We start from the raw sequence: 57,671 nt of genomic DNA, 5'->3' as shown, positions 1-57,671 counted from the left end.
CAGTACCGGAATGAATAGCAATACACGACTTGGATTATCCAATTCTCGGATTTTTCCTTGGTGGACAATAAATGAGAGAACGAATGTGGCAAAGTAAAAAAGATAGCTGCAGATCAGCATTTTATCTTCTTTTGATAACGACCATTGCCACTTTTTTATTACGCCATAAATACTGTAACCGAGGCCTAATACAATAAGTAGTGCGGGTGCAATATTGTATCCATTCTTAATACTTAACAAGGATAAAAAGAAAAAGCCGATAGTAAAATTTACTATCACGGATAACGTTTTTTGTTTCGATAGCTGCATAATGATCATCAATAAAATAAAACCGCACTAAAAGTGAAGTGCGGTCGTATTTTAATGTGTTTTGGTTAATTATAAAACATCAACACAGTTTAAGTCTTCGAAAGATTGTTCTAAGCGTTTAGACATAGATTCTTCCATTTTGCGTAACCAAACGCGTGGGTCGTAGTATTTTTTGTTTGGTGCATCAGGGCCTTCAGGGTTACCTAATTGACCTTGCAAATACGCTTCGTTCGCTTTGTAGAAACTTAAAATACCATTCCATGCAGCCCATTGAGTATCGGTATCAATGTTCATTTTGATCGCACCGTAACCAATGGCTTCACGAATTTCTTCACGGGAAGAACCGGAACCGCCGTGGAAGACGAAATTAATTGGTTTCGCCGGCAGATTGCGCTCTTTGGCCACGAATTCTTGGCTTGCGCCTAAAATAGACGGTTTTAATTTTACGTTACCCGGTTTGTACACGCCGTGTACGTTACCGAATGCTGCGGCAACGGTAAAGTTCGGGCTTACTGGGTTTAATTGATCGTAAACATAAAGCACGTCAGACGGTTGAGTATATAAACGAGACTCATCTACATCGGAGTTATCCACGCCATCTTCTTCACCACCGGTGATACCGATTTCGATTTCAAGAGTCATACCCATTTTGTCCATACGGGCAAGGTATTCACGGCAGATTGCCATGTTTTCTTCCATTGGCTCTTCGGAAAGATCGAGCATGTGGGAAGAGAATAATGGACGACCGGTTTCTGCGAAGTGTTTTTCACCGGCTTCAAGTAAGCCATCGATCCATGGAAGTAATTTTTTCGCTGCGTGGTCGGTGTGTAAAATCACCGGTACGCCGTATTCTTTGGCTAAAGCATGAACGTGTTTTGCACCTGCAATCGCACCTAATACGTCAGGACGGGCTCCGCTGGTCGGTTTAATGCCTTTACCTGCGTAGAATGCTGCACCACCGTTAGAAAATTGAATAATTACAGGCGCTTTTACACGTGCGGCCGTTTCTAAAACGGCATTAACGGAGTTGGAGCCAACGCAGTTCACGGCAGGAAGTGCGAAGCCGTGTTCTTTTGCGTATGCAAATACTTTTTGAACATCTTCACCGGTAAGCACGCCCGGTTTGACAAGATCTAATAATTTAACCATAGTTATGTTTCCTTTTACGTTAAAAATTTTGTAGGATGCGTGGATTTTTAATCCATACGATGGATAGAACGCGTCTTTCGACATATACAGATTAGTTTGCCAACCCTAGTAATCGGTCTATTACAGGGTTCATTTTAGTTTCAACGGACTGCCATTTCATTAATGATAGCCCCCCTTTAGCTACTAATGAGTACTCTGCACTGGCGATTTGCTGATTTTGTTTAAACAGATTTAATTCTGCCCATGAGAGGTAAGTTGTTATATCCCATGAGCGTCTAGCTGAATAACGTAAAGCATATTCACAACTTTGAGTAACATCGACTTCATTTATTTTTCGTGTTGCTATTTTATGTTGTTGTAAACGTTTTTCTAGAACTGGTACAAAATCTACAATTTTTACTTCTAGGTTATTAACTATACAAATTTCACGTATATTTTTAAATTCTTCACTACTAATAGGATTTACTTGTATTGAAGTACAACCTGATGATAAAAAGCTGACAGTAGTAATAAGTAGACAAGAATAAATAAGTTTAAACATTAGTTTTCCTAGGTAATAATGTGTACTGTTTAGCACATTTTATAATTAACTTAATTTTTATAGTATGAGCACGCGTCGGGAGACGCGTGCCATCGTTTATTATCTTATGCAGAGAAAGCGCGGTTAGTTTTTCGCACGTTTCTCAAGAATTTCCACAGCCGGTAAGACTTTGCCTTCGACGAACTCTAAGAATGCACCGCCGCCGGTAGAAATATAAGAAATTTTATCTGCAATGCCGAACAAATCAATTGCTGCAAGGGTGTCACCGCCGCCTGCGATAGAGAAAGCATCGCTATCGGCAATAGCGTGAGAAATGATTTCCGTACCTTTGCGGAAGTTCGGGAATTCAAACACACCCACCGGGCCGTTCCATAATACGGTTTTTGCATTTTTGATAATTTCTGCAAGTTGTTCTGCAGATTTATCGCCGATATCGAAAATGGATTCGTCATCTTTCACTTCGGCCACAGATTTTTCTGTCGCCGGTGCGGTTTCGGAGAACTCGGTACCCACGCGAACATCAACCGGTACAGGAATGTCGGTGCTTACCGCTAATTCTTTGGCTACAGGGATTAAATCTGCTTCGTATAAGGATTTACCGACGTTATGACCGGCTGCCGCAATGAAAGTGTTGGCGATACCGCCACCCACGATAATTTGGTCGGCAATTTTGGAAAGCGAGTTTAACACTTCTAATTTGGTTGATACTTTAGAACCACCCACGATAGCCACCATTGGACGGGCAGGTTCTTTTAATGCTTTACCAAGCGCATCAAGTTCTGCTGCAAGTAATGGACCTGCACAAGCAACCGGTGCAAATTCAGCTACGCCGTAAGTAGAGGCTTGCGCGCGGTGTGCAGTGCCGAATGCATCCATAATGAATACATCACAAAGTGCGGCGTATTTTTTGGATAATTCAGGATCGTTTTTCTTCTCACCTTTGTTCACACGAACGTTTTCTAATACAACGATTTCACCGGCTTTCACATCAACGCCATTGAGGTAATCACGCTCTAAACGTACCGGCACATCAAGGTGTTCGTTTAAGTAATCAACGACAGGTTGTAAGGAGTCTTCAGGTTTAAATTCACCTTCGGTCGGACGACCTAAGTGGGAGGTCACCATCACTTTTGCGCCTTTTTCCAAGGCTAATTTTAAGGTTGGGATGGTGGCACGAATACGTGCATCAGAAGTGACTTTGCCGTCTTTTACCGGCACATTAAGATCGGCACGGATGAAAACACGTTTTCCGCTTAAATCTAGATCGGTCATTTTGATTACTGACATAATTTACCTCTTTTGTATGATTAAAATGAAAAATTAAATACTGAAGTGATTATACCTGAAACTGAGTAGTCTGTAACCTGAATAATATTCATTAGGCAAACGATTTCCCCCTTGAGTTCCAAAGAACTAATATCCTGTTCGACTGCTCGGACAATCCATCACCTGCCAATCCAAATCGTAACAAATAAACAATTCATTACGCGCCGCGCCAAGATACGCATTTTTGAGCTGTGGGTTATTGCTTTTCATCCATTTAAACAGCTCGTTACGACTTAATTCATAGTTCGGTAGCTTCAAAGTGCGGTATAAATTTTTGATTTTTTCAAAGTAATCTTTGGCATTATCAAAGATACAGGCGCCGTGTTTTTCCCATTCGCCTTGTAACAAACTGGCGCTTGGCATTTCCGGCAAATAACGTTCGATGAGTTCTTGCGGTAATTTTGATAAATCGCCTTGGCAAAAACGCGGATGCTCGTTGACACGTCTGGCTTGTTTGTTTTGTGACCATAAACCGTGTATGATCCAACCGAATTGTTGTGTTAAACCGCATTGGTATTGCAGTGAATTCGGCAACTCGTTGCCATATTGTTTACGTTGACGATCGCAAAACGCCGGCGACCAAGAAAGTACCAGTGTGTAATAGTCGGTTTGCGCGTTTTTATTTTGGCCGATGGGGTCGTTTTTCATAATGTAGTCGTAATCCCGATCGACAACGACACCAACCGCTTGTTTCTGCTGGGAAAAATAATACCAGCCGGCGAGTAAAAACATTAAAAAAGCCACCACAAAAAAAGACAGTAGCAACATACGTTTTTCGTTCATTAAATTCCTTTAATTTTGTTAGCGTATTGATTATAATCCGACCCCTTTCATTTCCCCCGAGAACATCATGGCTCTACTCATTACTGACAAATGCACTAACTGCGATATGTGCTTGCCGGAATGCCCGAATGAAGCAATTTCAATCGGGGAGGCGATCTATGTCATCGATCCGGCGCTCTGCACCGAATGTGTCGGCCATTATGACACTCCAACCTGTCAAAAGGTTTGTCCTATCAGCAAATGTATCATCACTGATCCGGCGCATATCGAAACCGAAGAGGAACTTTGGGAGCGCTTTGTGTTGATTCATCACGCGGATAAGTTGTAATTCACCAAAAGTGCGGTGAAAAAACAGGGCGTTTTTACTACGCCCGATAAGTTATGTTTTTTTATTTAAAATGCCACTTCGCCAGCAAAACTCCTGCATTTACCGCTACATTTAAGTTGCTTTTCAATGGATTGGCAAAGGATAGGCGCACTTGCTCATCTTCTTTATTTATCAAGTCTTCCGTTGAACCTTCGCTTAGCACAAAAACCGTTTTATTTTTTAACCGCACTTTATCCAATGATGTGCCGTTTTTACCGGTAGCAATATGCACGATTTGATAATCGGCCGCGCGTAATGCGGCTAAGGCATGACGCGTATCTGCAGTTTCCAACACGCGGATATATTCCGCACCGCCTTCCGCGACGCGTAATGTAATTGGCGAGTTAAGACTTTCAGGGGTTTCCGTGATGATGTGCTTCACGCCGAAAAATGCGCAAGTGCGTAAAATGCCACCGATATTTTGTGCATTGTTGACACCGTCCAGCAGCACCAAACAGTCCTCCGAATGTGGCACATCCAAATAGCCTTGCAACGTAAACGGATGGGATTTTTTCACCAACATACAAATGCCGCCGTGATGTTCGGTGCCGCTGACCTTGGTAAGCTCTTCACTATCAACGATGTGATACACCTTTTTATTCGCAGCTAAATAGCTACAAATGTCGCCGATTTTATGCGCCATTTGCACTGTCGCCCATAGGCGCACAATACTGCCGGGGCGTTTTTCAAATAAGGCTAAACAAGCATTCTCGCCATACACTTTTATTTCTTCGGTCCGATTTTTCTTGATTTTTTCAGGCGCTCTTGGTGATAGTGGACCGGTTTTTTTCTCTTTGATTTTTTCGTCAAATTGGCTACTTTTCACCATGACTTTTACGCGGCCCTCGGTATCACCGGCTTTTTTCAGCGTACTTTCATAAACACGCGGTGTTTTTTCAGCGTATTCACGTTTATCCTTAGTTTTGTCGGCACGACGTTTGTCTTGCTTGAATGGTTGGCGCGCAGCTTGTTCTTCTCGATTAAAGTGCGGTCGATTTTTGTCGCGTTTTTGGCGGTCGTCACCGACACTACGTTCAGAAAAAGACTTTTGGGCTGATTTGAAAGTGGGTTTTGTTGAATTTTGATTCATAATTGGGTTGCCGATAGCAGGGTGAATGGGAATGAAATGAACGAAGTTTGCTCATTTTTGCAATAAAATTGTGAGCATTATAACGAAAATTAGCCTTTTTTCTACCAAGTTGGGGGATAAATATTGTAAACTATCGCACTAATTAAGCTGATTAAGCGTTCTTACTCATTGAGTATTTTATAGAGAACAGATTTATGTTTACAGATAAAACAAAACGCGCGAAAAAGCGTCTTGAAAGCCTGCCGTGTTTGCCGTTGGCCGCCGAACAAGTAGAATTTATTTATGGTCCGGCAGCGTTTAAACGTGAGATTATTCAACTTATCCGAGAAGCGAAAACCCGAATTATTGTTACCGCACTTTACTGGCAAAATGATGAGGCAGGACAGGAAATTCTGGATGAAATTTATCGCGCTAAACAAGATAAACCTGAACTTGAGGTTAAAATTTTAATTGATTGGCACCGCGCTCAGCGGAATTTATTGGGTGCCGAGAAGAGTGCCACCAATGCCGATTGGTATTGCGAAGAACGCCAAAAATATCAACTTGCCGATGACCCGAATATGTTTTTCGGCGTGCCGATTAACACCCGCGAAGTATTCGGTGTGTTACACATCAAAGGTTTTGTGTTTGATAACACCGTGCTTTATAGTGGCGCCAGCATTAATAACGTGTATTTACAACAAAATGAAAAATACCGTTATGATCGTTACCAAAAAATCACTAACTCCGTATTAGCCGACACTATGGTGAATTTTATTCGCTATTATTTGTTGGATTCCGATGTCGTATTGCCATTGGATAATGTAAATCGTCCGAAAACCAAAGAGATTCGCCAAGGCATTCGTCATTTCCGTAAAAATCTGTCTGTTTACGGGCAGTACAAACTGCCAAGTGCGGTCGATTTTTGCAGTGAATTAACGGTAACGCCGTTATTCGGTTTGGGGGGCGCGGGCAATATTTTGAATTGTACGATTGAAGATTTATTCCAATTGGTGGAAGATAAACTCACCATTTGCACGCCGTATTTCAATTTCCCGCATACGTTGCAACAAAAAATCCGTTATTTATTACGCAAAGGCAAAAAAATAGAAATCATTGTGGGCGATAAAGTGGCCAATGATTTCTATATTCCGCCGGAGCAACCGTTCAAAATGGCGGGGGCTTTGCCATATTTGTATGAAAGCAATTTACGCCGTTTTAGTAAAAAATTTGAACGTGAAGTTGCCGAAGGGCAATTGATTATTCGTTTATGGAAAGACGGTGATAATACTTATCACCTGAAAGGTATTTGGGTGGATGATAACTATATTTTACTCACCGGTAATAACCTTAACCCACGTGCATGGCGGTTAGATGCAGAAAATGGCTTGTTCATTCATGATCCGCAACATCAATTGCGCCCGCAAGTGTTAAAAGAACTGGAACACATCCGTCAACACACTACAGCGTTAAAACACTACAGTGAACTGGAAGAAATGGATCAATATCCGGCACCGGTACAAAAGCTACTGAAAAAATTTGCCCGTGTTAAAGCGGATAAATTAGTGAAGATGATTTTGTAGAAAGTGCGGTGGTTTTTTCAAACGTTTTTACGCATAAAAAATGCAGCCTGATCGCTGCATTTTTTTATGTATTAATCTTCCCAACGTTTAAAAATCAATGAGGTATTGACGCCGCCGAAGGCAAAATTATTGTTCATGACATACTGGGTTTGAATGTGGCGACCATCACCACAGATATAATCCAACTTGCCACAACGTTCATCAATATTATCTAAATTTAAGGTCGGTGCGAACCAGCCGTCACGCATCATTTCAATAGCAAACCAAGATTCTAACGCACCGCACGCGCCTAGCGTATGACCTAAATAGCTTTTTTGCGAGCTTAACGGTACATGACCGAAGACGGCTTCGGTCGCTTGGGTTTCGGCAATATCACCTTGTTCGGTCGCGGTGCCGTGACCATCCACATAACCGATTTGGTTTGGTGATAACCCGGCGTCTTTTAACGCTAATTCCATACAGCGTTGCATCGTATCTTTTTGCGGGCGGGTGACGTGAGCTCCATCGCTGTTGGCGCCGTAGCCCACGATTTCTGCAATGATCTTCGCGCCGCGGGCAAGGGCATGTTCTAATTCTTCTAATACAAAAATACCCGCACCTTCACCGATAACCAAACCATCGCGATCTTTGTCGTATGGTCGAGGAGTTTGGCTTGGGTTGGCATTATTACGGCTGGCGGCATAGAGTGAATCGAATACATACACTTCCGACGGGCAAAATTCTTCGGCACCGCCGGCCAGCATCATCGGAATTAAACCGTGTTTGATGGCTTCATAAGCATAGCCAATGCCTTGGCTACCGGATGAACAAGCACTTGAAGTGGGGATAATACGCCCGGTTAAACCAAAGAAAATACCAATATTGGCGGCAGTCGTGTGGGGCATCATGCGCACATAGGTGTTGGCATTGAAACCGTCGGATTTTCCGGTCATTAATAACTCGGCCGCATCTCTGACGTCATTGGTAGAACCGGTAGAGGAGCCACAAGCAACGCCCATTCTGCCGTCTTTTAAATAAGCCTGAATTTCACCCTTTTCATCCAACAAATTGGCATCTGCCAAGGCGCGCTCAGCGGCTTCGACTGCGAATTGAGAGACGCGTCCCAGACTGCGTAATTGTTTGCGATTCCAGTGCTTTGGCGGGTGATAGCCATGAATTTCCGCGCCCAAATTGGCACCCAATTCAGGGTAACGTTCTGCCCATTCGGTTTTTGCCTGTACCGCATTTTGCTTGCGTTGGAAGGCGGCTTTCACTTCCGACCATTCTTTACCGAAGGCGGTAATCGCGCCAATACCTGTGATCACGACTCGTTTCATATTTGATTCTCTTGGTTTGCTTAGTGATAGCGTAATTGCTTGCGCTTACACGATAAAAATATCCTTAACACAGCCCGCCATTGACCGCAATCACTTGGCGGGTAATGTAGCCGGCTTTTTCGTCCATTAGGAAATTAACGGCGTGTGCGACTTCTTCCGGATCGCCCATACGGCCTGCCGGGATCATTTTTAAGATTTCTTCAATCGGTACATTTTCATCCAAAATATCTGTATCAATTAAACCCGGCGCTACGCAGTTTACGGTGATTTTACGTTTGGCTAATTCCACCGCTAAGGCTTTTGCCGCGCCGATTAATCCTGCTTTGGAAGCACTATAATTCACTTGCCCACGATTACCGATTAAGCCGGAGACAGAAGTAATACACACAATGCGCCCCGCTTTGCGACGGCGGATCATCGGCATCATAATCGGGTGAAGCACATTATAAAATCCGTCTAAATTGGTGCGTAATACCTGATCCCAATCCTCGTCGGTAAGCGCCGGAAAGGCGTTGTCACGGGTTAATCCGGCATTTAATACAACGCCATAATAAGCACCGTTTGTTTCGACATCTGCGGTTAAGATGGCAGCCACCTCAGCGCGGTTGCTGACGTCAAATTGTAATACGCGGGCCTGTTGTCCCAGTTTGCGCACGGCTTGTGCCACCGATTCGGCTTCGTCAACGCGGCTACGGCAATGTACCACAATGTCAAAGCCTGATTGTGCCAAGCGCAAGGCAATAGCTTTACCGATGCCTCTGCTGGATCCTGTAATTAAAACGGTTTCACTCATTTTTTGTTCCTGAATTTCAAAGTGCGGTGGTTTTTTTCAATGAATTTAAACTTGTGGTCTAAAGACATTGAGTGCGCCTTCCACAATCACTTGTTGGTTGGCTTGGTCAATCAGTTGACAATCAAATACCCCGAAGCCGGTGGCATCTTCAATGGAGAGCTTTATTTGAATGCATAACTTGCTGCCCACGGCAATATCGGTTTGATGAATGCTAAGTTTGCGGGAGCCAATCCAATATCCCAAACTAATCGGTTTGCCGGCACGAACGCATTTACAACCGGCCCAAGCAGCAACCCCTTGCGCCATGATTTCAGCACCTAAAAATGCGGGTAATTTGTTTTCTTTTAACAAGATATTGTCGTCACGAATTTCGGCTTCCGCCACCAGAAAGTCATCGTCGAAATCAACGACGCGATCCAACAAAATCATTTTTCCGCTATGGGGAACCAGCGGAGCGATGTCGGTGATTGGGCACGTTAAATCAATCATCTCGTTCTCCTAAAATCAACACGGTGTTGTTGCCGCCGAAAGCAAAAGAGCTGCTAGCGCCAATGCGTGGTGTGGTTTGCCAACGGCTTTGGGCATCGGTGATGTTGATCAAAGGCAAGGTGTCATCCCGTTGTTGATCCCACAATTGCGCCGGCAACTTGCCGTTAGGGTTTAACTTGCGATCGATGGTGCCCCATAAAATGGCAGCTTCGACTGCACCTGCCGCACCAAGTGTGTGGCCGGTATAAGGTTTGGTGGTCGTACAAGGCGTATTATCACCAAATACTTGATGTACCGCGAGACTTTCCATTTGGTCATTATGTACCGTGCCGGTCCCGTGTAAATTAATCCAACCGATTTGTGCAGCACTTAATCGGGCGGAGTTTAATGCGTCTTGGAAAGCCGCAATGGCGCCTTTGCCTTCAGGATGCGGCGAGGACATATGATAAGCGTCACTGCTGGCACCGTAACCCAAGAGGGCGATATTGTCATCCGTTAATTTGTCACGGCTCATGATAAAGACCGCGGCGCCTTCGCCTAAATTAATGCCATCGCGATTGGCAGAAAGCGGATTCGAGCGTTTGTCGGACAATACGGATAATGCCCCGAAGCCACTGATGGTGAGCGGTGAAAGTGCATCAACACCGCCACAAATCACGGCATCACATAACTCGGCGTTTAACAAGCGTGCTGCGCTGATTAAGGCTTTGGCGCCGGAGGTGCAAGCAGTGGAAATGCCGTATGTTAAACCTTGTAAGCCATATTGATAGGCGACAAAATCGGCCGGCGCGGAAAAATATTGCTGTTGCTGTTTGAATGGCGCGCCTTTCCAGTCTTGATGTCCAACGGCGTACTGAAACACCGGGATATTTTCATCTACGCCGGTGGTGGATGTGCCGATAACCACGGCAATGCGTTGACGACCAAAGCGTGCGATTGCCTGTTCAATTTGCGGTTCAATTTGTGCCAAACAATGCCAAAGCAGCTGATTATTACGGCTGGCGTGCAGGCTTGGCAAATCTTGTGGGAACGGGCGTAATGTTGTGTTTACCTCGCCGAATACGCGTTGTTTGCCCGCCATGTGATAATGGGTGAATGCTTGATCGGAAGGCGCGAGCGGTGAAGCCTCAGCTGCCAATAAATGCTGAATATGCCGTTCAATGCCTTCTCCTAAACTGCTGAGAATGGCCGGTTTGGTTAAATAAAGTGCGGTCATTTTTCCCTTTAATTTAATTCTTCGATTCGCCAATGGCTTTGATCGGCTAAGTCAATTTTAATCGTGTTGGATAATTGTCTGATCTGCCAGACTTTCTTATTTTGAATAAAATAATCGGTGCCGTTTGCCACGGGATTAATTGCGCTAAATGTAAATAGTGCATGGTTTGGGTTTAACGCCGTGGATAGCGCAGAAAAAAGCAGTTTGGCTTGTTGGTTGGGCATGACAAAACCGTCATTTTGCCATCCTTGCGTGGTTAAAATCACCCGCGCCAAAGGGGCTCCCAGAGGATCCGTTTGTACCCAACGCCATTGTTGCGGTTCCGTTTGTAAGGTTAATAGGCTGGCTTGTTGGAGTTGATGTTGGGCGTTTAACTGTTCCACTTTAAACACCCGAATGTTTTGTTGCTGTGGCGGCAAGTGTTTGACCGTCGGCAACGACGTGCAGGCAGTAAGCACTAAACAACACAACAGCAAGACATATTTCATCATCAGAGCCTAACCTTTAATCTTGCGTAGCGGTGCCACAAATTTCTGCTAGCGCGTTTAAGCGGGGGGTGGATTTCGCCACAAATGGATTTTCCGTATCCCACGCATAGCCCGCCAAAATAGACGACAACATTTGACGAATTTTAGGTTCCGGATTACGTGCATAAATCACATCTTGGAAAGAATTGTCATACCAACCGTTTACATAAGTGCGGAAGGCGTTCACGCCAACCATTAACGGTTCGCTAAATTCTGTTTGCCAATCCACCGTTTCGCCTTTGAGTTGGCGTGGAATAATACGCGACGCCAAACGGGCCGAATGTAAGGCGATGGTCACGCCGGAGGAAAATACCGGGTCAAGGAATTCGGCGGCGTTGCCCAACAAGGCAAAATGTTTGCCGTATAACGCTTTTACGTTTGCGGAATAACCTTGAATCTGACGATATGGGAAATCATTTTCCCAATTGGCGTTAGCCAAAATGCGTTTTAACATCGGGCATTCCAACGCGAATTTTTTCAATATGGTTTCATTATCGCCATCTAAGGTTTCCGGCAAACCCACCACACCGATAGAGCAACGGTTGTCGGCAAATGGAATCAACCATAACCACACATCACGGTGTGTCGGGTGTGTCGTGATCAGAATCTTATTTCGGTCAAAGTCAGGAGCATTGATATTGTCATCAATATGTGTGAAACGGGCGACACGGGTAGGGAGACTGGACGGTGTTTCTAAGTCCAATAAACGCGGCAATACGCGGCCATAACCACTGGCGTCCAATACAAAGCGGGCGGATAAATGATACTCTTCACCGTCTTCGCCACGGGCTTTTAATACGGCGGTTTCCCCCGAATTATCTAAACTGAGCACTTCATGGCCGAAACGGACTTCTACGCCTTTTTTGGCTGTTTCATCAATTAAAATTTTATCAAAAATACCGCGACGAACTTGGTAAGTCGTGCCCGGACCGGCAGTGAATTTATCGGTGAAATCAAAATAAGTGTAACGATTGCCCCAAGTGAAGGCAGCACCGTTTTTAAATTGGAAGGTTTTCTCGGCATTGACGGCGTCAACTAAGTCTGCTTCCGCTAAAATATCCATACAATAAGGCAACAGGCTTTCACCGATGACAAAACGCGGGAAATGTTGTTTTTCTAATACACAAACCTTGACGCCTTGTTTATGCAATAAGGATGCGGCAACGGAACCGGATGGCCCTGCGCCAATAATCACAACATCAAATTGATTCATTTTGATTCTCCATAACGTAGCATTTTAAAAGTCATAATTACGCTCAGTAACACGCCAATACTCACGCTCAACCCGAATGAGGCCACCGCAGGTGTTGAACTTAAGCCTAATAAGACAAATGAAATAAGCGTGGTTGTTGCTACCAATAATACCGCAATGTACTTACCGTATAAAGGCTCATTTGCAGTTTGCATATAGGCGGTGTAATCAATGCCGATGGCAGAAACCAACAACAGGCCGAACATGGTAAATAAGCTGATTGGCCAACCGAACCAACCGAAGACTGCCACCGTTGTCACAATGGCGCACAAGGGCGGCAACAACATTTTTAAGGTATTTTTGGCACCGAAGAAACGCCATAACAAGATCCCGGCAAACAAGAATGAGAGCACTTTTAACCAAGCCGCCTGATCTCGGGTGGCTTGGAAGGCCTGATTCAAATGCGCCCGTTTATCCTGCCAGAAAATATCCTGTTGATTGGCAAAATGCGCTAAGGATTGGGTTGCTGAGCCGCTTACCTGCACCACACCGGCCACTTTGCCGTTCATATTACCTAAATACAGCGTTTGCCATGCTTGCCCGACTTGTGTTTGTAATGCGGTGGAGATCTGTAACGGTGAGGCACGGGCTAGGTCGGTGAGTGCTGTTTGAATACGCTCCGGTGGCACGCCGATGTCCTCTAAAATCGCATAATCTTGCAGCCTCAAATGTGTGGTAAGTGCTTGCAGAAATTGCGCTTGTTGCGTTGGTGACATAATCCATTGGGATAGGGCTCGATAGGGGATTTTTTGTTCTACTAATTTTTGCGTGAGCGCGTCTTCTTTGGCTAATAATTCATCATCATTATCGGCGATTACCAAGAAATAACGATTACCCAAATCAATACCGGTTAAGTCTCCGATTTGTTTGGCTTCGTTAAGCATGCTTTGCGGGATGGAAACCCATTCACGAATATCGTCTTGCCATTTGGATTGATACAACCCGCCGGCAATCAACAGTAGTAATAACGCTGATGGCAACAGTCCGATTTTCCGTTGTAAAAACGTCTCGAAAAATGACCGCACTTTAGGGCGGGAGGGCAGCGGTTTGGCTTGGTAACGACGAAAGCGCGACGGTAGAAATAATAGGGTCGCCAACATGGCCGCGATCAGGGCAATAGCGGAGAAAAGTGCGGTCTGTTTTAACACCGGAAGTGCGGTAAAGCCGAGCAGACCATAGCCCAAGAGCGTCACAAATAGGCTAATCAGAAAAGTAAAACGTAATTTCTTCATCGCCTGAACGCCATTCCACTGCAGGTTTGAAAGGGAAGAGGAGAGCCAGTGTAGCGGAAAATCAATGAGTACACCGATTAAACTGGTGCCGATGACGATGGTTAAAATATGAATTTGCCCAAATGCCAGCACCGTTGCGGTGACACCACTTAGCATCCCCGCCACAATCGGCAGAAAGAGCCATAACACGCGTAGCGTTCGGAAGGTTGTCAGCAGCAATAATAAGGTGAGGCTGACACCGAGCAGGCTCATTAAGGTACTTTCCCGTTCGGCTTTCATTTTAGCTTGAGCGGCAAACAGGGTGGCCCCAGTGGCTAACATTTGCCCGCCGTCCGCGTTAACTTGCTTACGATTTTCCGTTAAAAGTGCGGTCAGTTTTAACGATGGATTGATCAAACTGCCCTGTGCCAATACGCCACGTAGCAAAACCCATGTTTTCTCTTTTTCGACAATATACAGCATGCCGTTTTCCGCATTCCATTGAACCCGGCTTTGGGATTGCGCCTGCGCTAACACAAATCGGCCGAAGCCCAACCAGTCTTGTTCTAAAGACAGTAAATTGGTTTGAGCAAACGGGTTGGTAATTTGTTCGGCATAGTGCTGAAAATAGGTTTGTGGATTATTCAGTAATTGTTGACGAATCCCTTGTGGCAAGGTGGCAAGGCGTAATTGTTTGATTTCTTCACGCAACGTTGTCAGATTCGGTTGCATTTTGTCGTTCACTTGCGTGAACAAGCCGCTTTGCCGCCATTGCTGTGCGATGTCCTCATTAAGTTGAAACGCAGTTTGCGGATCTTGATGGCCAATAAGCACAATGACTTGTTGATTAAGCAATGCTTCTTGATGTTGATCCACTTGGATTTGTAAGTCTGTCCAACCTTGTTCTTGCGGCAACAGCGCGCGCAAGTCGGTTTGTAACCAATCGCCTTTCTTGACCAAATAACCCAGCGTCACCAAGGTGGTGATTAAAAATAGGGCGTATAGACAGGAAAGTGCGGTGATTTTTTTCATCGTTTTTTATTCAAGGGCGGATTGTGCCATGGCGGACAAGGGTTGATTTTGTTGAATGCGGTCAAACTGAATGTGGGTTTTATCGCCCTGTTTTTCGTTTAACACAATGGTTTTCACGACATTATCGCCTTGAATTTGAATGTCGGTAAAAATCTGTTTCATTAATAGCGAACTTGGCGTTAAGGTTAAATGCCAATGTTGTGCATTACCGCCGAGCGTCATATCAAATTGTGATTTTAGCCCAGAAATATCACCTGATAACAAGCCTAAAAACAGCGAAATTTGTTCCGCTTGTCCCATTTTCCCATTGGCGACCCATTGTTTTCCGTCCCATTGCATAATGCCGTCTTTTTTCACCCGTAATTGATTGGCAAAAGGTTTTTCCATTTGCCATAACAAGCCTTTTTGCGCCAAAAGTGTGAACTTGCCTTGGGTGGTAATAGGCTTGGTTAAGGATTTCAGGAAACGTTGTTGGGTAAAATCGCCTTGCACGTTTTTAGGCGTTTGCAACAACGTGATCAATTCACCCTCGGAAAAGGCAAAGGTGAGCGGGCTAAGCAATAACAAAACAAGAAGTAAGGCTTTACGCATGGCTTTTCTCCGCTTGAAAACTAGGGTGATTTTCCACCGCACTTCGCCAGCAAGGCGGAGTTTGTAGTTGCATTTCGCCGCTTTTAATTTCCACAGCCACTTGAGTGGTACTGCCGCTGGTGAGTTTTTGTTTGGTTTCCACATCACGAATAACATAATCAATACGAATACAACTCTCGTATTCTACCAAGAACAATTCTACGCGGATTTTCTGACGGAAAATGGTTGGTTTGACATACTTCAAATTTAACTGCACAACCGGCCAACCGTAGCCTTTTTCTTTCATCACATCGTAGGTGTAATGAATTTCGTCTAAAAATGCACAGCGTGCCATTTCCAAGTATTTCACGTAATGTCCATGCCACATGATATTCATGGAATCCACGTCAAAAAACTGGATTTCATAGTCGGAAGCGTGGTGGCAATAAATGTGTTTTTTCATTTTGAATCGTCTTCCCAAAAATCGTAAAAGTTAAACCAATAAAGCGGATTTTCTTCACATTCTTTCGCCAATAAATCCGCATAGCGTTGCATGGCCGCTTCAATATTTTCTGCACGTTGTTTGCCACGGCCTTCAATTGGGGCAGAAAAATGCCGCAATTTTAAGTGGTAATCACCCCATTTTTTTAAGCAGAACACCGTATTAATCGGCGTTTTTAGTATGCTTGCCATCAACCACGCGCCTTGCGGAAATTCTGCTGGTGCACCTAAAAAATGAATCTTTTGGGTTTTGTCGCCGTGCACCGGAATACGATCCGCCGCGATGGCAATCCATTCTCCCCGTTCGATACGGTCATGTAATTCCAGCATTTTTTGCGCATCTAAATCTTCCACCTGAATTAATGGCAATGAGGTGGCACCGGCTTTTTCCAAGGTTTCATTAAAGGCTTGCGCGTGGCGATTATGTACTAAAATATTTAGCCGAAAGTTACCGTGATGTCCGCTGTCCACCAAGGCACGACAAATTTCAATATTACCAAAATGGGAACAAACTAAAATCTGACCACGGCCTTGGGAACGAATGGCTTGATAGACGTTATCCGTGTCATCTAACACGAGATCGGGGTAACGAATTTTTTTCTGCCATACGGCAAAACGGTCGGTAATCGCTTCACCAAACGCCAAAAAATGGCGAAACAAGGCATAACGCGGCAATTTTATGTGCGGGAAGGTTTGTTGTAAGCGTTGTTGGTAGCGGACAATATTTCGACGGGCTTTTCTTGAGGTGAGAAAAAAATAACTCACTACAATAAACGTAATGAGACGAATTAACCACAGAGGACAATACTGCACGATTAAACGGGTTAAATTAAGGAAAAATTTACTGCCCCGTTCATGTTGTTGAGCCCAATGTTGTGAAGTCATACTTTACGTCCCGTCAATACCCGTGCCAACATACCGAAAAAGAGGCGGGTATGCATTTTGCTGATCGCCCAATTGTCGGCAAAACCGCGAAAATGTGACACGCCGTCCGGTGTATAACGTACCGGTGTTGGCACCCAAACCAAAGGAATTTGGTGCCAGTGGGATTTCACTAAAATATCAATATCAAATTCCATGCGATTGCCTAATGTTTCCTGTTGCATTAATAGCAACATTGCCGCTAACGGATATAAGCGGAATCCACACATTCCATCTTTGATGTCGGTGGAAAGGGTGTGAATAGCGTTCCAAAAATCGGTGATTTTGCGTCCGTATAAGCGGGCTTTCGGAGCGTCTTCGCCATAAATAGGGCTGCCACAAATAAGTGCGGTCGGATTTTTTTGCATTTCCAGTAACATTTGTTGAATATCGGGCAGATGATGTTGCCCGTCGGCGTCTACTTGAATAGCGTGCGTGAACCCCATGTTGAAGGCCTGGGTAAAGCCCACTTTCATGGCAGCACCCTTGCCACTGTTTTGCGGACAATAATGTACGATAACTTTCGGTGGATTTTCTAATTTTTTTAACACGGCCACATGTTCGGCAGAAGAACCATCATCTACAATCAGCACCGGTAATTCTAGCGCAAGCAATTGTTCTACCACATTGCCGATAGTGTCCGAGTGGTTGTAATGAGGAATAATGGCGATGACCTGATTCATGCGAAATGTTCCTCTTTTTGCGTTAAAAAAACCTGTTCAAAATCCCGTTTGCCGATTTTCGATTGGCTATTGCGTGGCAGTTCGTCGGTAAAGCGCCAGAAGCGCGGCAAAGCGGAATTTTCTTGGCTTTGCATAAGAAAATGGCGCAAGCGGTTGACCAATTCATTGCGTCCCAATGTCTTATAGGCCTGAATACCGTCGGTATTTAATGCCACCCAAGCCGCCGGCCGGGCGTGTTTGGGATGTTGTGCCACATAGCAATCCACCAGCCAAGGATGTCGCAGTAAATCTTGTTCGATTTTAACCAGTGAAATGCGTTTGTCGCCAAATTTCACAATGCGATCAATACGTCCCAGTAAATTGAATTTGCCGTTTGCCAATTCGGCGGCGTCAGCGGTTTGTTCCCGTTGGTTTAACCATGCGGATTCCACCCATAGGGCGCCTTCTTCGTTCAATCCCACTTGTGTGAGCGGCGTTGGTTGCCATAAGCCGTCATCTTCACGAAAGGCAATCGCGCCGGTTTCCGTGCTGCCATAACATTCGATGACGTGAGTTTGTAATTGTTTACGTATGGCATTGCCAACATCAACAGGTAAGACACCTCCGGAAGAAATAATCCCGGCAAAAGGACATTGGGCTAATTTGGGCGCGTTTAAATTTAATCGGGTTAATAAGGCCGGGCTGCTGATCCACACCACTGAGGGCGCGGAGAGACTTTCTTCAATTAAATGTTCGGGGTAGGGTAATTGTCTGCGGGCAATGGTCCAGCCCATGGTCAACGGCAACATAATGCGATAAGACAATCCATAATGATGTTGCGCAGAAACACTGGACACTAAGTGAATGTGATTGCCGGTGGAAAAAGGGAGTGATTGGCGGATAGCGTCCGCTTCAAGCCACATTTGCGCCGCGGTTTTTACCAAGATTTTTGGCTGTCCACTGCTGCCTGAGGTTTTTAACCATATTTCCGTTTGCGCATGGCAAGCAAAGTGCGGTGGATTTTCAGGATGTTTTTGCGTGACGCCATAGTGCGCAAATTGGGGATCATCAAACAGAAAATCGGCATTTTCTGCGATCCATTGCTGATTTTCTTCCAGTAAATTCGGCGGTAACAAAATGCGCACGCCGGCATGAAAACAGGCCAACATGGTGCAGGCGAACAGTGCGGCATCTTCAAACCAAAATGCCACCGTGCAGACATTATCTTGTCTTAACTGTGCCGCAATTTGCCATGCGCGGGCAATGAAATCCTGCCATTGCCAATTGGGATGACGCGCGATGAGCGTTGTTGTTTCTCTTAGCTTGTGCATAGAATCATTCATGGGTTTATCCATCATGTTTATTCATAATGTTGCTTAACTTTTTGACGAACCAACCACTCGCCCGCCATGACGACACCGATAACGCAATAAGAAATTACACCGGTGTAGAGTGCCCAAAAATCGTAATATTTCAGCCAAATAGCCATGCCGGTAATGAGAATGTTGACAATAAATACGCCACACCAAAGTTGGGTAACTTTGCGTGTGTAACGCACGCCGGCTTCATTTAAATCCGGTGTCTGTAAGCGGGCGAGGCGTTCCACCACGGTTTGTTCGCTCCATAAACTGCTACCGAACAAAGACAGCATTAAACCGTTAATAATGATTGGATACCAAAACATGGTTTCAATGGAGCGGGTGAATGCTACCACCGCCAAAATCAATGCCATTGACCACGCAAAATAACGTTGCCCTTGTTGTTGAAAACAGCCTTTGACCGCCCAAAGCACGGCCATGATCCAAGGCAAATGAAACAACATTTGTTGGTTGTCGGCAAACAGCCAAATAATGGGGTAGGCAATGCCGGTTAAGGTTAATAAGAGGTTGATGAACACGTTAATCATGGTCTTTTACCGGCAGTATTGAAGATTATTTGAACGATTGAACATCGTTTAAAACAGCTACGCCGCTACAACAAATTTCACCTTCCACTTTGAGCTGGAAAGTCACTTTATCCCCTTGTCCGTTAAGCGTTAAGTTCAGTTCAAACTCATCATTCGGACGTAAAAATTTCTGGAATTTGAGTTTATCAATACGACAAAATCCCACATCTTGCGCTAAAAATTCATTGGTTTTTTCGTTAATCCATTGCAATTCAATGACCCCCGGGACTAACGGGAAATTTGCAAAATGATCTTTAAGGTAAATCAAATCTAACGGTACTTTGCCTGTGGCGTGATAATGATGTTCATTTTGTTGTTGTGTAAACCAAATAGGATCGCGTTGTGGCTCAAGACAAGTGCGGTTAAATTCCAGCTTATTTATTTTAGATTGGCTGTTGCGCGGTAATTTGTCGGTAAAGCGCCAAAAACGTGGAATGGCCGTCTTGTCTTGGGTTGCCGATAAGTGCGTTTTCAGTTGTTCCACCAAATAACGTCGTCCATGTCCTCGCAAAGCGTCGATACCTTGAGCGGTTAATCCCACCCATGCGGCCAAACGGGCTTGCTTGGGGTGTTGGGCAATATAGCAATCATCCACCCACGGATGTTGCATTAATTTACCTTCAATGCCGGCCAACGATGTACGTTTGTCGCCGATTTTTACGATGCGGTCACTGCGTCCGAGCAGACGAAAACCGCCATCGGTGAATTCCACCACATCTGCTGTTTGTTCACGATGGGAAAGCCATACCCCTTCAATCCATAAGGCACCATGTTCGTCACTGCCTAATTGGCTGTTCGGCAGGGTTTGCCATAAATGAATATTGTCACGAATGGCGATTGGGCCGGTCTCCGTACTGCCGTAAATTTCAATTACCGGCTGTTGTAACAGCTTGCGCATTTGTTCGGAGGTCTCTTCCGGCAAGGCTCCGCCGGAGGAAATTACGCCCGCAAGGCTTTTGGGCATTGTTGTGTTAAACCAATCAATCCGCGTCAACATGGCGGGGCTACTGACCACCACAACCTGTTCGGCCTTTTGCGCTTCGGCGATGATGCATTCCGGATAAAACTGTTGCTTGCGACCGATTTGCCAACCGTTGACCAAAGACATCATGATGTGCACGGTTAAGCCGTAAATATGCTGAATGCTAACGGTGCTAAGGGCGGTAATATCATTACCGGCACGTAAAGGAAGGGCAATAGTAAGCGCTTCGGCGCCAAGCCACATTTGCTCGGCAGTTTTGATAATAGTCTTAGCTTCGCCGGTGCTACCGGAGGTTTTTAACCAGATTTCCGTTTGATTGGTATAATCAAAGAGCGGTCGATTTTGCGGATGTTTTTGCACCTCTTGCTGTGCACCGAAATGCTCGAAATCTTCGGCGGAAGGTTGGTTTATTTTACTGTCCGTGAGCCAAAGATCGGCATTACTATTCACCCATTCGACACTTTCAGAAGTAAAATTCGGCGGGAAGAGCACTCGAACGTCGGCATTCCAAGCCCCTAACAGGGTACAGGCCAATTTGGCTCCGTCTTCCAGCCAAACGGCAATGGCACGAACTTGGCGTTGTTGTAGCTCGGCGGAAATTTGGTGTGCTTTTTGTTCAAAATCCACATAACGCCATTGCGGATCGTGGGCAATTAAACTATTGGCGGTATATTTAGACATTATTGTGTATTTTGACTCATTTTCAGCACGGCTTTCACTACATCATCCACCGTTCGAACATTGCGGAAATCTTCTGCCTGTAGCTTGTGACCTGTTTTGCGTTTGATGTGATCGATAAGATCAATAGCATCAATACTATCAATTTCCAATTCTTCATAGAGATTGGTTTCCGGCTTAATTCTTTCCGGTTCAATTTCAAATAAAGATTCCAACGCTTCGCTGAGGAGATCGCGGATTTCTTGTTCGGTCATATTATGCCTCGCCTTTTTGCGCTCGAATAAATTTGGCTAAGGAGGTGACGCTTTCAAAATGATCGCGCAATTGGGTTTGCTCGCTATCTAATTGCAAACCAAAGGTTTTTTGTACAGCCAGACCAAGCTCGAGAGCATCAACGGAGTCTAAACCTAAGCCATCGTCACCAAAAAGTGCGGTGTCATTTTCAATATCTTCAACACTGATGTCTTCTAACGCAAGGCTGTCAATGATTAATTGTTTAAGTTGTTGTTCCAGTTCCATTTTAGTTGTCCTTTGTATGTGTATTAAAATAATCTTCCAAGTATTTGGTTAATCTGCGTGAAGCCATTGGGATAGATTGTTCTTGTAGCCAATCTTGCGGATGAATGTCTTCACCGACGATGAGTTCATATTGAATGCGTTTTTTCGGGATTTTATACCACGGATGTCCTTTCTTTAAACTGAGCGGATTCATGCGAATAATGACCGGGGTAATTACACGGGCACTACGTAACCCAATGGATACCGCGCCACGGTTTAATTTCACCACACCGTCCCAACCGGTACGGGTACCTTCGGCAAATAATAATAAAGCTTGTTCTTTCAGCACCTCGTCACTTTGTTCCAGTAATTCTACTGATTCCGTATTCGGTAAAAAACCGCATGCCAAAATTTGATTGCGCATGGTAGGGTTGTTGAGCAAATCTTTTTTCACAATGCAATTTAGGCTTGGGCTTTGGCCTAAAATTAATACCACATCCAACAAAGACGGGTGGTTCGGTAAAATTAATTGCCCTGGTCTGCCGAGTTTCTCAAAGCCTTTATAACTGACTTCCAACACGCCGCCAAAAGACAGATAACGAATAAAATAATACCAAATTCGACCGACAAAACGGCGTATTTTCAATTGGGTTTGTAGACTATTGGTTTGGTGATGTCGCGCATAAGGATATAACACCAACTGCAGTAATGTGCCGGCAACACCCCAAAATAAAAAACCAATGGCTGTGCTCAAAAAACGACGCAACCAATTTAGTTTTTTTGCCATGACCAAGATCCTCCGGTACTATTTGGTGTGCACCATTTAGCCTGGTTGAGATACTGATTTTTTACCCACTCTAATGCCGTATCAACAACGGCTTCACCTTCCGGCGGTTGGGCACAAAAACTGAGTTGATATTGCTCGCCGGTTTCCATAACCAGTGCTAAGGCATAACTGAACGGCTGACGTACTACGGGTTGCACATCATAACTCTGTTCTAAAGGCGATTCGGCAACAATGACCAATACGCGTTCGGCGCCTTCTTTGAGTAATAAATAGGCTTCCAGTAATGCGATTTCCAAATTATCTTTATTGGCCATTAATGCAGTGGTTTCCGCCGTTACCTTACGCAATTCCGACCATTGCCCGATTAACGCATTATGTACCGATAAGCTAAAAGATGTCGGAGAAACATCGCCTTCCGTTAAAAGTGAATACCATAAGCTAAAATTACGATTAATCTCACTATTTGCTGAGGCATAAACCACCGGTAAATTGGATTGTTCATCAACCAACGTCCAAGCCGCTTCAAAAATCAAACGGGCTGAATCACTTAAACGACGGCGTTTAAGTGGCGGTAAAAATTCAAGTTTAGGCGCAAAATCGGCAAAATTTGTGCAATTTTGTTGCCAATGTTGATAGCCTAATTTCCAATCATGCTCACTTAATGTTTTATTACAAACGATATTCCAACAGCTGACATTAAATGAAAATTGACAAATAGTTTGAGTCATTATGAATTATTGAAATAATTGATTAATCATTAAATCCGTTTGGCCTTGTAAACCAACTTGATCAACACGATCTTTTTCATCGCCGCGACGTTTATAAGATAAGAAACCTAAAGATTGCTTACTCGCGGCATCACGCAAGTCTAATTTTGCTCTAGCGATAATTTGACTATTCCCTTTGACCGTAAAAAATAAAATACGCTCACAGGTTCTTTTATCTTTTACCAATTGTGCAGAAATATTCTTCTTTTTTAGGCTTTTGGTTAATGCATCGATGAAATCATCCGGCGCACTGTATGTGTTGCCTTTCAAGCAAAGGTGTTTAATGTTGTAACCGTTTCCTACCGGTCTAAGATCTGAAACGCCGGAAGAACAACCAACCAAGCTAAATGCAGCAATACTGAGAGTTAAATATAATTTTTTCATTGAATTCCTAGAATTAGGTTAAAAAAGAAAATGATAAAGATAAAAAAATTCGCCCAATTTTACCTAGGCTATTGTATGAAAGCAATTACCGTACCACAAGAAAAGCCATATATTCATTTGTATATAAAATAAAAGTGCTATACTTAGCTAGATTCTGTTATTTTTTCACTATCAAAGGAGATGTTTATGAAATTGATGACTAAATTTAGTGTTGCCGTAGCTTGTGTCTTTATTGCCGCTTGCGCGCCGCGAGATACCGTTCACCACTTAGATATTCAAAGCGCATTAAATTCCCCTGAGGCGAAAGGCGTGGTGAGCCCGAAAGTAAAACTTTATTTCGGTAAACCGGCACCAGGCAAAGTGATCACCGCTAATGCTGTGACCAACAAGAAAACTAACGCCGCCAATAAATCTGATGAAAAAGCTTGCCAACGCGCTTTCTTGTCTGCAGTGAAACAATTACAAGAAAAAGCCGAAGCCTCCGGCGCTACCAAAGTGGGGAATATCGTGAGTTATTACAAGAAAAATACCTTCAAAAGCACCAGCCAATATGAATGCCATGCCGGGCATCTTATCGGTGGCGTAGCATTAAAAGGGGATATTGTTAGATAATCCAGTTTTCAAATTAGAAAGGCATAGCTCAAACTATGCCTTCTCTGCTAAAAAACATTTTTAAAATCCACCGCACTTTTAAGCGTATAACGCTAATAACCCTACCAAATCCGCCATTTCTATTGTGGGTAAAATACGTGCCTCATTAAATTGATAAATGGATTTTTCGCTTGAATTTAACCATACCGATTGGCAACCGGCCTGCATGGCGCCTTGAACATCGGTGATAAGGTTATCGCCAACATGCAAAATCTGATGCGTCGGAATATTAAAATAACAGGCAGTTTGGCTGAATAAATCAGTGTGGGGCTTGGCTCGTCCATGTTCGCCGCCACGGAGAATGACATCGAAATGATCGAGCCCGATACGCGTCGGATCCACATTGCCGTTGGTAATGGCAACTAATTTATAACGTTGTTTAAGCCGTTTCAGAATCTCAAGACTTTGTGTCGGTACGGTTATTTGATGACGCCAATGTAAAAAATATTTCATTGCCTGCGAAGAAATATCGGAAATTTCCACCGCACTTTTTTGCCGCGTAGCCAATAGCGCCTGTAAACTTTGCGTTCGCCACAAGGTCACATCTTCCTGTAACAACGGATCTTGCTTTGCGGTATGTTGTTTCCAAACGCACCATGATTCTTGATCAAAATCCGTTATGCCGCCATGGGTCTGCACAAACCGAATAAATTCGGCTTCCGCGTTGGCAATCACTTGTGTGTTGTCATATAGCGTGTCGTCGAGATCAAAACTCATCACCTGAAAGGGCATTAAAGTGCGGTAGAAAATCATCGCGTTTTTCCTTATTTTTTACGTTTTGCTCGTGGGTGGGCAGAGTCATAAACTTCCGCCAAATGTTGGAAATTCAGGTGGGTATAAATTTGCGTGGTGGACAGATTGCTATGACCTAATAATTCTTGCACCGCACGCAAATCGGAGCTGGCTTCCAACATATGAGTGGCAAAAGAATGGCGCAGTTTATGCGGGTTCAAATGGCTATTTAATCCTTGCCGAATGCCCCAGGTTTCCAAGCGCATTTGAATAGCACGATGCGACATACGATTACCTAACTGGCTGACAAATAGCGCCTCATCTTTCGGATTAAATAATAACCGCACTTTGAGCCATTGTTGAATGGCGTGGGAGGCGTAACGTCCCAGCGGTACCACCCGTTCTTTGTTGCCTTTACCAATCACCCGCACCTCACGCACACGGATGTTAATACTGTTGAGGTTTAGCCCTTGTAATTCCGATAAACGCAAGCCTGAGCTATACAGTAATTCAATGATGGCACGATCGCGAATATCGATGGGCTCTTTGCTGTCGTTGGCAAGTAGCTGTTGCACTTGCTCGGTGTCAATATTTTTCGGTAAATGCTTGGCTTGTTTCGGCGCGGAAATACCGGTGGCCGGGTTGACTTTCAGTTCTCCAAGTTGCACCAAATAACTTAAAAACCGTCGTAATGCAGACAGGCGTAGCGCCAAACTTTTTTCATGTAAGCCGTCTTTGTGGCTTTGTGCTATTACAAAACGAACTACACTTGGCGTGACTTGTTGCCATTGTTGAATGCCGGCATGCTGTAAAATTTCGATAACACGTACTAACTGACGCCGATAGTTGCTTAACGTATGCGGGCTGACTTGGCGTTCAATTTTCAGATAAGTCCAATATCTCTGTAGTGCGTTTTGCATGGCGAATTCTTATAAATAAATCACACCGTCGTAAACGTGAGTGGCGCTACCCGTCATGTAAAGCGGATGACCTTCGCCTTGCCATTCAATGGTTAAACTACCGCCGGGCAAATCCACCTGTACTTCGTTGTCCAATACGCCTTGCATAATGCCTACCGCGACAGCCGCACAAGCACCGCTTCCGCACGCTTGGGTTTCACCTGCGCCGCGCTCATACACACGTAACTTAATGTGTTTGCGGTTTACCACTTGCATAAATCCTGCATTGACCCGTTCCGGGAAGCGTTCGTGGTTTTCCAACAAGGGGCCGAGTTGTTGCACATTGGCGGTCTGAATGTCTTCCACCTGTACCACGCAATGCGGATTGCCCATAGACACTGCGCCACACAACACAGTTTGCACCGTCGTGCGCAAAATATAATTTTTCTCGAATTTATTGGCAGTAAATGGAATTTTGTTCGGCTCCCAAACAGGTTCGCCCATATTCACCCGCACATTGCCATCCTCTTTCACGCTAAGTACCATCTTGCCTTTTTGCGTGCTCACGGCGATGTCTTTTTTATTGGTTAAGCCTTTTAATGTGACAAAACGGGCAAAGCAACGCGCGCCGTTACCGCATTGCGCCACTTCACTACCGTCCGCATTAAAAATACGATAATGAAAATCCAGTTCGGGATCATAAGGCGGTTCCACCACCAACAGCTGATCAAAACCAATACCACGATGACGATCTGCCAAGCGTTTGATGGTTTCTGTGGGAAAATAAACATTCTGCGTGACCGCATCCACCACCATAAAATCATTGCCCAGCCCGTGCATTTTGGAAAATTGCATAGTTGTCCTTAGTTAATGAATTTAGTTGAATTATAACACATAAGGTGTCATTTTCGTGTGGTCCCATTCATGTGGTCGGCAGAAGGTATTTAAAAAAAGTGCGGTCGATTTTTCAATTATTTTTAAAAATGAAAAAAATATCGGAAAAACACTTGCTTTTGGGCGCGATCTCTTGCTATTAATTAAATCCTCACATTTCTCAAATCATATCTAATTAAAGGACACACTTATGAAAAACGTTGGTTTTATCGGTTGGCGCGGAATGGTGGGTTCCGTTTTAATGGAACGTATGCAGCAAGAAAATAATTTTGCGAACATCAATCCGGTTTTCTTTACCACTTCTCAAGCAGGTCAGGCGGCGCCGACATTTGCCGGCAAAGACGCAGGCACGTTGAAAGACGCGTTTGATATTAACGAGTTGAAGAAGTTAGACATTATTGTCACTTGCCAAGGCGGTGATTACACCAACGAAGTGTATCCAAAATTAAAAGCGGCCGGTTGGGATGGCTATTGGGTGGATGCAGCGTCTGCATTGCGTATGGAAAAAGACGCCATCATCGTATTAGACCCGGTAAACCAACACGTGATTAGCGAAGGCTTGAAAAACGGCGTGAAAACCTATGTGGGCGGTAACTGTACGGTGAGCTTGATGTTAATGGCGTTAGGCGGCCTATTTAAACAGGATTTAGTAGAATGGATCTCAGTAGCGACTTACCAAGCTGCGAGTGGTGCAGGCGCTAAAAATATGCGTGAGTTGTTGGTACAAATGGGCGAGCTGAATGGTGAAGTCAAAGAGTTATTGGCACAACCGCATTCTTCCATTTTAGACATTGAGCGCGCCGTTACGGCAAAAATGCGTGACAGCGATTTCCCAATTGATAACTTCGGTGCACCATTGGCCGGCAGCTTGATTCCATGGATTGATAAACTTTGGGAAAACGGACAAACCAAAGAAGAGTGGAAAGGTTACGCAGAAACCAACAAAATTCTTGGCTTAAGCGACAACCCGATTCCGGTAGACGGCTTGTGTGTACGTATCGGTGCTTTACGTTGCCACAGCCAAGCCTTCACCATTAAATTAAAACGTGATATTCCGTTAGCGGAAATCGAGCAAATTTTAGCGTCTCACAATGAATGGGTGAAAGTGATTCCGAACGACAAAGAAACCACATTACGCGAGTTAACGCCAACCAAAGTTACCGGCACATTAAGCGTTCCGGTCGGCCGTTTACGTAAGCTCAATATGGGACCTGAATATTTAGCGGCGTTTACCGTGGGTGACCAATTGTTATGGGGCGCGGCAGAACCGATTCGTCGTATTTTGGTGCAGTTGGTTTAGGCATATTCATGACATAAGAATACAAAGGGCTGTTTCAAACAGCCCTTATTTTTTGCTCATAGCGTTAAAAAAGAAAAATATTTAAAAGAATTACTCATAACTCACTCATATGATTTATTTTTCCGGTTACGAGGGAGGAGTAAAGATAACATTCAAAACGTTGTTTTTTATGACCGCACTTTAATGGGAAGTCTGCTCAAAATGAGGTTTAATGGCACGCCCTAAAGGATTCGAACCTTTGACCCACGCCTTAGAAGGGCGTTGCTCTATCCAGCTGAGCTAAGGGCGCGTTGTAAAAGGAGTATTAAAGAAGTAGATAGAGTGGTCGGCGAGATAGGATTTGAACCTACGACCCACTGGTCCCAAACCAGTTGCGCTACCAAGCTGCGCTACTCGCCGAAAAGATATGTAGCATTATAGTTTTCTTTCATATTCAGTCAATAAGTTTTTTTTATTTTGCCATTAATCGTCTAAATTTATCGCAATTCGGCTTACATAAAATATGGTTTTCTGACAAAATAGCAAACGTTTGTATTTTCTTTCTCATCGGAGATGCTAATGACCGCACAAATTATTTCAGGAACTCAGTTATCCAATCAAATAAAGTCTAATGTCGCTCAACAGGTTTCACAGTATGTCGAACGAGGGAAACGAGCGCCGGGATTAGCGGTGATTCTGGTGGGCGCCGATCCTGCCTCGCAAGTGTATGTCGCTAGCAAACGTAAAAGTTGTACTGAAATCGGCATCACGTCAAAATCTTACGACTTGCCGGAAACTACTACAGAGCAGGCATTGTTGGAACTCATTGAGGAGTTGAATCAAGATAATACGGTCGATGGCATTTTGGTTCAGTTGCCGTTGCCAAAACACATTGATAGTACCAAAGTGATTGAAAAAATTTCACCGGAAAAAGATGTGGATGGCTTTCACCCCTATAATGTCGGACGTTTATGTCAACGTATTCCGACATTGCGCGCCTGTACCCCTTACGGTGTGATGAAATTATTGGAAACCACCGGTATTTCTTTTTATGGCAAACATGCGGTAATTGTGGGGGCTTCCAATATCGTCGGTCGTCCAATGGCGCTCGAATTATTGTTGGCTGGTTGTACCGTCACGGTGACACACCGTTTCACCGAGGATTTAGCAAGTCATATTCGTCAGGCAGATATTTTAGTCGTTGCTGTGGGCAAGCCGAAATTTATTAAGGGTGAATGGATAAAAGAAGGTGCCGTGGTGGTGGATGTGGGCATTAACCGCATTGATGGCAAACTGGTTGGTGATGTGGAATTTGAGATTGCAGTCGAGCGCGCGGCTTATATTACGCCGGTGCCGGGTGGCGTTGGCCCGATGACGGTGGCAATGTTGATGCAAAATACCCTTTCCGCTTATGAAAAACACGAAAATTTAGTGTAAAAGTGCGGTCATAAAAAACAACGTTTTTTTGGATTTACAAAAAAGCCCTTGATTTGACTCAAGGGCTTTTGTTTTTTTCGATACGGGAGGTATTACATCATTCCGCCCATGCCTCCCATGCCTCCCATGCCGGCAGCACCTAGGTCAGCTTTGTCATCTTTTGGTAATTCGGTCACCATACACTCGGTGGTGATCATTAAACCGGCGACAGAAGCCGCGAATTGTAATGCGGAGCGAGTTACTTTAGTCGGATCTAAAATACCCATCGCAATCATATCGCCGTATTGCTCGGTACCTGCGTTATAACCAAAGTTTCCTTCGCCGTTTTTCACCGCACTTGCGACTACAGAGGCTTCTTCACCCGCGTTCGCTACGATTTGACGTAATGGGGCTTCCATGGCGCGAAGGGCAAGTTTAATACCAACGTTTTGTTCTTCGTTGTCACCACGTAAGTCTGCTACTTTGCTGGCTGCGCGAATTAACGCCACACCACCACCGGCAACCACGCCTTCTTCCACAGCTGCACGAGTTGCGTGTAGCGCATCTTCCACGCGGGCTTTTTTCTCTTTCATTTCTACTTCCGTTGCTGCGCCGACTTTAATTACCGCAACACCGCCGGCGAGTTTCGCCACGCGTTCTTGTAATTTTTCTTTGTCGTAGTCGGAAGTGGATTCTTCGATTTGTTGACGAATTTGCGCCACACGACCTTGGATTTGCGCTTCATCGCCGATACCGTCGATGATTGTGGTGTTGTCTTTGTTAATGACAACGCGTTTCGCTTGACCAAGATCTTCAAGAGTGGCTTTTTCTAACTCCATACCGATTTCTTCAGAAATCACAGTACCTGCAGTTAAAATCGCAATATCTTGTAACATCGCCTTACGACGGTCACCAAAGCCCGGTGCTTTCACTGCAGCCACTTTCACGATGCCACGCATGGTGTTCACTACCAATGTCGCTAACGCTTCGCCTTCTACGTCTTCAGCAATGATTAATAACGGTTTACCTGCTTTTGCAACGCCTTCTAGTACCGGTAATAATTCACGAATATTCGAGATTTTTTTATCTACTAATAAAATGAATGGGTTATCTAATTCTACAGTCGCGGTTTCCGGTTTGTTGATGAAATATGGGGAAAGGTAACCGCGATCAAATTGCATACCTTCAACCACATCCAATTCGTCCTCTAAGCCGGTGCCGTCTTCGACGGTAATCACGCCTTCTTTACCCACTTTTTCCATGGCTTGTGCGATTAATTGACCCACAATGCTGTCGGAGTTTGCGGAAATGGTACCCACCTGTTCGATTTCTTTAGAGGTTTCGCAAGGTTTGGAAAGGGATTTAAGTTCGGCAACGACGGCAGTAACCGCTTTGTCAATACCGCGTTTTAAATCCATTGGGTTCATGCCTGCCGCTACGGCTTTTAGGCCTTCGTTCACGATGGCTTGCGCTAGAACAGTTGCAGTGGTTGTACCGTCACCGGCGGCATCATTGGCTTTAGAAGCAACTTCTTTCACCATTTGTGCGCCCATGTTTTCAAATTTATCTTCTAATTCGATTTCACGTGCCACAGACACCCCGTCTTTGGTGATGGTTGGTGCGCCGAAAGATTTGTCTAACACTACGTTACGGCCTTTTGGACCAAGAGTGACTTTTACTGCGTCGGCTAAAATATTTACGCCTTTTAACATTTTTACTCGAGCATCATTGCCGAATTTTACGTCTTTTGCTGCCATGTTTAATTTCCTTTGTAAGTTGTGGACGGACTAAATAAAGTCCGTCGATAAATGTTATGTTTGACATATAGGACTAACGTCCGCCCTACGATAACTAAACCTTATTATGTCTGATTTTTAGTTACCTTTTCTACACTCTCTACACCAGCTTTGATTAGTTGCGCCAGCGGGCATATTTCTAAAGCCGAATTTTTCATCAAGTTCTTGGTAATTATTAGCTACTGTCTTTTTGCAATGTGGACAGGTATGCGGAAGTTTTAACGTACCACTCATAATACAATTGCTCCTACTCTACAATTCTACAATCGCCAAAATATCGCCTTCGGAAATGATGAGCACTTCCTCACCATCGATTTTTTCTGTTTTTACGCCATAGCCATCGTTGAAAATTACGGTGTCGCCGACTTTAACGTGCATTGGATGAACGGAGCCGTTTTCTAAAATGCGTCCTTGGCCTACCGCTAATACTTTCGCGCGGGTGGATTTGGTTGCGGCGGAGCCTGTCAATACGATACCACCGGCAGAGCGGGTTTCTACATCTTCACGTTTTAAAATGACTTTGTCGTGTAATGGACGAATCTTCATCTGAAATTTCCTCTATTTCTAGTTAATTAAAAAGTTTTTCTTATATGGGAATCATTTTTCGGCTTTCAAGGGAGTGTCGAAATTATTTTAACCGTTTATGCTCATCGACTTCTTTTTCAAATTCTGCGTCGATAATGTCCTCATCTTTGCGCTGATCGCCGTGGCGGTGATAAAAAGTGCGGTCGGTTTTAAACATGTTTTGACGAAAGAATATAAATCGATTGCCGATTAAGGCATGTATTATGTAACGACCGAACGGGCTTAACAGTACGCAGGCGAAAATATCGGTAACGAAACCGGGAATGACAAAAAGCACACCGGCGACAAGCCAACGCAGGGAACTGAAAAGTGTGTCTGTGGGCAATTCGCCTTGTTTTAGCTGTTGTTTTGCACGGGTGAGGCTGTACCAACCGCGAGCGCGAATGATGGCAATGCCCAGTAACGAGGAGCCAATTAGCAACAGAATCAGTATCATAATACCCAAATGGCTTCCTAGCCAAACTAACAGGCTCAGTTCGGCATAAATAAACAGGAAAACGGCGAAAAGAAAGGCGATAAACGGCATATTGACTCCTTGGATATACATTGGATATGAATCTTACCTACTTTATTTTGTAGCACAATCATTATTCATAAGTACATCTTTCGGGTTAGAAAAACTAATCTGAAAAATAAAAATAAGTCGTAAATAGGCATAAAAATCTGTGACTTAGATCAATTAAATTTTGGTCTAATTTTCTATAATCTAAATGTTTCAAAGCAACGTGTTATGTATAAAAGGAGAGCCCAAATGACACAATATAGAAAAGAAGTGGATTTATTAGGTGAACGTGAAGTTCCTGCAGATGCTTACTGGGGTATTCATACATTAAGAGCGGTGGAAAATTTTAACATTTCGAATGTCACCATTTCTGATGTACCGGAATTTGTTCGCGGTATGGTGATGGTGAAAAAAGCGGCAGCATTGGCGAATGGTGAACTAGGCGCCATTCCACAAAATATTGCAGAAGCAATTGTAAAAGCTTGTGATGAAGTGTTGGTGAACGGCAAATGTTTGGATCAATTCCCATCTGATATTTACCAAGGCGGTGCAGGCACTTCCGTCAATATGAACACCAATGAAGTGATTGCCAACTTAGCGTTAGAGATTTTAGGTCACAAAAAAGGTGAATATAAATACCTCGACCCAATGGATCATGTGAACGCTAGCCAATCCACCAACGATGCGTACCCTACCGGTTTCCACATTGCCGTGTACAACAGCGTGATCAAACTTCTCGAAAAAGTCGCTTATTTACAACAAGGTTTTGAAAATAAAGCGAAAGAATTTGAGAAAGTCTTGAAAATGGGACGTACCCAATTACAAGATGCGGTGCCAATGACCGTTGGTCAAGAATTTAAAGCGTTTGCAGTGTTAATGGCAGAAGAAGTGAAACACTTAAAAGCCGCTGTAGCACACTTGCTTGAAGTGAACATGGGCGCGACTGCAATCGGTACCGGTTTAAATACCCCACAAGGGTATGTGCCTTCTGTTGTAAAACATTTATCCAACGTTACCGGATTACATTGCACCGGTTCAGAAAACTTAATTGAAGCCACTTCTGACTGCGGTGATTATGTTTCCGTGCATGGCGCGTTAAAACGCACTGCGGTGAAATTGTCAAAAATCTGTAACGACTTACGTTTACTTTCTTCTGGCCCTCGTGCGGGTATTAAAGAAATCAACTTGCCTGAATTACAAGCCGGTTCTTCCATCATGCCGGCAAAAGTGAACCCGGTTGTGCCGGAAGTGGTTAACCAAGTGTGCTTCAAAGTGATTGGTAATGACACCACTGTCACCTTTGCCTCAGAAGCAGGTCAATTACAATTAAACGTGATGGAGCCGGTGATTGTACAAGCCATGTTTGAATCCATTGAGATTTTAGGCAACGCCTGTGTGAACTTACGCGATAAATGCGTTGATGGCATCACCGTAAACAAAGAAACTTGTGAAAACTATGTTTACAACTCCATCGGTATTGTCACTTACTTAAACCCATTCATCGGCCACCACAATGGCGACTTGGTGGGTAAAATTTGTGCACAAACCGGTAAAGGTGTGCGTGAAGTGGTCTTGGAAAAAGGCTTGTTAACCAAAGAACAATTGGATGACATCCTTTCCGTGGAAAACTTGATGAACCCAACTTACAAAGCCAAGTTAAATAAATAAGTGAATTTAGTGAACAAATCGCCAAATAAATAGTCGAAGAGGTAACTTGTTTATTTAGGTTAAAATCAGTGTCTTAATGGATTGGGATGCTGATTTTTTATGTCTGAAATCTTTTTAATACTCGGTAGTCAGGCTAGAATAAGCGCCGTTATTGCTAAGGAATAGGAAATAAATCATGAACATATTGGTGATCAGAAACGATAAATTAGGCGATTTCATGTTAGCGTGGCCGGCGTTTGCGATGTTGAAAGCTTCGGATTCATCGCTAAAACTAACCGCACTTGTACCGTCTTACACCGTTGAACTGGCGCGCGCTTGCCCTTATCTGGATGATGTGATCATTGATGCACCAAAAAACGACAAAATGGCATTTCAGCGTGTCGTAAACGAGATCAAAGCACAGCAGTTTGATGCGATGATCAGCTTTTTTTCCAATACACATAACGCTAAATTAGCGTGGAAATGCCGTATTCCTTATCGCTTGGCGCCGGCCACCAAATGGGTGCAGTTTTTCTATAATCATCGTCTGACGCAACGTCGTTCTCAATCCGCCAAGCCGGAATTTGAATATAACTTGGATTTGGCCCGTGCGTTTTTACGCGATCACAAGATCCCTGTGGTTGAACCGCACACACCTTATCTTTCCTTTGAGCAAAGTGCGGTGGATTTTCAGCGTGAATTTTTGTGCGACCAACTCAAGATCGATACCTCGAAAAAATGGATTTTTCTACACAGCGGTTCAGGCGGTTCCGCCAATAATTTATCACTTACGCAATACGCTCAATTAATCCAAGGTCTCTTGCGCCATTTGGATGTCTATGTGATTTTAACCGCCGGTCCAAATGAAAGTGAAAAAGCCCGTGAATTGGCAGGACTGGTACAGGATCCTCGGGTGGTGATTTATGACAAAAATAATGGGTTGGTAGATTTTGCGCTTTCTTTAGCCTGTGCCGATTTATTTATCGCTGGGTCAACCGGACCGTTGCACTTAAGTGGCGCGTTAAACGTGCCGACCATCGGATTTTACCCAAGTCGTCGTTCTGCCACCCCTTTGCGTTGGCAGCCGATTAATGATGCCGATAAGCATTTAGCGTTCTGTCCGCCTAATGATAAAGCCAGTCAAACGGATTTGAGTCAAATTAGGATTGATGAAAAGTTAGATGAAGTTATTCACTTTATCGCGAAAGTGTGGAATGCGGTTGATAAAAAATAGCGTATATTGCACTACCCAGCCAATGCCGAAGGCAAACATGAGCGTGCCGATGCCTAATACGCCGCCAAGTAGGAAACCGAATACACAGACCAACACTTCAATAGACGTGCGAACGATGCCGATTTTCCAATGAAAATGTTGGCATAAGCCGACCATTAAGCCGTCACGCGGGCCGGGGCCTTGATGGCAGGTTAAATAAAAGGCGGTGCCGATGCCGAACAATAAAATGCCGACAATAGCATAAGCAAAACGGGCATAAAGTGCGGTCGGTTTTTGCAGTAAATAGGTGGTTAACCCCAAGAAGAAGGCGATCACGAAAATATTCATTACCGTTGCCAACCTGGGTTTGAGCCTTAATGGAAACCACGCCAACATGACAATCATGCTGATGATCCAAGAGGCCCAACCTACGCTGAATTGGCCTTGTGTTGCCACCCCTTGGGACAACACCGTCCAAGGTGCAGAGCCTAAATCCGACAACAATAACAACCCCTCGCCGAATCCAATGACCGTCAAGGAGCATAGCAAAACGCTGAGGGATTTGAATTCAATCGACCATAGCGATTTGGCAGCCCAAGTGGTGTGTGGAAAAACGTGAGGTTTTTTCATGTAAGATGTAGCTCGTAAGGATAGAATTTTTATAAAACGAAAGGCATTATCCCAAGCTTTCACTATTCTGTCTAAGCAATTCTCTGCTATTGAAACCGAATTTTGTGATAGAGATCACAAATTATCCTCCTCGTAGAATTGAGTTTCACTCCATAAGTTTTTACAATGACTAGCACTTTTTATTCCGATTTTATTCCGACGATTGAAGACACAAATTAGCAAATTATGGGAAACGTTTCACTATTCAAAACGTGGGAACAATTGATTATTTAATTGTGACATGACAGACGAAATTGATTCATGTTTTTAATGAAAAACAAGTTAGAATAGACAGATTTTAATTCACTTACTTTTGAGGTTCTTATGGACATTTTAATTAGCGTTATCGGGATTTTCGTGTTGTTAGGAATTGCCGTTTTATTCTCTAACAACCGTAAAGCGATAAATTTGCGTACCGTGTTCGGTGCATTGGTCATTCAAATTGCAATTGGCGCCTTTGTGCTTTATGTGCCGGCAGGACGTAGTGCATTGAAGGCCGCTTCCGATTTCATCGGTAAAGTTATTGGTTTTGGTAACGAAGGGATTAGCTTCGTATTCGGTGGTTTAACGGATCCAAGCCAAAGTTTTGGTTTTATCTTTGCCATTAAAGTATTACCTGTCATCATCTTCTTCTCTGCCTTAATTTCTTTGCTTTACCATATCGGTGTGATGCAAGTAATAATCAAGCTGATCGGTGGTGGATTGCAAAAATTATTAGGTACATCAAAAGCGGAGTCTATGTCTGCAGCAGCGAACATCTTCGTTGGGCAAACTGAAGCACCATTAATCGTAAAACCGTTTATCGGTCGTATGACACAATCTGAGTTATTTGCTGTGATGGTTGGTGGTGTAGCTTCTATCGCCGGTTCCGTAATGGCGGGTTATGCCGGTATGGGTGTGCCGTTACCTTATTTAATCGCGGCTTCCTTCATGGCGGCCCCAGGCGGTTTGCTATTTGCTAAAATTATGTTCCCGCAAACAGAAAAACCGGATGAGACTTTAAAAGAAAGTTCGGATGTTGAAAAACCGTCTAACGCGATTGAAGCATTAGCAAATGGTGCTCGTGATGGTATGCACTTAGCTATGAACGTAGGTGCAATGTTAATCGCCTTCGTTTCTGTCATTGCGTTAATTAACTGGATTTTAAGCAGTTTTGGCGGGGTTTTCGGCGAACCTGATTTGACTTTACAAGTGATTTTAGGCTGGATTTTCAAACCGTTGGCGTATTTAATCGGGATTCCTTGGGAAGAATCCGCGGTTGCTGGTCAAATGATTGGTTTGAAATTAGCAGTAAATGAATTCGTTGGTTATTTGGAGTTCACCAAATACTTGCAACCTGATGCCGCCATGGTATTAAGTGATAAAACCAAAGCTATTATTACTTTCGCCCTTTGCGGTTTCGCTAACTTCAGTTCCATTGCCATCTTAATCGGTGGTTTAGGTGGTATGGCGCCGAATCGTCGTAGCGATGTTGCTCGTTTAGGGCTAAAAGCCGTAGTTGCCGGTTCATTATCTAACTTAATGAGTGCAACTATTGCTGGTTTATTTATCGGTTTAAGTGGTGCTGTGCTATAAAGTGCGGTATGATTTCACCATGTTTTTTATGATGACACCACGACCTGTTCGTGGTGTTGTCGTTTCTAAGCAACGGAAACGTTTGCTTCACCATGTCAATAAGAGGAAAAGACTATGACTCCACATATTAACGCGCCAGCCGGTGCATTTGCCGATGCCGTATTAATGCCGGGCGATCCGCTTCGTGCTAAATATATTGCGGAAACTTTTTTGGAAAACGTACAGGAAGTGACTAACGTACGCAATATGTTAGGTTTCACCGGTACTTATAAAGGTCGTCGTATTTCCGTGATGGCACACGGCATGGGGATTCCGTCCTGTTCTATCTATGCCAAAGAGTTAATTACCGAATACGGCGTAAAAAAATTGATTCGTATTGGTTCTTGCGGTGCTGTGCGAATGGATGTGAAATTGCGTGATGTGGTTATTGGTGCCGGTGCTTGTACCGATTCCAAAGTTAATCGCATTCGTTTTAAAGATAACGACTTCGCAGCCATTGCTGATTTTGGTTTAACCCAAGCGGCAGTACAAGCAGCAAAAGCGTTAGGCGTGAAAGCACGTGTCGGTAATTTATTCTCCGCTGATTTATTCTATACGCCGGATGTAACAATGTTTGATGTCATGGAAAAATATGGCATTCTTGGCGTAGAAATGGAAGCTGCCGGTATCTATGGTGTAGCAGCAGAATATGGTGCGCGTGCGTTGACAATTTGTACTGTGTCAGACCATATTCGTACCCATGAATTAACCAGTGCAGAAGAGCGTCAGTTAACTTTTAATGAAATGATTAAAGTAGCTTTAGAAGCTGTTTTAATTGATGATAAAGAAGCGTAAGTCTATCAATTGTTTTGAATGCTAAAGCGCGATTAAAAATTTAGGTATTTTGTAGCAAATACTTAATGTTGGTATTTGCTACTTTTTATATGTAGAATAGTTATTGAACTAATTTGTAACCTACTGTCTTTCTGACTACTTAGTTAAATTAAAGAAATTTTCCACTATTTTTTAATAATTAAATGGAATAAATAAATGAAATGTACAAGTTATCTCTTTAAGGTAGCATTTATCAGTGGTATTTCGCTTTCAACAATACCATTGGCATACGCCAACCAAACCCCAATTGATGTTGAACGTGAAAAAATTATTATTTTTTCCAGACAGGGGGAGACTGAATTAAAACAGGCCATTCCAAAATTAGAGGCTTTATTTCAACGTACTAAAGATTTAAAAGTTCGCGATGATTTAATCGCCCTTTATCTCCGTAGTAACCAATTTGCACAGGCGATGAGCATATGTACGGATTGTACTCCTAGTCAATTTTCTGAAAGTGAATTGGAAAATCTTGGCAAAGCTGCCCGCAATGAAAAACAATTTCAACGTTCTTTTGAATTGTATTCCCAGTTAAACCGAAAATATCCGCAAAACCCGAATGGTTTATTAGGTTCGGCATTGGCAGCAACTGAATTGAAAAATTATGCCATCGCAAAAGATGCACTTATTCGTTATAAAAAACGTTTTGGGGCGGATGCGGGATATCTTGATGCTCAAAGTTATTTATTGGATTTTACCGAATCTGATATGGTGAAATTAGGACGTTGGCAAAAAGAATTGGCAAAAAATCCGAAAAATACCGCCCTTGTCATGAATTTATATCGTTTAGCGTCCAAATATAATATTCATCCGTTGCAAGAAAAACTACAACAGGATTATCCGGATTTGTTCAGTCAAAAAGATCAACTTTGGTTTGAGCATGATAAAGCGGTTTCTTCAGCTAAGAATGTAGCGGGCAATCGGGAATATCTAAAAAAATCATTCGCGGAATTGACCGCACTTTTACAAAAAATTGAGCCGAAACATCCGCTTTATCAACAAACACAGTTTGACCGATTCGTATTAGGAGTGAGACTTCATAAATTTGATGAAATTGAAAGTGATTACAATACGTTAAAAGATTTACCAAATTCACCGATGTATTTACAGGAAGCCTTGGGTGATTATCGTTTGGCACAAGGTTCGCCACATCAAGCCCTAGCAACATACGAAGTGATTGTTCAACAAAATACTGAAAAGAAACAACCGATTAGTGATGGATTGTTCTTGAAAATGTCTTTGGCTGCAAGTGATGCAGGGAAGTTTGCTTTAGCCCAACAATATTTGGAAAAAGTGAAAGACGCGCCTTATGTGAATGACTATACACATACTTCCCGCGTGGTAAATCCATCCTACGATGAACGTTATTTTGGCTTGGCTCGTTTAGCATTATGGCGTGGTAATCCGAGATTAGGACAAGCATTAGTTGATGCTCGGGCGTTGGATAAAACCCCAGGGGACCCTTGGGTATTGTTGCAAAAGGCTGACTTAGAACGTAGCCGTAATAATTTTGATGATGCCAAAATCTGGGCGCACAAAGCAGAGGTTTTCTTCCCTGGGGACGAGGATAAGAAATTTGTGCGTTATTCATTAATTGAAACGGCATTAAGACAGAATGACTTACCGACTGCTGCACGCTTAATTAATGAAATGAGTAGCAAAGAAAAGGAAGATGCACAATCGTTGATTGAACGTTATCACTTAGCTCGTAGTGGTCGCATTGTCGGCAGTATTAATTTGCAACACCGTACATCTGCCCCGATTAAACAACATAATGAGTTTTCGCAAAATTATGCGATTTACACACCAAAAACAGCCAATGGGCATGATGTGTATGTGCGTTATTTAGAAACCCATTCACCAGTGGGGCGTAGTGATTTAAATGCACAATTTATTGGCGTTGGTTCTGAGCTTAATTTCTATCCTTTCATTGTGAATCTTGAGACCGGTAAAGGTATTAAGCTCAATAAACGTGCTTATGTGACATCTGATTTAAGTTATGAATTAAACCAACGTTGGAAATTTAACTTGAGTGGTCACTTAAATGGTAGTCAAGTGCCCGTGAGAGCAGCTGCACAGAATGTGTATACCAAAGGTGGTGGGGTTTCTTCCACTTATACCTATTCCGATTGGTTTGTTTTGGGTGGCGGGGTTTATTTCTCCGACTTTAGTGATGGCAACTTAAGACGTGATGCGAATTTGTGGCTGAACACCCAAACCTTTAAGCATGATCGTTGGACGTTAACTAATAATTTCCGTGTGGATTATATGAAAAATAAAACCATTGCATCGGCTGATTATTATAATCCGTCTAAAGCAGTGGGGTATGAGGCAAGCGCAGATCTTGCGTATTACCAACCGTGGGATCATAAAATCATCCTAACACATCATTTTAAAGGCGCTTTGGGGGCTTATAAACAACAAGCACAAGATCGCGCCAAAACATGGTCGATTGCTTATGGACATGAATGGCGAATTGCGAAGAAATACAGTCTTTCTTATGAGATCGGGCGTAAAAAGAATATTTATGATGGCAACCCCGAATTTAATAACTTTGGCAATTTAGCCTTTTCACTGTATTACTAATTTTCGGTGGGATTCATGAAAATTTTACAAAAATTAACACAATTTATTATTTTTACATTAATTTTTCTTACTGGAACGGTGTTTGCACAAGATCGTTACGCTGTGTTGGCCTATCATTCAGTGGTGGATGATACAGCATCAAAAGAAGAAAAATACTATTTTCCACAAACTATTTCGGCAAGTTTGTTGATTAACCACTTTAACTGGTTGAAAGATAACGGCTATAACATCGTAAGTTGGCAACAAATTATTGATGCAGAAAATGGTAAAGGCACTTTGCCGGATAATGCTGTATTGCTCTCTTTTGATGACGGTTATGCGACTATGTATAACGTGATCTACCCGATCTTAAAGGCCTATAATTATCCTGCTGTATTTGCGCCGGTTTCCAGTTGGTTAAATACGCCGGTAACGAAGAAAATTCCTTATGCGAACACACATCTTCCACGTAGCGTTTTTGTGACTTGGGAGCAAGTACGTGAAATGGAAAAAAGCGGGTTAGTGGAAATTGCTTCGCATACTCATGACTCACACCATGGTGTGCGAGCCAATCCGGCAGGCAGTCAACTTCCTGCAGTCATAGCGCCGGAATATAAAAATAATAAATATGAGACCAAGGCTGAATACCGAAATCGTTTAGTGCGTGACTTCACTCTATCTTCTCAAAGCATTCAACGCCAAGTCGGCAAAAAGCCTCGCATTATGGTTTGGCCTTATGGTCAGTTTAACAATACAGCGATTGATGTGGCTCGCGAAGTTGGGATGGACCATCACTTTACGTTAGGTGAAAAACTGATTAATAAAGTGGGCGATAAGTATATCGGGCGTTTATTAATTGACACGGAAACCGGCTTTTCGACTATCAAGCATTTTCTTGACGGTGTGAATGACGACGTAAAAATGTCACGCGTTGTGCATATTGATCTTGATGACATCTACAATGCTGACAAAAAACAACAAGCCAAAAATTTAGACGTATTAATTGAACGGATTTATCGCTACGGTATTACGACTGTTTATTTACAGGCTTTTTCCGACACTGATGGAGATGGCGCGGCTGATGCGTTGTATTTCCCGAATAGCTATTTGCCGGTAAGAGATGATATTTTCGGTCAAATTGCGTGGCAGTTAAGAACTCGTGCTGAAGTGAAGGTTTATGCCTGGATGCCGGTATTAGCGTTTGATTTGCGAAATAGTGTAAAAGATGCCGAATATATAGTGGATAGCCACACTAACCAACTACGACTTTCTCCTTACAGCCGTAAGAATATTGAAATAATTAAGTCTATTTATAACGACTTATCTTTTTACGCCAAATTTGACGGTATTTTATTCCGTGATAAAACTTTCTTTGGTGATTTTGAGGGTTTGCCGAGTAACAGTAATCAAAGTGTGGTCAATTCTGCGACTAAACAGAAGACCGATGATTTGATTGAGGTGACGGATCAGTTAGTGGAAGGGTTAAAACCCTATTTCTTGTTTGGTACAGATTCTTTAAGAACCGTGCGCAATATATATGTTTCGATGCTTACCGAACCGAAAGCAGCAGAGTGGTTAGCACAAAATCTTAGCATTTTAACCAAACACTATAACACTACTGCTATTATGGCTATGCCTTATATGGGACATGAACAAGACATTTCTGAGAGACAGGCAAAAGCATGGTTTGAAACCTTGATTAACAATGTCAAAGCACAAGTTCCATTGGATAAAGTGCTCTTTGAGTTCCAAACTGTGAATTGGCGTACACAAAAACCGATTCCGGAAAGTGAGTTAATTAGTTGGATTCAGTTATTACAGAAACACAATATTTATAGTTATGGCTATTATCCGGATAATTTCTTGAAAGATCAGCCAAGCATGCACAAAATGCGTCCTTATATGTCGGTCAATACAAAAGCGGGTAAACCCTAAGGATAGATAATGAGTGTATTTGACATATTAAGTATATTCGTTTTCATGTACCCTGCCGGTATGGCGGTTTATTGGTTCATGGCCGGTGCTTGTTATTATCTCTTTAAGGAAGGCAAACTGAATGAACCGATTTCCCGCTATATGCCTAAACATGATGTGCCGATGATTAGTCTTATGGTGCCTTGTTATAACGAAGGTGACAACTTAGATGAATCGATCCCACATTTATTACAACTGAGATATCCTAACTACGAGCTAATTTTTATTAATGACGGTAGCAAGGATAACACCGGTGAAATCATTGATCGATGGGCAGCTAAAGAAAAGAAAATCACGGCATTACACCAAGAAAATCAGGGCAAAGCGAGTGCGTTAAACCATGGTTTAACCATTGCCAAAGGGAAATATGTTGCCTGCATTGACGGGGATGCTGTGTTGGATTACTACGCATTGGATTACATGGTGCAAGCCTTAGAGAAAGATCCGAAATATGCCGCTACCACAGGCAATCCGCGTGTGCGTAATCGCAGTACGATTCTTGGACGTTTACAAGTGTCCGAATTTAGCTCTATCATTGGCTTAATTAAACGCGCGCAAGGTTTAATGGGAACTATTTTCACTGTTTCCGGCGTATGTTGCTTATTCCGCAAAGATGTTATGGAAGAAATCGGTGGCTGGAGTACCAACATGATTACCGAGGATATTGATATCAGTTGGAAAATCCAAATTGCCGGTTACAATATCATGTACGAACCACGTGCGCTTTGTTGGGTATTAATGCCGGAAAGCATGAGAGGGTTATACAAACAACGGTTACGTTGGGCGCAAGGTGGTGCAGAAACTATTATTAAATATTTCCCGAAAATTTGGCATTGGAAAAACCGTCGTTTATGGCCGATGTATATTGAATACTTCGTTACAGCTATCTGGGCGGTGCTTTGGGTATTATTTGCGCTCTTCACTTTAGGACAAAAATTTATTTTCGGCATTGATATTGAAAATATGGGGCTGTTTGAAACCAATATTTCAGTTATGTTTTTTGCATTCTTTTTGCAATGCATTTTAAGTTTATATATCGACTCACGATATGAAAGGGACCTGTTGCGTTATGGTTTGTCCTGTATTTGGTATCCTTATATTTATTGGTTATTAAATACGGTGACATTGTTGGTAGGTATTCCTAAGGCGATTTTTAGAAATAAATCTAAATTTGCTGTATGGACAAGCCCGGACAGAGGAGTCTAAACATGTCTTCGTCAGATGAATTGCAAAAATCCATGGTGATTGATAAAAGTAATCACCTCTCATTTAAAATGCTCGCCAAAAACTTTATTTTGGATCTGCTTACTTGGGGGTTATGGATATACAGTATTGCGTTTATTATCAAATACGCAAAAGGCATTTTTACTCGGCCGATCTTAGAGGAGTTTTTTTTCCACGATGTGATTGGCCTTATGTTCCTCACTGCTATTGTACTTGTAGTGGTTACATTTTTCTGGTCGATAATTTCCAAAGGTAGACGTCAGAAAAAGAGAAAATAAAAACAAAAAAGTGCGGTTAAAAAAACAATTAAATTTTTAACCGCACTTTTATTTAACGTCTAACATCAGAAGCTATATTTCAAGTTAGAAAAATATACACGTCCTTCTTCCGGATAACCCGCCTGATAGTAATAGTTTTTATCAAACAAATTAGAAACACCTGCCTCGACACTAAACTGTTCAGTCACATTATAGGTGACTTTGGCATTTGTGTTGCCGAAGCCAGAGAGTTTGACGGTGTTATTGCCATCAAGGTAATAACGGCCATGTTCTGCTTCTTGGCTAATATACAGTGATACGTTCGGTATAATTTTCCAGTCGGCATAAGCGAAGAATTTATGTTTTGGAATATTTGTGACAATACGATCTGCTGTTTTATTTTTAGCCTGTGTATAAGTGTAGTTTGCGCCTAAGGTGAGGTTGTCTGTCGCAAACATCGCTGCAGCAAGCTCAAAACCTTTGAAGGTTTCCTTACCCACATTTTGGAATTGGTTAGTGTCGCGTCCTATGTTTACTTCATTAATTGCATCTTTCACTTCAGAATAAAACACTGCGCTATCTACTCTTAACCCATCACCAAATGTCCGCATATAACTGGCTTCATAGTGATATGCAGTTTCCGGACTTAAGAATGGATTAGGTACCTTAGGGCGCTTGCCTAAGCCGCGGGAATAACGCTCTTTCATTGTGGCAAAGCGGGTTTTCTTCGCAAGACCAATAGCAAGTTCATCATTTTGATCGAAGCTATGTGTGAACTTAATTTGGTAGTTAAGCGCATGCTGATTGCCAATATCAAATGGACAGATTGAGTGCGTTTGTTTTGTTGAAGGACATTTTTTTTCTTCATATTTTTCAGCGCGATTTGATTGACGATAATCATAGCTGATGCCGGCAATTAACTTCGTTTTCTCCGTAAAACGATAAGTATTTTCTAAACCGAAGCTATAAGTACGATCTTTATCTACGGCGACAGGATCATTATTATCATGTTCACGGTGAACGTCATATTTCACGATAGTGGAGAATTTCAAGCTATTTTTTTCCGTTAAATCGCCGCCTAAATCAAAGCCGGCGCCATAGGAATAATCACGGTAAAAGCTATTGAAACTTGGACGTTTCTTTTGTGTGCTAAAAGATGCATCATCAAAAGAGCGTAAATCATTTTTGAACGTGTCATAGAACACTTTGGTATTCAAATAAAAGTTATTCGAGCCGAATTCTGTGTGAGATAAAAAATAAATACTGTCTTTGTCCCACATCGGCCAGCGCCAGTATCTTGCAGAATCATCTGTGCCGGAGTAGAGCGGCGACTGTTTTGTTCCTTTTTGTGTTGAAAGCACCACGGCGTATTCATCCGTTGCATTAGGTGTAAATGCCATTTTTAAGCTGAGTTTTTTATCCCGTTGCACGGAGTTTTCCGCACGGCCACCGTCATCGCCTTTGGGATTGACTTGATGATAATGTTTGGAAAGTTGCAGTCCTTGTTTTTCTAAGAAAGAACCGCTTAGTTGGGTATAGAAATACGCTTGTTTTGTGCCTAAGTTAAAATAAGTTTGGTTTGTGCCGGTGTCACTACTTCTGCCATGCGCAAAACCGTAACCGATGGAACCTTCAAACGGTTGGGCCGGCTTTTGTGTAATCAGGTTTACCGCACCGCCTAGGGTATTGGCGCCATATAACACGGAGCTTGCGCCTTTGGAAATATCTATGCGGGACAAATTAAAGGTAGTGAAACGACCGATGTCCATATTGCTGTCATAAGGCACATATACTGGAACACCATCGATAAAGATTGGTACTCGGCGGGCATCAAAACCGCGTACTAACAAATTATGTTCATTGCGTGCGCCGCCACGATCTAAAAATACGCCCGGTGTGGTTTTTGCTACATCGGATACACGCGTTTGGTTGTTTTTTTGTAAGTCCGCCTGATTAATACGGGCAGTGCTTAAATCCGTCGATTTATCGGCAATCACCTCAATTTGTCCAAGCGTAAAAACCTCTTCGGCATACGCGGTTGTGCAAGCCATGGCAATGGCAGTGCAAAGTAATGTTTTTTTCATCTTAATGTCCTTTTAAGTTTAGATTCGATAGGGGAGGCGTAAAGCGAAGTTTCAGCGCAATCGTAGCGGCAGCAAAAATCTTCTCATCGTTATGCGGAAAATTTTGCCGCAAAGTGCGGTGAATATTTTTTACGTTTATTTTCCCTGCCACCAATTCTTGTTGTAGCGTGGTTAAATTCAGGTTTAATTGTTCGGCAATTTGCACAATGGAAAAATGCTCAAAGGTCATGATCAGACGATCTAAATTGCAATAACTCGGATAACGATTGTGTAGCACCAAATCGGCAAATTGCGTATTGATTTTCACCAGTTTATTTTTGCGGTTTAGCACATGTAATAACAAACTGGCAACCAGCAATAGGGCAAAGCTAATATGAATGTTAAGTAATGAGTCTATCGGCCAACCCCAAAGTAGCCCCACGCCACTTATCACCACACACAGCAAACTGATAATTAGCACGCACAACAGCAAAAATTTGTAAATAACCTCAAACTTCATGATCTTTATCCAATAGAGTTAAGGGAAAATATAACGATATATATTGATAGCTATAGCGCAATTATTCTAGCAAACTTCAGGTTATATATTCAAAAATATATCGGATTTTAGTAGAATTCAAAACGTTATTTTTTATGACCGCACTTTTAAGGATTGATGATGAAAAAATGGTTTGGGTTATTTCTTACTCTCTTTTTTGCTCATGCTGTTTTGGCAGAAAATGCGCCTACGATATTTTTGGCGGGAGAGCTTCCGCCTGTGCAAAAGATTGACAAAGTCTTAAGCGCGGGTAATCCGAGTGACGTGCTATTGCTATCGGTCGCGCCACAGAAAATGGTGGGACTGGCGGGCTTTAACATGGCATCGCAAGGTGGCAAGTTATTTCCTGCTGAACAACAAGCGTTGCCGACGATCGGCAAAATTGCCGGCAAGGGTAGCACGCTTTCTGCGGAAAAAATTGTGGCGTTACAGCCGAGTTTGATTATTGATGTGGGCAATGTCACGCTGAATTATATTGATCAAGCCAAACGTACTTTTGCACAAACCGGCGTGCCTTATTTATTATTAGACGGCAGACTTGCTGCAACACCAAACACCTTGCGTGAATTGGGAAAATGGTTGGGCGTGGAGCAATTAACGGAACAACAGGCGCAATATGCAGAAGAAACTTTAAAAAGTGCGGTCGATTTTTCCGCTGCTTTACAACAAACCGCCTATTTGGCACGCAGTGCCGATGGCTTGCAAACGGGGCAAAAAGGTTCTATTCATACTGAAGCTATGGAATTGGTGGGCTTGCGCAATTTAGTGGAAGGGGAACACAAAGGCTTAACGCAAGTGTCTATGGAGCAGTTGTTGCTTTGGAATCCCGACATCATTCTGACGCAATACGCCGAATTTTTCCAAACCATCAAAAATAATCCGCAATGGAGTCAATTAAGTGCGGTGAAAAATCAGCGCTTTTTTTTCATTCCTAACCAGCCGTTCGGTTGGCTCGATTCACCACCAAGTTTGAATCGCTTGCTTGGTGTGCGTTGGTTACAACATTTGCTGAGCAATAAACCGATGGCAGACTTCGCGCCGGAAGTGCAGCGTTTTTATAAGTTGTTCTACCATATTGATTTGTCAACAGCACAGGCAGAACAACTGCTGAAACAAGGGCAATAATGCAACAATTTATCCAACGCTCCCCACGAATTTTCTTTTTGCTGCTGATTGCATTGTTAATCGGCAGTATTTTGTTTGCCTTGAATGTGGGGAAATTTCCCATTTCGCCAAGCCAATTATGGCAAACCATTGTCTGTTCATGGGATTCACAGTGTAGCGCCGAGTCGCCAATTCACACCGTGTTATGGCAAATTCGTTCTCCGCGTATTGTGGTGGCATGTTTAGTGGGGGCTGCGTTGGCTTGTGCAGGGGCAACATATCAAGGCATGTTTAAAAATCCGTTAGTTTCACCGGATATTTTGGGTGTTTCCGCAGGGGCAGGATTGGGCGCGTCTTTGGCGATTTTTTATAGTTTGCCAATGTTTTACATTCAGCTGTTTGCTTTTCTTGGTGGTATTTCTGCGGTGTTTTGTGTCTCGCTCATTGCTTCTCGTAGCAAAGATCAAGACCCGATTTTGGTTTTAGTGCTTGCCGGTATTGCCATTGGATCTTTGCTTGGTGCGGGCATTTCCTTATTGAAAATTTTGGCTGATCCGTTTACCCAACTGCCTTCCATCACGTTTTGGCTGCTTGGTAGTTTAACCGCCATTACGCCGAAAAATGTGTTGCAACTGGCTCCGATTTTAATTCTTGGTATGGCGCTGTTATTTTTACTGCGTTGGCGTTTAAATTTGCTTTCGTTGGAAGAGGAGGAAGCGTGCAGTTTAGGGGTGCCGATTAAAGTTACCCGTTATATTTTGATTATTTTCACCACCATTTGCACCGCAAGTGCGGTGTCTATTACAGGCATTATCGGTTGGGTCGGATTGCTCGTGCCACACATTGCACGCTTGTTGGTGGGCGCGAATTTTATTCTGTTGTTGCCAACCTCTTTGTTGCTTGGCGCAAGTTTTCTGTTATTAACGGATACCTTAGCTCGCACCATTGCCGGCATTGAACTGCCTCTTGGTATTCTCACCTCTGCGTGTGGTGCGCCGTTCTTCCTTTATTTGTTATTGCGGGGCAGACGATGAATTTGATCGAAACCCATGATTTAGCCATTGGTTACGGCAACAACGTTTTAATAAATAACATCAATTTCTGTTTAAAGGAAAAGCAAATTTGTTGTTTATTGGGTGCAAATGGGGCAGGGAAAAGTACGTTTTTGAAAACCTTGCTTGGTTTACAACCAGCCTTACAAGGCGAAGTTTATTGGCAACAACAGCCGCTTTCTGCTTATACACCGGCGGAATTGGCGCGCAATATTGCCTATGTGCCACAAGCGCACCAACATTTGTTTCCGTTTTTAGTGCAGGACATGGTGTTGATGGGGCGCTCAGCCTTTTTGAAGTGGTATCAAACGCCAAAAGCGGAAGATAAAGAATTGGCACTGTCTGCGCTTGCCGATTTACAAATCGAACATCTTGCCAGTTGTTACTATCCTGAATTGAGCGGGGGTGAGAAACAACTTGTGCTCATTGCTAGAGCCATTGCGCAGCAAGCCAAATTGTTGGTGATGGACGAACCGACGGCAAGCCTCGATTTTGGCAACCAAATTCGTGTGTTGGAAAAAATCAAACAACTGCAAGCACAAAATATCGCCTTGCTTATTACGACGCATAATCCACAACAGGCCATGTATTTAGCGGAAAATATTTTACTGCTCGATCAGAAATACGGCTGCCAACAAGGCGCACGAGAATCCCTTTTGACCTTAGAAAACTTAGCAAAAATCTACCGCACTTCTGTGTCACAATTAGCTCAACATTTGAATTTTTAAGGGCGGTTCTTTTGATCGCCCTTTACTCTAATCTACCCTTTCAGTTTGTTTTTACGACGTTGTAAGAAATAGACAAAGATCAATAATAACGCACAACCCAAAGAGACGATAAATAAGCTACTGAAGAAGCCGTTCCAGTGGAAGGATTGAATAATCCATGCCAACGGTGCACCGGCGGCTGCAGCACCGATGTAGGCGAATAAGCTCACGAACCCGGTGGCGGAGCCGGAGGCATATTTATGAGAGTTTTCGGCGGCGGCCATTGCAATCAGGAATTGCGGTCCGAAAATAAAGAAGCCCATTAAGAAGAACAGAGCGTTGATGATAATAGGATTATCGCTTGGGGTAAACCACAAGGCGAGAGACACGGAGATAATACCTAACACATAAATAATGTTCATTTGTGTTCGGTTGCCTTGGAAGAATTTATCGGATCCCCAACCGGCAAATAATGCGCCTAAGAAACCGCCGACTTCAAAGAAGGTAACTGCTAAATTGGCTTTTAATAAATCATAGCCGTGGGTTTCGGTTAAATATAAGTTACCCCAGTCGTTGATACCTGTGCGGATGATGTAAATAAAACACCAAGAGAACGCAAGCGCCCAAATTATGCTGTTTTTGAATACATAGGTTTTCAGAATTTCCCAGCCGGACAAGCCCGCGCCTTCACTTTCGTGTTCTTTTTCTGCAATGTCATTACGCCATTCACCGACAGTTGGTAAGCCCATGGAAGCAGGGCGGTCACGCAATAGGAAGCACAGGGCGAAACCGACCACGCAGGCGATAATTCCCGGCACGATCATACCGTAGCGCCAGCCCCAATAGAGCGTTACCGCACCGGCGAGTAATGGAATTAACGCGCCACCAAGGTTGTGTGAGGTGTTCCAAATCGCCCACCATAAGCCCCGCTCGTTACGTGAATACCATGTGTTTAGAATCTTAGAACAAGGTGGCCACCCCCAGCCTTGGAAGAATGCATTAATCATCCAAAGGGTAATGAACATAAAGACCGAGGAACTCAAACCGAACAGGATATTCACCACGCCGGTCATCATCAAACCGATCCCCATAAAGTAGCGTGGGTTTGAGCGATCGCCTAATACGCCGGATAAGAATTTAGAAACACCGTAAGTCAAATAAAACGCTGTGCCCATGATTCCGATGTCGGATTTTTGTAATCCCAGATCTGTCAACATCGCCGGCATCACAAAGTTAAAACTCTTTCGTGTAAAATAGAAAATTGCATAACCGATGTAGCTGGTGATCATCAGATGCATACGCCAATAGCGATATGTTTTGTCAATTTCCTCTTTGCTTTTGGTTACCGGCAGATCCGGTGGGACACTAAAAATACCCATTGTTTTCTCCTCACCTTATAATTTAAATAACAAAAATCCCGTTCAGTATAGTACAAATTAAATACAAAAAAGGTGATATGGCTCAATAAATACCTAAAATAAGGTATTGTTAACAGGTGCATAATTCGGTTATTGGCATTTATTGGGATTTTGCTATAGTTAAACTATTCATGTCATTGGATAATGAGTTAAGGAGACGCAATGGACTTACATAACATTCGCGAAGAATATCGTAAAAAAGTGCTTTCCCAACAGGAATGCAACGTTAATCCCATCATACAATTTGAACATTGGTTGGATGATGCCATAAAAGCGCAGGTTAACGAACCTACCGGCATGAACCTTACTACCGTCAACGAAGACGGACGACCGAGCAGTCGCATGGTGTTATTAAAAGAAGTAAACGCGCAAGGTTTTGTATTTTTTACCAACTATCACAGCCGCAAGGGACTGGCTATTGAACAGTATCCTTTTGTCGCCTTAACTTTCTTTTGGCCGGAACTGGAACGCTCTGTGCGCATTGAAGGCAAAGCGGAAAAAATCCCCGCAGAACAATCTGATGCCTACTTCGCCAGCCGACCATACACCAGTCGCATCGGCGCTTGGGCAAGCGAACAGAGTGCAGTCATTTCCGGCTATAAATCTTTACTCGCCAAAGCCGCCATTATCGCCGCCCAACACCCGCTCAACGTCCCTCGCCCACCTCACTGGGGCGGCTACCTCGTCACCCCCGACCGCATCGAATTCTGGCAAGGTAGACCCAGCCGCCTACATGACAGAATCTGTTATTTGCTAGAAAACGGGGAGTGGAAGAAAGTGAGATTGTCACCGTAAAAACGCTGAAAAAATAACCGCACTTTGGGTTTAAAAGTGCGGTCTTTTTGCATGTTAAATTTTACTTCCCAAACACCCAATTTAACACCAACGCAATGCCGTCTTCGTTATTCGTGGCAGTGACTTCTTTTGCCACTTGTTTTATGGCATCGGGGGCGTTGCCCATAGCAACGCTAAGGCCTGCGTATTGCAACATATCCAAATCGTTAAAATTGTCGCCGAAAGCGATGACTTGCTCGGCGCTAATGCCCAAATGCTGTTCCATAAATTGAATGGCTTTCGCTTTGGTGGCGGCAGGGTTCGTGATTTCCAAATATTCGTCTTTGGAACGGTGAATGCTTAAATGCGGAAGGGCTTGTTTCAGCACGGGTTCCACCGTTTGGATTTCTTCGGCGCTGCCCATGACTAATATTTTGTGTACTTCCGTGAGGTTGCCTTGTAGCAGTTCGGCGCTTAAGCCCGTGATCTCGCTTTCTTGCTTGATCCAATCATTGTTCACATCATTGCAAAACCAATCCAAACCGGCGTAGTAGCTGATGGAAAGGTGGGCAAAATCGGCTAAAAGTTCGTTGAGTTTTTGTAAGTCCTGCGGTGCCAAAATCACGCTATAAAGTGCGGTCAGATTTTTATCTAAAATTAACGCCCCGCTGTAACAAATCATGCCATGTTGCGAGCCAAGCTGTTCCATGTAAGGCGTGATGGCATAAGGCGGACGGGCGGAAACAGGGATAAACGGAATGCCTTGTTTCAATATGTTTTTAATTGCTTTTTCTGTTTTGGGTGTGATTTGATGCTGGCTGTTGAGCAGTGTGCCGTCGATGTCGCTGAATACGGCTTTGTATGGTGATGATGGCGAGATGTTTTCTGCTAAGGTGGTTTCGGCAAACTTAAGCAAACGGGTGAGTTCTTTTTTGCCTTTTTCCGATAACACTTTATTTTCGTTTAAAATTTGCGTGGCGCGGGCTTGGATGAAACGTGCGTAATCGGCATTTTGGGTTTGCGTGAATTGTTTTTCGGCAAATTGCATGTCGGCGAAATCTTTGTTGGTTTGCCCGATGAGCATTTTTTGTCCGACTAACACAATAAGCGCAGCCGCTAAGGCAATGACCGAACCGTAGCCGTTGGTGGGGTAATAAAGAATACCTGCCAAAATGAAAAGTGCGGTCACTAAATTCGATGAATTTTTGATGTAGCCTTCGGCAGGCGGGGCTTTAATGAGATCTTTGAGTTTCATTGAAAATGTGCTGATTGAAAAGATTTGGGTGAATGGCGTGCGTCTCCCGACGTATGCCCTCTATAACGTTAAATAACAAGGCACGCGTCGGAAGACGCGCGCCGTGATTATGTGACGTTGAATTATGCCAATATACCAAAATGGTAGCCAACGATACCTACGCCGAATAGCGCGAAGATGATATACATGGCGTTGATTTTCTTGCGTAGCAAATACATACAGAAGAAAGTGAGCAATAACGCCGCCAAGCCTGGGAGCAAATCGTTTAATACGCTTTGCACAGTGGTAACGACTTCTTCGCCCATTTGGTTTTTATAGCGTGATAATTCGAGCGGAATGTTGATGCTGGTCCATTTCGACACCAGCGAGCCCATCACAAAGAGACCGAGGATAGACGCCCCCTGCGTCAATTTTTGTAAGCGACCGCCGCCCATGTCGTTAACGATTTCAGTCCCTTTTTCGTAGCCATATTTGAAACCATACCAACGGGTTAAGGAACGGCAGAGGTTAATGCCGATGAAGAACAATAACGGTCCTAATAGGTTGCCGCTGATAGCCAAACCGGCGCCGAGTGCGGCGAGAACCGGACGTAATGTTCCCCAGAAAATCGGGTCACCCACACCGGCTAATGGCCCCATCAGACCTACTTTCACACCGCTGATTGCCGCGTCATCAATGTCTTTTGCACCGTTGGCACGTTCTTGTTCCATCGCGGCGGTCACGCCAATAATCGGTGAGGCTACCCAAGGTTGGGTGTTGAAGAACTCCAAATGGCGTTTTAAGGCCGCCGCTTGATCTTCTTTTTTACTATAGAGGCGTTTAATGGTTGGAATCATGGAGACGCAGAAACCCATTGCCTGCATCCGTTCAAAGTTAAATGAACCCAAGAGGAACGTGGAACGCCAGTAAGTGCTGCGAATATCTTTTTTCGTTAATGCTAATTTAGTTTGTTCAGTCATGATCGTATTCCTTATAGTCCTTCAAGTTCATCATCAGCCAATTCACGTTTGCTACTGGTTTGTGGCAAGACGGCTTGGTTAAAACGTGGGTTTAATTGAATGTAAACAATGGCTAAGCAGGTGCCTAAGATACCTAAACCCACTAAGTTATAGCCGGAGAAGGAGGCAATCACGAAACCAAGGAAGAAGAACGGCATTAACGCGCCGGCACGCATCATGTTGATTACCATGGCGTAACCGACAACCACGATAAAGCCCCCGGCGATTTGTAACCCGCGGGTTACCACTTCCGGAATGGAGTTCAAGGCGTGAGTTACGGTGTCTGTACCGGCCACGAGTGCCACGAAGAATGTCGGAATGGCAACCCGTAAAGCCTGCAAGGAAAGACCGGCAAAGTGACAGAATTCAATGCCGCGGAAGTTGGCTTGCTCTGCGTAATCATCGGCTTTGTGTTGCAGGAAGATGGTGAGGGTGCGCACGAAAATGGTTAACACCTGACCGGCGGCTGCAACAGGAATTGCAATGGCTAAGGCACTGCCTTTGTCTTGACCGCCTTTGATCACCAAGATTGCGGCGATTACACTGGCGAGCGCCGCATCGGGAGCCATCGCCGCACCGACGTTCATCCAGCCGAGAGCAACTAATTCCAACGTACCGCCGACGATAATCCCGGTTTGTAAATCACCTAAGACCAAACCGATTAAGGTACAGGCGACCAACGGGCGGTGAGTTTGACGTTCGTCAAGCACACTGCCCATACCGCAAATCGCCGCGACTAATGTCACGAGAATTATTTCCATTGTAGTCATAATGTTGTGTCCTTATTAAAATTGAATTGCATCAAGTTTTTGTTTAGTGAGTTCCACACGCGGGTTGCTTGCCACTTTTTGCATAGATAAATCAATGCCTAAATCTAGCAGTTTTTTGAATGCCTCGACATCTGCTTTACCAACGGTTACCGCATCGGAAAGTTGTTTGTTGCCGTCTTTATAAGTCATCCCGCCGACATTCACTTTATCTATTTTGACACCGCCTTCGACTAAACGTACTACATCGGCCGGTTTTGTCACTAGCCATAGAATGTTTTTACCTGCGTATTTCGGATTGTGATAGACCTTAATGGCTTTCTCTACCGGAATGACATAGGCTTTTAAATGTGCGGGCGCAATTTGTAACAACAATTCGCGACGTAATGCATCCTCCGCTACTTCATCGCTGATCGCAAAAATGGCTTCGCATTTCACCGCTTTCGCCCAAGAAGTTGCAACTTGGCCATGAATCAACCGATCGTCAATACGTAATAAAGAAATATTCATATTGCCGGAAAGTGCGGTGGAATTTTGAGATGTTTTAACGGGTTCGGCTGGCTTGGTAGGTTGTGGTGTCGGTGCGGCAGGTTTCGCTTCTTCGGGCGGTTGGCGGAAAGATTTCACGGCTGCGACACCAACTTCTTTGGCGGTTTCCACCAATTCCGGCAGGGTTGCACCATCTTTGGCATCCAACACTTCCAACAGCATCGGCAAGCTGATGCCGGTGACGATGTCCGTGTTGTCGCCACGCTCTGAAGCAACTCTCGCTGCCGCGTTATAAGGGCTGCCGCCAAATAAATCCACTAAGAACAACACCGGTTCGTTTTCCGGCAGGGTGGCGATAATCGCATTGTATTTTTCAACCAAATGCTCTCCACCTTCGCCCGGTAGGAAAGTGACCACATGGCAATTTTCGTCTTCGCCATACACCATAGCGGCAGAATTGACGATTTCTTCCGAAAATTTACCGTGCGTTGCAACGATAATGTGGGTCATTCAAATCTCCTTAAAGTTGTTAATAAAACCGATCTTTGAAACGTTTCAGCCGAAGAACTAAAGGTAAGCAAACGTTTGCATAATGCCTCAAGTGTATTCCTTTGCAATTTGCCGTCAAATGGAGAGTGTGAAATTTGTGATCGAGATCAAGAGGTAGGAGGAGTTATTTGTATGAAAAAGAATATGTTGCGGGTGAAATGTTATTTTATATGGAGAAAGTTTAGAAAATTGTGACTAAATAAAAGCCTGAATAATGAATTATTCTAGGCCTCCACCTGATATAACCGATAACTCACTTGTCCGCTGTTTTTTTCTTTCAACAATGCCCAGCTTTCTGGCACATTCAATCCTTTGTCTTTTTCTGTTTCCACATAAATCAATGCTTGTGGGCGTAACCAATGATTTTTGTCCAACAAGGTAATGGCTTGTTCCGCTAAATCAAAATTGAACGGCGGATCGAGAAAAACCAAGTCAAAGTGCGGTTGATTTTGCGGCTGATTTAAAAATTGCAGGCTATTTTGATTTACCACTTGCGCGCGATCGGCACATTTCAACGTTTGAATGTTCTTACTTAACTGTTGCGCCACGGCTTTTTCCAATTCCAGAAACGTCACCTTTGCCGCTTGGCGTGAAAGGGCTTCAAAGCCGAGAGAACCGCTACCGGCGAAACAGTCTAAACATTCACTGTCAACGATGTAGGGCATTAGCCAGTTAAATAGCGTTTCTTTTACACGGTCGCTGGTGGGGCGTAGCCCTTGGGAAGTTAATACCGGCAGTTTTCGCCCGCGCCATAAACCGGCGATGATGCGTACCTTGCCTTTTGCGCTTTGTTGCATTGTTGCTTTTTTCATATAAATCGGAAAATTATGCGTTTTTTTGCTAGAATGGGCGGCATTTTATCAAGTTTAAATAAGAGTGGGCAATTTATGTCGGATGAAAAGAAAAAAGGCGGATTTTGGTCTTGGTTCGGATTAGGCAAAAATAAACAGGAAGAATCAACGGAAACGAAAGAACCGGAATCAACAGAACAGCTCCCTAATGAATCTGAAGTGCAAGAAACAGCAGAAAAAACGACCGCACTTTCAGATGAAGCTGAGACCGAAAATACATTAACGGAAGATACATCAACGGCGCAAGCGTCCACGCTTGTGCCTGAAAGCCATGACGTTCAAGTTGAGACCTCTCAAGAGGAAAACCCGGCGGCACAAGCGTGGACGCTTGCGCTATCTTCTGAGCTTGCGCCATCAGATGAGTCAACTCAATCTATTGAAGAAACGCTAGAAAATTCAACCGCACTTTCTGAGAGCGAAGCAGAAGTACAAGTCGAAAATGCGGTGGACATTGAAGATGAATCTGTCGCGGAAGCGGAAGAGCACGAAGAAAGCGCTGTTGCCGATATGGTAGAAACACAGGAAAAACCAAGCGAAGGCGGCTTTTTCAGTCGATTGCTCAAAGGCTTGGTGAAAACCAAACAAAATATCGGTGCAGGCTTCCGCAGCTTTTTCCTCGGCAAAAAAATCGACGATGAATTATTCGAAGAATTGGAAGAACAATTACTGATTGCCGACA

Annotated in this window: 59 protein-coding genes and 2 tRNA genes (2 of these 61 only partly in view); 18 read left to right on the top strand and 43 right to left on the bottom strand. The window is 43.6% G+C overall.

What is annotated here, in order from left to right:
• The 5 genes from EL144_RS01190 to EL144_RS01170 form a co-directional block, all read right to left on the bottom strand.
• Positions 1-309, bottom strand: the start of a protein-coding gene (locus tag EL144_RS01190; protein WP_032994770.1) for an O-antigen ligase family protein. 951 nt of this gene lie to the left of the window's left edge; 309 of the gene's 1,260 nt are visible here — the first part of the coding sequence; it begins with the start codon at positions 307-309; the stop codon falls past the left edge of the window.
• Positions 310-378: 69 nt separating this feature from the next.
• Positions 379-1,458: a class II fructose-bisphosphate aldolase gene (fbaA, locus tag EL144_RS01185; RefSeq protein ID WP_005702948.1), complete on the bottom strand. Its 1,080-nt coding sequence runs from the start codon at positions 1,456-1,458 to the stop codon at positions 379-381.
• Positions 1,459-1,549: 91 nt separating this feature from the next.
• Positions 1,550-1,999, bottom strand: coding sequence for an Sbal_3080 family lipoprotein (locus EL144_RS01180; protein WP_032994754.1), 450 nt, complete (start codon positions 1,997-1,999; stop codon positions 1,550-1,552).
• A 123-nt stretch (positions 2,000-2,122) separates the two neighbouring features.
• Entirely contained in the window at positions 2,123-3,286 is a 1,164-nt protein-coding gene (gene pgk / locus EL144_RS01175; protein WP_032994752.1) for a phosphoglycerate kinase, read from the bottom strand.
• Positions 3,287-3,412: 126 nt separating this feature from the next.
• The gene (locus EL144_RS01170; RefSeq protein WP_005702946.1) at positions 3,413-4,108 is read right to left on the bottom strand and encodes a ribonuclease T2 family protein; all 696 of its coding nucleotides are present in this window, start codon (positions 4,106-4,108) and stop codon (positions 3,413-3,415) included.
• A gap of 67 nt (positions 4,109-4,175) precedes the next feature.
• On the opposite strand from EL144_RS01170, the gene EL144_RS01165 reads away from it, so the two are divergent.
• Positions 4,176-4,436 (top strand): YfhL family 4Fe-4S dicluster ferredoxin, encoded by a 261-nt coding sequence (locus EL144_RS01165; RefSeq protein ID WP_005702142.1) that lies wholly within the window; start codon positions 4,176-4,178, stop codon positions 4,434-4,436.
• 61 nt (positions 4,437-4,497) lie between these two features.
• Here the strand turns inward: EL144_RS01165 and EL144_RS01160 are convergent, their stop codons facing one another.
• Positions 4,498-5,565 carry a TrmH family RNA methyltransferase gene (locus tag EL144_RS01160; RefSeq protein ID WP_005702944.1) on the bottom strand — a complete coding sequence of 356 codons (1,068 nt, stop codon included), beginning with the start codon at positions 5,563-5,565 and terminating at the stop codon, positions 4,498-4,500.
• A 194-nt stretch (positions 5,566-5,759) separates the two neighbouring features.
• On the opposite strand from EL144_RS01160, the gene pssA reads away from it, so the two are divergent.
• Positions 5,760-7,127 (top strand): CDP-diacylglycerol--serine O-phosphatidyltransferase, encoded by a 1,368-nt coding sequence (gene pssA, locus EL144_RS01155; RefSeq protein WP_005702943.1) that lies wholly within the window; start codon positions 5,760-5,762, stop codon positions 7,125-7,127.
• A gap of 71 nt (positions 7,128-7,198) precedes the next feature.
• Here the strand turns inward: pssA and EL144_RS01150 are convergent, their stop codons facing one another.
• The 19 genes from EL144_RS01150 to EL144_RS01060 form a co-directional block, all read right to left on the bottom strand.
• Entirely contained in the window at positions 7,199-8,443 is a 1,245-nt protein-coding gene (locus EL144_RS01150; RefSeq protein WP_032994751.1) for a beta-ketoacyl-ACP synthase, read from the bottom strand.
• A 64-nt stretch (positions 8,444-8,507) separates the two neighbouring features.
• Positions 8,508-9,236 (bottom strand): 3-oxoacyl-ACP reductase FabG, encoded by a 729-nt coding sequence (gene fabG / locus EL144_RS01145; protein WP_005702941.1) that lies wholly within the window; start codon positions 9,234-9,236, stop codon positions 8,508-8,510.
• 45 nt (positions 9,237-9,281) lie between these two features.
• Complete coding sequence (locus EL144_RS01140) at positions 9,282-9,725, bottom strand: ApeP family dehydratase (protein ID WP_005702940.1); 444 nt, start codon at positions 9,723-9,725, stop codon at positions 9,282-9,284.
• Positions 9,718-10,941 (bottom strand): beta-ketoacyl-ACP synthase, encoded by a 1,224-nt coding sequence (locus EL144_RS01135; protein ID WP_005702939.1) that lies wholly within the window; start codon positions 10,939-10,941, stop codon positions 9,718-9,720. The genes EL144_RS01140 and EL144_RS01135 overlap by 8 nt, the downstream gene beginning before the upstream one ends.
• 8 nt (positions 10,942-10,949) lie before the next feature.
• Positions 10,950-11,429 carry a hypothetical protein gene (locus tag EL144_RS01130; RefSeq protein ID WP_032994768.1) on the bottom strand — a complete coding sequence of 160 codons (480 nt, stop codon included), beginning with the start codon at positions 11,427-11,429 and terminating at the stop codon, positions 10,950-10,952.
• A gap of 16 nt (positions 11,430-11,445) precedes the next feature.
• Complete coding sequence (locus tag EL144_RS01125) at positions 11,446-12,681, bottom strand: NAD(P)/FAD-dependent oxidoreductase (RefSeq protein WP_050332642.1); 1,236 nt, start codon at positions 12,679-12,681, stop codon at positions 11,446-11,448.
• Complete coding sequence (locus EL144_RS01120; protein ID WP_005702936.1) at positions 12,678-14,963, bottom strand: MMPL family transporter; 2,286 nt, start codon at positions 14,961-14,963, stop codon at positions 12,678-12,680. Before EL144_RS01120 ends, EL144_RS01125 begins: the two co-directional genes overlap by 4 nt.
• 6 nt (positions 14,964-14,969) lie before the next feature.
• Positions 14,970-15,554: a LolA family protein gene (locus EL144_RS01115; RefSeq protein ID WP_005702934.1), complete on the bottom strand. Its 585-nt coding sequence runs from the start codon at positions 15,552-15,554 to the stop codon at positions 14,970-14,972.
• Complete coding sequence (locus EL144_RS01110) at positions 15,547-15,996, bottom strand: acyl-CoA thioesterase (protein ID WP_005702154.1); 450 nt, start codon at positions 15,994-15,996, stop codon at positions 15,547-15,549. Before EL144_RS01110 ends, EL144_RS01115 begins: the two co-directional genes overlap by 8 nt.
• Complete coding sequence (locus EL144_RS01105) at positions 15,993-16,919, bottom strand: LpxL/LpxP family acyltransferase (RefSeq protein WP_005702933.1); 927 nt, start codon at positions 16,917-16,919, stop codon at positions 15,993-15,995. The genes EL144_RS01110 and EL144_RS01105 overlap by 4 nt, the downstream gene beginning before the upstream one ends.
• Positions 16,916-17,638, bottom strand: a complete 723-nt coding sequence (locus EL144_RS01100; RefSeq protein WP_005702932.1) for a glycosyltransferase family 2 protein — start codon at positions 17,636-17,638, stop codon at positions 16,916-16,918. The genes EL144_RS01105 and EL144_RS01100 overlap by 4 nt, the downstream gene beginning before the upstream one ends.
• Positions 17,635-18,960, bottom strand: coding sequence for an AMP-binding protein (locus tag EL144_RS01095; RefSeq protein ID WP_032994766.1), 1,326 nt, complete (start codon positions 18,958-18,960; stop codon positions 17,635-17,637). Before EL144_RS01095 ends, EL144_RS01100 begins: the two co-directional genes overlap by 4 nt.
• Before the next feature lie 17 nt (positions 18,961-18,977).
• The gene (locus tag EL144_RS01090) at positions 18,978-19,523 is read right to left on the bottom strand and encodes a COG4648 family protein (protein ID WP_005702930.1); all 546 of its coding nucleotides are present in this window, start codon (positions 19,521-19,523) and stop codon (positions 18,978-18,980) included.
• Between the two features lie 25 nt (positions 19,524-19,548).
• Positions 19,549-21,228: an AMP-binding protein gene (locus EL144_RS01085; RefSeq protein WP_032994748.1), complete on the bottom strand. Its 1,680-nt coding sequence runs from the start codon at positions 21,226-21,228 to the stop codon at positions 19,549-19,551.
• Positions 21,225-21,476 carry an acyl carrier protein gene (locus tag EL144_RS01080; protein ID WP_005702928.1) on the bottom strand — a complete coding sequence of 84 codons (252 nt, stop codon included), beginning with the start codon at positions 21,474-21,476 and terminating at the stop codon, positions 21,225-21,227. The genes EL144_RS01085 and EL144_RS01080 overlap by 4 nt, the downstream gene beginning before the upstream one ends.
• A 1-nt stretch (position 21,477) precedes the next feature.
• Complete coding sequence (locus tag EL144_RS01075; RefSeq protein WP_005702927.1) at positions 21,478-21,741, bottom strand: phosphopantetheine-binding protein; 264 nt, start codon at positions 21,739-21,741, stop codon at positions 21,478-21,480.
• A 1-nt stretch (position 21,742) separates the two neighbouring features.
• The gene (locus tag EL144_RS01070) at positions 21,743-22,507 is read right to left on the bottom strand and encodes a lysophospholipid acyltransferase family protein (RefSeq protein ID WP_005702926.1); all 765 of its coding nucleotides are present in this window, start codon (positions 22,505-22,507) and stop codon (positions 21,743-21,745) included.
• Positions 22,492-23,235, bottom strand: coding sequence for a beta-ketoacyl synthase chain length factor (locus tag EL144_RS01065; RefSeq protein ID WP_005702924.1), 744 nt, complete (start codon positions 23,233-23,235; stop codon positions 22,492-22,494). The genes EL144_RS01070 and EL144_RS01065 overlap by 16 nt, the downstream gene beginning before the upstream one ends.
• Before the next feature lie 6 nt (positions 23,236-23,241).
• On the bottom strand, positions 23,242-23,658 hold the full coding sequence (locus tag EL144_RS01060) for a hypothetical protein (protein ID WP_005702922.1): 417 nt from the start codon (positions 23,656-23,658) through the stop codon (positions 23,242-23,244).
• Between the two features lie 186 nt (positions 23,659-23,844).
• Between EL144_RS01060 and EL144_RS01055 the strand changes: the two genes are divergently transcribed.
• Positions 23,845-24,270 carry a hypothetical protein gene (locus EL144_RS01055; RefSeq protein WP_005702169.1) on the top strand — a complete coding sequence of 142 codons (426 nt, stop codon included), beginning with the start codon at positions 23,845-23,847 and terminating at the stop codon, positions 24,268-24,270.
• A gap of 78 nt (positions 24,271-24,348) precedes the next feature.
• Here the strand turns inward: EL144_RS01055 and yigB are convergent, their stop codons facing one another.
• From yigB to dapF, 3 genes are read right to left on the bottom strand one after another with little or no spacing between them, the layout of a single operon-like run.
• Positions 24,349-25,062 carry a 5-amino-6-(5-phospho-D-ribitylamino)uracil phosphatase YigB gene (gene yigB, locus EL144_RS01050; RefSeq protein WP_005702920.1) on the bottom strand — a complete coding sequence of 238 codons (714 nt, stop codon included), beginning with the start codon at positions 25,060-25,062 and terminating at the stop codon, positions 24,349-24,351.
• A gap of 11 nt (positions 25,063-25,073) precedes the next feature.
• Complete coding sequence (gene xerC, locus EL144_RS01045; protein WP_005702919.1) at positions 25,074-25,961, bottom strand: tyrosine recombinase XerC; 888 nt, start codon at positions 25,959-25,961, stop codon at positions 25,074-25,076.
• A gap of 9 nt (positions 25,962-25,970) precedes the next feature.
• Positions 25,971-26,795 (bottom strand): diaminopimelate epimerase, encoded by an 825-nt coding sequence (gene dapF, locus EL144_RS01040; protein ID WP_005702918.1) that lies wholly within the window; start codon positions 26,793-26,795, stop codon positions 25,971-25,973.
• 229 nt (positions 26,796-27,024) lie between these two features.
• Between dapF and asd the strand changes: the two genes are divergently transcribed.
• On the top strand, positions 27,025-28,134 hold the full coding sequence (gene asd, locus EL144_RS01035; RefSeq protein ID WP_005702917.1) for an aspartate-semialdehyde dehydrogenase: 1,110 nt from the start codon (positions 27,025-27,027) through the stop codon (positions 28,132-28,134).
• Positions 28,135-28,346: 212 nt separating this feature from the next.
• On the opposite strand, the gene EL144_RS01030 is transcribed toward asd, so the two are convergent.
• A tRNA-Arg gene (locus EL144_RS01030) sits at positions 28,347-28,423 on the bottom strand.
• A gap of 33 nt (positions 28,424-28,456) precedes the next feature.
• Positions 28,457-28,533 (bottom strand) — tRNA-Pro (locus EL144_RS01025).
• A gap of 159 nt (positions 28,534-28,692) precedes the next feature.
• Here EL144_RS01025 and folD point away from each other — a divergent pair.
• Positions 28,693-29,550, top strand: coding sequence for a bifunctional methylenetetrahydrofolate dehydrogenase/methenyltetrahydrofolate cyclohydrolase FolD (folD, locus tag EL144_RS01020; protein ID WP_005702916.1), 858 nt, complete (start codon positions 28,693-28,695; stop codon positions 29,548-29,550).
• A 92-nt stretch (positions 29,551-29,642) separates the two neighbouring features.
• Here folD and groL read toward each other — a convergent pair whose 3' ends face one another.
• The 4 genes from groL to EL144_RS01005 form a co-directional block, all read right to left on the bottom strand.
• Entirely contained in the window at positions 29,643-31,286 is a 1,644-nt protein-coding gene (groL, locus tag EL144_RS01015) for a chaperonin GroEL (RefSeq protein WP_005702915.1), read from the bottom strand.
• A gap of 117 nt (positions 31,287-31,403) precedes the next feature.
• Entirely contained in the window at positions 31,404-31,559 is a 156-nt protein-coding gene (locus EL144_RS11320) for a hypothetical protein (RefSeq protein ID WP_165820506.1), read from the bottom strand.
• 18 nt (positions 31,560-31,577) lie between these two features.
• Positions 31,578-31,871: a co-chaperone GroES gene (locus EL144_RS01010; protein WP_005702913.1), complete on the bottom strand. Its 294-nt coding sequence runs from the start codon at positions 31,869-31,871 to the stop codon at positions 31,578-31,580.
• Positions 31,872-31,953: 82 nt separating this feature from the next.
• On the bottom strand, positions 31,954-32,436 hold the full coding sequence (locus EL144_RS01005; protein WP_005702912.1) for an FxsA family protein: 483 nt from the start codon (positions 32,434-32,436) through the stop codon (positions 31,954-31,956).
• A gap of 225 nt (positions 32,437-32,661) precedes the next feature.
• Between EL144_RS01005 and aspA the strand changes: the two genes are divergently transcribed.
• The gene (aspA, locus tag EL144_RS01000; RefSeq protein WP_005702911.1) at positions 32,662-34,080 is read left to right on the top strand and encodes an aspartate ammonia-lyase; all 1,419 of its coding nucleotides are present in this window, start codon (positions 32,662-32,664) and stop codon (positions 34,078-34,080) included.
• A 175-nt stretch (positions 34,081-34,255) separates the two neighbouring features.
• Positions 34,256-35,293 (top strand): glycosyltransferase family 9 protein, encoded by a 1,038-nt coding sequence (locus EL144_RS00995; protein ID WP_032994745.1) that lies wholly within the window; start codon positions 34,256-34,258, stop codon positions 35,291-35,293.
• Here the strand turns inward: EL144_RS00995 and yczE are convergent.
• Positions 35,237-35,902, bottom strand: coding sequence for a membrane protein YczE (gene yczE, locus EL144_RS00990; protein ID WP_032994744.1), 666 nt, complete (start codon positions 35,900-35,902; stop codon positions 35,237-35,239). The genes EL144_RS00995 and yczE overlap by 57 nt on opposite strands.
• A gap of 363 nt (positions 35,903-36,265) precedes the next feature.
• Here yczE and EL144_RS00985 point away from each other — a divergent pair, with 363 nt between their 5' ends.
• The 6 genes from EL144_RS00985 to EL144_RS00960 all read left to right on the top strand — a co-directional run bounded on the left by EL144_RS00985 (position 36,266) and on the right by EL144_RS00960 (position 44,427).
• On the top strand, positions 36,266-37,516 hold the full coding sequence (locus tag EL144_RS00985; RefSeq protein WP_050692616.1) for a NupC/NupG family nucleoside CNT transporter: 1,251 nt from the start codon (positions 36,266-36,268) through the stop codon (positions 37,514-37,516).
• Positions 37,517-37,630: 114 nt separating this feature from the next.
• Positions 37,631-38,350 (top strand): purine-nucleoside phosphorylase, encoded by a 720-nt coding sequence (gene deoD, locus EL144_RS00980; protein ID WP_005702908.1) that lies wholly within the window; start codon positions 37,631-37,633, stop codon positions 38,348-38,350.
• A gap of 195 nt (positions 38,351-38,545) precedes the next feature.
• On the top strand, positions 38,546-40,972 hold the full coding sequence (gene pgaA, locus EL144_RS00975; protein ID WP_050332636.1) for a poly-beta-1,6 N-acetyl-D-glucosamine export porin PgaA: 2,427 nt from the start codon (positions 38,546-38,548) through the stop codon (positions 40,970-40,972).
• 15 nt (positions 40,973-40,987) lie between these two features.
• Positions 40,988-42,886 (top strand): poly-beta-1,6-N-acetyl-D-glucosamine N-deacetylase PgaB, encoded by a 1,899-nt coding sequence (gene pgaB, locus EL144_RS00970; RefSeq protein ID WP_050332635.1) that lies wholly within the window; start codon positions 40,988-40,990, stop codon positions 42,884-42,886.
• 9 nt (positions 42,887-42,895) lie between these two features.
• On the top strand, positions 42,896-44,131 hold the full coding sequence (pgaC, locus tag EL144_RS00965; RefSeq protein WP_032994743.1) for a poly-beta-1,6-N-acetyl-D-glucosamine synthase: 1,236 nt from the start codon (positions 42,896-42,898) through the stop codon (positions 44,129-44,131).
• A gap of 2 nt (positions 44,132-44,133) precedes the next feature.
• Entirely contained in the window at positions 44,134-44,427 is a 294-nt protein-coding gene (locus EL144_RS00960) for a hypothetical protein (protein ID WP_005702190.1), read from the top strand.
• Between the two features lie 65 nt (positions 44,428-44,492).
• On the opposite strand, the gene EL144_RS00955 is transcribed toward EL144_RS00960, so the two are convergent.
• Positions 44,493-46,490 (bottom strand): TonB-dependent receptor plug domain-containing protein, encoded by a 1,998-nt coding sequence (locus EL144_RS00955; protein ID WP_050332633.1) that lies wholly within the window; start codon positions 46,488-46,490, stop codon positions 44,493-44,495.
• 1 nt (position 46,491) lies between these two features.
• Positions 46,492-46,989, bottom strand: a complete 498-nt coding sequence (locus EL144_RS00950; RefSeq protein WP_005702899.1) for a hypothetical protein — start codon at positions 46,987-46,989, stop codon at positions 46,492-46,494.
• Positions 46,990-47,148: 159 nt separating this feature from the next.
• Here EL144_RS00950 and EL144_RS00945 point away from each other — a divergent pair, with 159 nt between their 5' ends.
• The 3 genes from EL144_RS00945 to EL144_RS00935 are packed head-to-tail and all read left to right on the top strand — an operon-like array spanning position 47,149 to position 49,912.
• On the top strand, positions 47,149-48,153 hold the full coding sequence (locus tag EL144_RS00945; RefSeq protein WP_032994742.1) for an iron ABC transporter substrate-binding protein: 1,005 nt from the start codon (positions 47,149-47,151) through the stop codon (positions 48,151-48,153).
• Entirely contained in the window at positions 48,153-49,166 is a 1,014-nt protein-coding gene (locus EL144_RS00940; protein ID WP_005702897.1) for a FecCD family ABC transporter permease, read from the top strand. Before EL144_RS00945 ends, EL144_RS00940 begins: the two co-directional genes overlap by 1 nt.
• Complete coding sequence (locus tag EL144_RS00935; RefSeq protein ID WP_005702896.1) at positions 49,163-49,912, top strand: ABC transporter ATP-binding protein; 750 nt, start codon at positions 49,163-49,165, stop codon at positions 49,910-49,912. Before EL144_RS00940 ends, EL144_RS00935 begins: the two co-directional genes overlap by 4 nt.
• Positions 49,913-49,944: 32 nt before the next feature.
• Here EL144_RS00935 and uhpC read toward each other — a convergent pair whose 3' ends face one another.
• A complete protein-coding gene (gene uhpC, locus EL144_RS00930) occupies positions 49,945-51,270 on the bottom strand; it encodes an MFS transporter family glucose-6-phosphate receptor UhpC (RefSeq protein WP_005702895.1) in 1,326 nt (441 codons plus the stop codon).
• Between the two features lie 201 nt (positions 51,271-51,471).
• Here uhpC and pdxH point away from each other — a divergent pair, with 201 nt between their 5' ends.
• Positions 51,472-52,104, top strand: coding sequence for a pyridoxamine 5'-phosphate oxidase (gene pdxH / locus EL144_RS00925; protein ID WP_005702894.1), 633 nt, complete (start codon positions 51,472-51,474; stop codon positions 52,102-52,104).
• 61 nt (positions 52,105-52,165) lie between these two features.
• Here the strand turns inward: pdxH and EL144_RS00920 are convergent, their stop codons facing one another.
• The 5 genes from EL144_RS00920 to rsmD all read right to left on the bottom strand — a co-directional run bounded on the left by EL144_RS00920 (position 52,166) and on the right by rsmD (position 56,953).
• Complete coding sequence (locus EL144_RS00920) at positions 52,166-53,338, bottom strand: Cof-type HAD-IIB family hydrolase (RefSeq protein WP_005702891.1); 1,173 nt, start codon at positions 53,336-53,338, stop codon at positions 52,166-52,168.
• A gap of 122 nt (positions 53,339-53,460) precedes the next feature.
• Positions 53,461-54,297, bottom strand: coding sequence for a PTS mannose transporter subunit IID (gene manZ, locus EL144_RS00915; RefSeq protein WP_005702200.1), 837 nt, complete (start codon positions 54,295-54,297; stop codon positions 53,461-53,463).
• 11 nt (positions 54,298-54,308) lie between these two features.
• On the bottom strand, positions 54,309-55,106 hold the full coding sequence (locus EL144_RS00910) for a PTS mannose/fructose/sorbose transporter subunit IIC (RefSeq protein WP_032994739.1): 798 nt from the start codon (positions 55,104-55,106) through the stop codon (positions 54,309-54,311).
• Between the two features lie 15 nt (positions 55,107-55,121).
• Positions 55,122-56,102, bottom strand: a complete 981-nt coding sequence (locus EL144_RS00905; RefSeq protein ID WP_005702889.1) for a mannose/fructose/sorbose PTS transporter subunit IIB — start codon at positions 56,100-56,102, stop codon at positions 55,122-55,124.
• Positions 56,103-56,365: 263 nt separating this feature from the next.
• Positions 56,366-56,953: a 16S rRNA (guanine(966)-N(2))-methyltransferase RsmD gene (gene rsmD, locus EL144_RS00900; RefSeq protein WP_005702888.1), complete on the bottom strand. Its 588-nt coding sequence runs from the start codon at positions 56,951-56,953 to the stop codon at positions 56,366-56,368.
• Positions 56,954-57,028: 75 nt separating this feature from the next.
• Here rsmD and ftsY point away from each other — a divergent pair, with 75 nt between their 5' ends.
• A protein-coding gene (gene ftsY, locus EL144_RS00895) for a signal recognition particle-docking protein FtsY (protein WP_032994761.1) crosses the window boundary here: on the top strand, positions 57,029-57,671 show its start. It continues 782 nt past the right edge of the window; 643 of the gene's 1,425 nt are visible here — the first part of the coding sequence; the start codon lies at positions 57,029-57,031; the stop codon falls past the right edge of the window.

Origin of the sequence: Aggregatibacter aphrophilus ATCC 33389 (assembly GCF_900636915.1) — a bacterium.
Lineage (GTDB): Bacteria > Pseudomonadota > Gammaproteobacteria > Enterobacterales > Pasteurellaceae > Aggregatibacter > Aggregatibacter aphrophilus.
Note: the sequence above shows the minus strand (reverse complement) of the source record. Positions and strands in the feature narration are given on the sequence as shown.

Coding starts and splice junctions, on each gene's coding strand:
- EL144_RS01150 (WP_032994751.1), bottom strand. CDS start 8,443: ATGAAACGAGTCGTGATCACAGGTATTGGCGCGATTACCGCCTTCGGT.
- pgaB (WP_050332635.1), top strand. CDS start 40,988: ATGAAAATTTTACAAAAATTAACACAATTTATTATTTTTACATTAATT.
- xerC (WP_005702919.1), bottom strand. CDS start 25,961: ATGCAAAACGCACTACAGAGATATTGGACTTATCTGAAAATTGAACGC.
- yigB (WP_005702920.1), bottom strand. CDS start 25,062: ATGATTTTCTACCGCACTTTAATGCCCTTTCAGGTGATGAGTTTTGAT.
- EL144_RS01055 (WP_005702169.1), top strand. CDS start 23,845: ATGAAATTGATGACTAAATTTAGTGTTGCCGTAGCTTGTGTCTTTATT.
- EL144_RS00950 (WP_005702899.1), bottom strand. CDS start 46,989: ATGAAGTTTGAGGTTATTTACAAATTTTTGCTGTTGTGCGTGCTAATT.
- EL144_RS01005 (WP_005702912.1), bottom strand. CDS start 32,436: ATGCCGTTTATCGCCTTTCTTTTCGCCGTTTTCCTGTTTATTTATGCC.
- EL144_RS00910 (WP_032994739.1), bottom strand. CDS start 55,106: ATGACTACAATGGAAATAATTCTCGTGACATTAGTCGCGGCGATTTGC.
- pgaC (WP_032994743.1), top strand. CDS start 42,896: ATGAGTGTATTTGACATATTAAGTATATTCGTTTTCATGTACCCTGCC.
- EL144_RS01125 (WP_050332642.1), bottom strand. CDS start 12,681: ATGAATCAATTTGATGTTGTGATTATTGGCGCAGGGCCATCCGGTTCC.
- EL144_RS01110 (WP_005702154.1), bottom strand. CDS start 15,996: ATGAAAAAACACATTTATTGCCACCACGCTTCCGACTATGAAATCCAG.
- groL (WP_005702915.1), bottom strand. CDS start 31,286: ATGGCAGCAAAAGACGTAAAATTCGGCAATGATGCTCGAGTAAAAATG.
- folD (WP_005702916.1), top strand. CDS start 28,693: ATGACCGCACAAATTATTTCAGGAACTCAGTTATCCAATCAAATAAAG.
- EL144_RS01165 (WP_005702142.1), top strand. CDS start 4,176: ATGGCTCTACTCATTACTGACAAATGCACTAACTGCGATATGTGCTTG.
- EL144_RS00955 (WP_050332633.1), bottom strand. CDS start 46,490: ATGAAAAAAACATTACTTTGCACTGCCATTGCCATGGCTTGCACAACC.
- EL144_RS01070 (WP_005702926.1), bottom strand. CDS start 22,507: ATGGCAAAAAAACTAAATTGGTTGCGTCGTTTTTTGAGCACAGCCATT.
- EL144_RS00985 (WP_050692616.1), top strand. CDS start 36,266: ATGGACATTTTAATTAGCGTTATCGGGATTTTCGTGTTGTTAGGAATT.
- EL144_RS00945 (WP_032994742.1), top strand. CDS start 47,149: ATGAAAAAATGGTTTGGGTTATTTCTTACTCTCTTTTTTGCTCATGCT.
- EL144_RS01120 (WP_005702936.1), bottom strand. CDS start 14,963: ATGAAAAAAATCACCGCACTTTCCTGTCTATACGCCCTATTTTTAATC.
- EL144_RS00995 (WP_032994745.1), top strand. CDS start 34,256: ATGAACATATTGGTGATCAGAAACGATAAATTAGGCGATTTCATGTTA.
- aspA (WP_005702911.1), top strand. CDS start 32,662: ATGACACAATATAGAAAAGAAGTGGATTTATTAGGTGAACGTGAAGTT.
- EL144_RS01010 (WP_005702913.1), bottom strand. CDS start 31,871: ATGAAGATTCGTCCATTACACGACAAAGTCATTTTAAAACGTGAAGAT.
- EL144_RS00935 (WP_005702896.1), top strand. CDS start 49,163: ATGAATTTGATCGAAACCCATGATTTAGCCATTGGTTACGGCAACAAC.
- pgk (WP_032994752.1), bottom strand. CDS start 3,286: ATGTCAGTAATCAAAATGACCGATCTAGATTTAAGCGGAAAACGTGTT.
- EL144_RS01100 (WP_005702932.1), bottom strand. CDS start 17,638: ATGAATCAGGTCATCGCCATTATTCCTCATTACAACCACTCGGACACT.
- manZ (WP_005702200.1), bottom strand. CDS start 54,297: ATGACTGAACAAACTAAATTAGCATTAACGAAAAAAGATATTCGCAGC.
- pdxH (WP_005702894.1), top strand. CDS start 51,472: ATGGACTTACATAACATTCGCGAAGAATATCGTAAAAAAGTGCTTTCC.
- EL144_RS01105 (WP_005702933.1), bottom strand. CDS start 16,919: ATGACTTCACAACATTGGGCTCAACAACATGAACGGGGCAGTAAATTT.
- EL144_RS01130 (WP_032994768.1), bottom strand. CDS start 11,429: ATGAAATATGTCTTGCTGTTGTGTTGTTTAGTGCTTACTGCCTGCACG.
- EL144_RS01080 (WP_005702928.1), bottom strand. CDS start 21,476: ATGACCGAACAAGAAATCCGCGATCTCCTCAGCGAAGCGTTGGAATCT.
- EL144_RS01180 (WP_032994754.1), bottom strand. CDS start 1,999: ATGTTTAAACTTATTTATTCTTGTCTACTTATTACTACTGTCAGCTTT.
- EL144_RS01065 (WP_005702924.1), bottom strand. CDS start 23,235: ATGACTCAAACTATTTGTCAATTTTCATTTAATGTCAGCTGTTGGAAT.
- fbaA (WP_005702948.1), bottom strand. CDS start 1,458: ATGGTTAAATTATTAGATCTTGTCAAACCGGGCGTGCTTACCGGTGAA.
- EL144_RS11320 (WP_165820506.1), bottom strand. CDS start 31,559: ATGAGTGGTACGTTAAAACTTCCGCATACCTGTCCACATTGCAAAAAG.
- EL144_RS01170 (WP_005702946.1), bottom strand. CDS start 4,108: ATGAACGAAAAACGTATGTTGCTACTGTCTTTTTTTGTGGTGGCTTTT.
- EL144_RS01075 (WP_005702927.1), bottom strand. CDS start 21,741: ATGGAACTGGAACAACAACTTAAACAATTAATCATTGACAGCCTTGCG.
- deoD (WP_005702908.1), top strand. CDS start 37,631: ATGACTCCACATATTAACGCGCCAGCCGGTGCATTTGCCGATGCCGTA.
- EL144_RS01090 (WP_005702930.1), bottom strand. CDS start 19,523: ATGATTAACGTGTTCATCAACCTCTTATTAACCTTAACCGGCATTGCC.
- uhpC (WP_005702895.1), bottom strand. CDS start 51,270: ATGGGTATTTTTAGTGTCCCACCGGATCTGCCGGTAACCAAAAGCAAA.
- EL144_RS01115 (WP_005702934.1), bottom strand. CDS start 15,554: ATGCGTAAAGCCTTACTTCTTGTTTTGTTATTGCTTAGCCCGCTCACC.
- pssA (WP_005702943.1), top strand. CDS start 5,760: ATGTTTACAGATAAAACAAAACGCGCGAAAAAGCGTCTTGAAAGCCTG.
- yczE (WP_032994744.1), bottom strand. CDS start 35,902: ATGAAAAAACCTCACGTTTTTCCACACACCACTTGGGCTGCCAAATCG.
- EL144_RS00960 (WP_005702190.1), top strand. CDS start 44,134: ATGTCTTCGTCAGATGAATTGCAAAAATCCATGGTGATTGATAAAAGT.
- rsmD (WP_005702888.1), bottom strand. CDS start 56,953: ATGAAAAAAGCAACAATGCAACAAAGCGCAAAAGGCAAGGTACGCATC.
- fabG (WP_005702941.1), bottom strand. CDS start 9,236: ATGAGTGAAACCGTTTTAATTACAGGATCCAGCAGAGGCATCGGTAAA.
- EL144_RS01060 (WP_005702922.1), bottom strand. CDS start 23,658: ATGAAAAAATTATATTTAACTCTCAGTATTGCTGCATTTAGCTTGGTT.
- dapF (WP_005702918.1), bottom strand. CDS start 26,795: ATGCAATTTTCCAAAATGCACGGGCTGGGCAATGATTTTATGGTGGTG.
- EL144_RS00920 (WP_005702891.1), bottom strand. CDS start 53,338: ATGAAACTCAAAGATCTCATTAAAGCCCCGCCTGCCGAAGGCTACATC.
- EL144_RS00940 (WP_005702897.1), top strand. CDS start 48,153: ATGCAACAATTTATCCAACGCTCCCCACGAATTTTCTTTTTGCTGCTG.
- pgaA (WP_050332636.1), top strand. CDS start 38,546: ATGAAATGTACAAGTTATCTCTTTAAGGTAGCATTTATCAGTGGTATT.
- EL144_RS01140 (WP_005702940.1), bottom strand. CDS start 9,725: ATGATTGATTTAACGTGCCCAATCACCGACATCGCTCCGCTGGTTCCC.
- EL144_RS01095 (WP_032994766.1), bottom strand. CDS start 18,960: ATGAATGATTCTATGCACAAGCTAAGAGAAACAACAACGCTCATCGCG.
- EL144_RS01160 (WP_005702944.1), bottom strand. CDS start 5,565: ATGAATCAAAATTCAACAAAACCCACTTTCAAATCAGCCCAAAAGTCT.
- EL144_RS00905 (WP_005702889.1), bottom strand. CDS start 56,102: ATGACCCACATTATCGTTGCAACGCACGGTAAATTTTCGGAAGAAATC.
- EL144_RS01135 (WP_005702939.1), bottom strand. CDS start 10,941: ATGACCGCACTTTATTTAACCAAACCGGCCATTCTCAGCAGTTTAGGA.
- asd (WP_005702917.1), top strand. CDS start 27,025: ATGAAAAACGTTGGTTTTATCGGTTGGCGCGGAATGGTGGGTTCCGTT.